The sequence below is a fragment of the Shewanella sp. WXL01 genome (assembly GCF_012263345.1).
GTDB lineage: Bacteria > Pseudomonadota > Gammaproteobacteria > Enterobacterales > Shewanellaceae > Shewanella > Shewanella maritima.
Genome location: NZ_JAAIKQ010000008.1, coordinates 1 through 55846, shown reverse-complemented (window position 1 = coordinate 55846; position 55846 = coordinate 1). Strand labels below are relative to the sequence as shown.

At 45.2% G+C, this 55846-nt stretch carries 64 protein-coding genes and 3 tRNA genes (1 of these 67 cut by a window edge); 56 read left to right on the top strand and 11 right to left on the bottom strand.

The genetic code is table 11. The annotated features are described in order from the left end of the window. On the top strand, positions 1–16 hold the final stretch of the coding sequence (gene birA, locus G3R49_RS15830) for a bifunctional biotin--[acetyl-CoA-carboxylase] ligase/biotin operon repressor BirA (RefSeq protein ID WP_167870306.1). It extends 947 nt beyond the left edge of the window; 16 of the gene's 963 nt are visible here — the last part of the coding sequence; the start codon falls outside the window, past its left edge; its stop codon occupies positions 14–16. An 83-nt stretch (positions 17–99) separates the two neighbouring features. On the opposite strand, the gene coaA is transcribed toward birA, so the two are convergent. Next, on the bottom strand, positions 100–1050 hold the full coding sequence (gene coaA / locus G3R49_RS15825) for a type I pantothenate kinase (RefSeq protein ID WP_130600033.1): 951 nt from the start codon (positions 1048–1050) through the stop codon (positions 100–102). A 222-nt stretch (positions 1051–1272) separates the two neighbouring features. On the opposite strand from coaA, the gene G3R49_RS15820 reads away from it, so the two are divergent. The 45 genes from G3R49_RS15820 (at position 1273) to G3R49_RS15600 (ending at position 35192) form a co-directional block, all read left to right on the top strand. Further along, positions 1273–1348: transfer RNA gene (locus G3R49_RS15820), tRNA-Thr, on the top strand. Positions 1349–1355: 7 nt separating this feature from the next. Next, positions 1356–1440: transfer RNA gene (locus tag G3R49_RS15815), tRNA-Tyr, on the top strand. A 36-nt stretch (positions 1441–1476) separates the two neighbouring features. Beyond that, positions 1477–1550: transfer RNA gene (locus G3R49_RS15810), tRNA-Gly, on the top strand. Positions 1551–1712: 162 nt separating this feature from the next. Continuing rightward, the gene (tuf, locus tag G3R49_RS15805; RefSeq protein WP_130600035.1) at positions 1713–2897 is read left to right on the top strand and encodes an elongation factor Tu; all 1185 of its coding nucleotides are present in this window, start codon (positions 1713–1715) and stop codon (positions 2895–2897) included. A gap of 257 nt (positions 2898–3154) precedes the next feature. Beyond that, entirely contained in the window at positions 3155–3526 is a 372-nt protein-coding gene (secE, locus tag G3R49_RS15800) for a preprotein translocase subunit SecE (RefSeq protein WP_130600036.1), read from the top strand. 9 nt (positions 3527–3535) lie between these two features. After that, positions 3536–4087, top strand: coding sequence for a transcription termination/antitermination protein NusG (gene nusG / locus G3R49_RS15795; protein WP_130600038.1), 552 nt, complete (start codon positions 3536–3538; stop codon positions 4085–4087). 129 nt (positions 4088–4216) lie between these two features. Further along, positions 4217–4645 carry a 50S ribosomal protein L11 gene (gene rplK / locus G3R49_RS15790; RefSeq protein ID WP_130600040.1) on the top strand — a complete coding sequence of 143 codons (429 nt, stop codon included), beginning with the start codon at positions 4217–4219 and terminating at the stop codon, positions 4643–4645. A 4-nt stretch (positions 4646–4649) separates the two neighbouring features. Continuing rightward, on the top strand, positions 4650–5351 hold the full coding sequence (gene rplA / locus G3R49_RS15785; protein WP_130600042.1) for a 50S ribosomal protein L1: 702 nt from the start codon (positions 4650–4652) through the stop codon (positions 5349–5351). 265 nt (positions 5352–5616) lie between these two features. Further along, positions 5617–6114 (top strand): 50S ribosomal protein L10, encoded by a 498-nt coding sequence (rplJ, locus tag G3R49_RS15780; protein WP_130600044.1) that lies wholly within the window; start codon positions 5617–5619, stop codon positions 6112–6114. A 54-nt stretch (positions 6115–6168) separates the two neighbouring features. Next, the gene (rplL, locus tag G3R49_RS15775) at positions 6169–6537 is read left to right on the top strand and encodes a 50S ribosomal protein L7/L12 (protein ID WP_130600046.1); all 369 of its coding nucleotides are present in this window, start codon (positions 6169–6171) and stop codon (positions 6535–6537) included. 234 nt (positions 6538–6771) lie between these two features. Continuing rightward, a complete protein-coding gene (gene rpoB / locus G3R49_RS15770) occupies positions 6772–10803 on the top strand; it encodes a DNA-directed RNA polymerase subunit beta (protein WP_130600048.1) in 4032 nt (1343 codons plus the stop codon). Between the two features lie 85 nt (positions 10804–10888). Then, positions 10889–15106, top strand: coding sequence for a DNA-directed RNA polymerase subunit beta' (gene rpoC / locus G3R49_RS15765; protein WP_167870305.1), 4218 nt, complete (start codon positions 10889–10891; stop codon positions 15104–15106). A gap of 174 nt (positions 15107–15280) precedes the next feature. Beyond that, on the top strand, positions 15281–15655 hold the full coding sequence (gene rpsL / locus G3R49_RS15760) for a 30S ribosomal protein S12 (RefSeq protein ID WP_130600052.1): 375 nt from the start codon (positions 15281–15283) through the stop codon (positions 15653–15655). Between the two features lie 80 nt (positions 15656–15735). Next, positions 15736–16206 (top strand): 30S ribosomal protein S7, encoded by a 471-nt coding sequence (gene rpsG, locus G3R49_RS15755; RefSeq protein ID WP_130600054.1) that lies wholly within the window; start codon positions 15736–15738, stop codon positions 16204–16206. Positions 16207–16286: 80 nt separating this feature from the next. After that, positions 16287–18383: an elongation factor G gene (fusA, locus tag G3R49_RS15750; protein WP_130600056.1), complete on the top strand. Its 2097-nt coding sequence runs from the start codon at positions 16287–16289 to the stop codon at positions 18381–18383. Positions 18384–18452: 69 nt separating this feature from the next. Continuing rightward, entirely contained in the window at positions 18453–19637 is a 1185-nt protein-coding gene (gene tuf, locus G3R49_RS15745; protein ID WP_130600035.1) for an elongation factor Tu, read from the top strand. A gap of 438 nt (positions 19638–20075) precedes the next feature. Next, on the top strand, positions 20076–20387 hold the full coding sequence (rpsJ, locus tag G3R49_RS15740) for a 30S ribosomal protein S10 (protein ID WP_011635639.1): 312 nt from the start codon (positions 20076–20078) through the stop codon (positions 20385–20387). 27 nt (positions 20388–20414) lie between these two features. Further along, positions 20415–21053, top strand: coding sequence for a 50S ribosomal protein L3 (gene rplC, locus G3R49_RS15735; RefSeq protein ID WP_130600058.1), 639 nt, complete (start codon positions 20415–20417; stop codon positions 21051–21053). Between the two features lie 17 nt (positions 21054–21070). Beyond that, positions 21071–21676, top strand: coding sequence for a 50S ribosomal protein L4 (gene rplD / locus G3R49_RS15730; RefSeq protein WP_130600060.1), 606 nt, complete (start codon positions 21071–21073; stop codon positions 21674–21676). After that, positions 21673–21972 (top strand): 50S ribosomal protein L23, encoded by a 300-nt coding sequence (rplW, locus tag G3R49_RS15725; protein ID WP_130600062.1) that lies wholly within the window; start codon positions 21673–21675, stop codon positions 21970–21972. Before rplD ends, rplW begins: the two co-directional genes overlap by 4 nt. 16 nt (positions 21973–21988) lie before the next feature. Next, positions 21989–22813, top strand: coding sequence for a 50S ribosomal protein L2 (gene rplB, locus G3R49_RS15720; RefSeq protein ID WP_130600064.1), 825 nt, complete (start codon positions 21989–21991; stop codon positions 22811–22813). 15 nt (positions 22814–22828) lie between these two features. Next, positions 22829–23107, top strand: coding sequence for a 30S ribosomal protein S19 (gene rpsS, locus G3R49_RS15715; RefSeq protein WP_130600066.1), 279 nt, complete (start codon positions 22829–22831; stop codon positions 23105–23107). Between the two features lie 15 nt (positions 23108–23122). Beyond that, positions 23123–23455, top strand: coding sequence for a 50S ribosomal protein L22 (rplV, locus tag G3R49_RS15710; RefSeq protein ID WP_130600068.1), 333 nt, complete (start codon positions 23123–23125; stop codon positions 23453–23455). A 12-nt stretch (positions 23456–23467) separates the two neighbouring features. Continuing rightward, positions 23468–24157: a 30S ribosomal protein S3 gene (gene rpsC / locus G3R49_RS15705; RefSeq protein ID WP_130600070.1), complete on the top strand. Its 690-nt coding sequence runs from the start codon at positions 23468–23470 to the stop codon at positions 24155–24157. Positions 24158–24168: 11 nt separating this feature from the next. Beyond that, entirely contained in the window at positions 24169–24579 is a 411-nt protein-coding gene (gene rplP / locus G3R49_RS15700; protein WP_011863973.1) for a 50S ribosomal protein L16, read from the top strand. Beyond that, positions 24579–24770 (top strand): 50S ribosomal protein L29, encoded by a 192-nt coding sequence (rpmC, locus tag G3R49_RS15695; protein ID WP_130600072.1) that lies wholly within the window; start codon positions 24579–24581, stop codon positions 24768–24770. Before rplP ends, rpmC begins: the two co-directional genes overlap by 1 nt. Continuing rightward, positions 24770–25018 (top strand): 30S ribosomal protein S17, encoded by a 249-nt coding sequence (rpsQ, locus tag G3R49_RS15690; RefSeq protein ID WP_130600074.1) that lies wholly within the window; start codon positions 24770–24772, stop codon positions 25016–25018. Before rpmC ends, rpsQ begins: the two co-directional genes overlap by 1 nt. A 180-nt stretch (positions 25019–25198) precedes the next feature. After that, entirely contained in the window at positions 25199–25567 is a 369-nt protein-coding gene (gene rplN, locus G3R49_RS15685) for a 50S ribosomal protein L14 (RefSeq protein ID WP_011494644.1), read from the top strand. Positions 25568–25578: 11 nt separating this feature from the next. Next, a complete protein-coding gene (gene rplX / locus G3R49_RS15680; protein ID WP_130600076.1) occupies positions 25579–25893 on the top strand; it encodes a 50S ribosomal protein L24 in 315 nt (104 codons plus the stop codon). 13 nt (positions 25894–25906) lie between these two features. Beyond that, positions 25907–26446, top strand: a complete 540-nt coding sequence (rplE, locus tag G3R49_RS15675; protein WP_130600078.1) for a 50S ribosomal protein L5 — start codon at positions 25907–25909, stop codon at positions 26444–26446. A 10-nt stretch (positions 26447–26456) separates the two neighbouring features. Further along, positions 26457–26762: a 30S ribosomal protein S14 gene (gene rpsN, locus G3R49_RS15670; protein ID WP_130600080.1), complete on the top strand. Its 306-nt coding sequence runs from the start codon at positions 26457–26459 to the stop codon at positions 26760–26762. 24 nt (positions 26763–26786) lie between these two features. After that, complete coding sequence (gene rpsH / locus G3R49_RS15665; RefSeq protein WP_130600082.1) at positions 26787–27179, top strand: 30S ribosomal protein S8; 393 nt, start codon at positions 26787–26789, stop codon at positions 27177–27179. Positions 27180–27189: 10 nt separating this feature from the next. Beyond that, entirely contained in the window at positions 27190–27723 is a 534-nt protein-coding gene (gene rplF / locus G3R49_RS15660; RefSeq protein ID WP_130600084.1) for a 50S ribosomal protein L6, read from the top strand. 10 nt (positions 27724–27733) lie between these two features. Further along, positions 27734–28084: a 50S ribosomal protein L18 gene (rplR, locus tag G3R49_RS15655; protein ID WP_130600086.1), complete on the top strand. Its 351-nt coding sequence runs from the start codon at positions 27734–27736 to the stop codon at positions 28082–28084. Positions 28085–28096: 12 nt separating this feature from the next. Then, a complete protein-coding gene (gene rpsE / locus G3R49_RS15650; RefSeq protein ID WP_130600088.1) occupies positions 28097–28600 on the top strand; it encodes a 30S ribosomal protein S5 in 504 nt (167 codons plus the stop codon). A gap of 6 nt (positions 28601–28606) precedes the next feature. Then, a complete protein-coding gene (gene rpmD, locus G3R49_RS15645; protein WP_130600090.1) occupies positions 28607–28786 on the top strand; it encodes a 50S ribosomal protein L30 in 180 nt (59 codons plus the stop codon). A gap of 3 nt (positions 28787–28789) precedes the next feature. Then, the gene (gene rplO / locus G3R49_RS15640) at positions 28790–29224 is read left to right on the top strand and encodes a 50S ribosomal protein L15 (protein WP_130600092.1); all 435 of its coding nucleotides are present in this window, start codon (positions 28790–28792) and stop codon (positions 29222–29224) included. Between the two features lie 7 nt (positions 29225–29231). Continuing rightward, positions 29232–30572 (top strand): preprotein translocase subunit SecY, encoded by a 1341-nt coding sequence (secY, locus tag G3R49_RS15635; RefSeq protein WP_130600094.1) that lies wholly within the window; start codon positions 29232–29234, stop codon positions 30570–30572. A gap of 22 nt (positions 30573–30594) precedes the next feature. Next, on the top strand, positions 30595–30708 hold the full coding sequence (gene rpmJ / locus G3R49_RS15630; RefSeq protein WP_006083579.1) for a 50S ribosomal protein L36: 114 nt from the start codon (positions 30595–30597) through the stop codon (positions 30706–30708). A gap of 115 nt (positions 30709–30823) precedes the next feature. Beyond that, a complete protein-coding gene (gene rpsM, locus G3R49_RS15625) occupies positions 30824–31180 on the top strand; it encodes a 30S ribosomal protein S13 (protein WP_130600096.1) in 357 nt (118 codons plus the stop codon). 17 nt (positions 31181–31197) lie between these two features. Beyond that, positions 31198–31590 (top strand): 30S ribosomal protein S11, encoded by a 393-nt coding sequence (gene rpsK, locus G3R49_RS15620; protein WP_130600098.1) that lies wholly within the window; start codon positions 31198–31200, stop codon positions 31588–31590. A gap of 29 nt (positions 31591–31619) precedes the next feature. Continuing rightward, positions 31620–32240, top strand: a complete 621-nt coding sequence (rpsD, locus tag G3R49_RS15615; RefSeq protein ID WP_130600100.1) for a 30S ribosomal protein S4 — start codon at positions 31620–31622, stop codon at positions 32238–32240. 24 nt (positions 32241–32264) lie between these two features. Next, positions 32265–33254, top strand: a complete 990-nt coding sequence (gene rpoA / locus G3R49_RS15610; protein ID WP_130600102.1) for a DNA-directed RNA polymerase subunit alpha — start codon at positions 32265–32267, stop codon at positions 33252–33254. A gap of 40 nt (positions 33255–33294) precedes the next feature. Beyond that, positions 33295–33690: a 50S ribosomal protein L17 gene (gene rplQ, locus G3R49_RS15605; RefSeq protein WP_130600104.1), complete on the top strand. Its 396-nt coding sequence runs from the start codon at positions 33295–33297 to the stop codon at positions 33688–33690. 224 nt (positions 33691–33914) lie between these two features. Further along, complete coding sequence (locus G3R49_RS15600) at positions 33915–35192, top strand: competence/damage-inducible protein A (protein ID WP_167870304.1); 1278 nt, start codon at positions 33915–33917, stop codon at positions 35190–35192. Positions 35193–35286: 94 nt separating this feature from the next. On the opposite strand, the gene G3R49_RS15595 is transcribed toward G3R49_RS15600, so the two are convergent. The 3 genes from G3R49_RS15595 to argE all read right to left on the bottom strand — a co-directional run bounded on the left by G3R49_RS15595 (position 35287) and on the right by argE (position 39824). Then, a complete protein-coding gene (locus G3R49_RS15595) occupies positions 35287–35838 on the bottom strand; it encodes a DUF1439 domain-containing protein (protein WP_167870303.1) in 552 nt (183 codons plus the stop codon). 38 nt (positions 35839–35876) lie between these two features. After that, a complete protein-coding gene (gene ppc / locus G3R49_RS15590) occupies positions 35877–38525 on the bottom strand; it encodes a phosphoenolpyruvate carboxylase (protein ID WP_167870302.1) in 2649 nt (882 codons plus the stop codon). A gap of 147 nt (positions 38526–38672) precedes the next feature. Then, positions 38673–39824, bottom strand: coding sequence for an acetylornithine deacetylase (gene argE, locus G3R49_RS15585; RefSeq protein WP_167870301.1), 1152 nt, complete (start codon positions 39822–39824; stop codon positions 38673–38675). A gap of 245 nt (positions 39825–40069) precedes the next feature. On the opposite strand from argE, the gene argC reads away from it, so the two are divergent. The 5 genes from argC to argH all read left to right on the top strand — a co-directional run bounded on the left by argC (position 40070) and on the right by argH (position 45543). Beyond that, positions 40070–41050 (top strand): N-acetyl-gamma-glutamyl-phosphate reductase, encoded by a 981-nt coding sequence (gene argC, locus G3R49_RS15580; protein ID WP_167870300.1) that lies wholly within the window; start codon positions 40070–40072, stop codon positions 41048–41050. 9 nt (positions 41051–41059) lie between these two features. Further along, positions 41060–41839 (top strand): acetylglutamate kinase, encoded by a 780-nt coding sequence (gene argB / locus G3R49_RS15575; RefSeq protein ID WP_167870299.1) that lies wholly within the window; start codon positions 41060–41062, stop codon positions 41837–41839. A gap of 11 nt (positions 41840–41850) precedes the next feature. Next, positions 41851–42756, top strand: coding sequence for an ornithine carbamoyltransferase (locus G3R49_RS15570; protein ID WP_130600118.1), 906 nt, complete (start codon positions 41851–41853; stop codon positions 42754–42756). A gap of 82 nt (positions 42757–42838) precedes the next feature. Next, positions 42839–44062 carry an argininosuccinate synthase gene (locus G3R49_RS15565; RefSeq protein ID WP_130600120.1) on the top strand — a complete coding sequence of 408 codons (1224 nt, stop codon included), beginning with the start codon at positions 42839–42841 and terminating at the stop codon, positions 44060–44062. A 113-nt stretch (positions 44063–44175) separates the two neighbouring features. After that, positions 44176–45543, top strand: a complete 1368-nt coding sequence (gene argH, locus G3R49_RS15560) for an argininosuccinate lyase (RefSeq protein WP_130600122.1) — start codon at positions 44176–44178, stop codon at positions 45541–45543. A gap of 156 nt (positions 45544–45699) precedes the next feature. On the opposite strand, the gene G3R49_RS15555 is transcribed toward argH, so the two are convergent. From G3R49_RS15555 to ccmA, 6 genes are all read right to left on the bottom strand, one after another. After that, complete coding sequence (locus G3R49_RS15555; RefSeq protein ID WP_165399008.1) at positions 45700–46341, bottom strand: chromophore lyase CpcT/CpeT; 642 nt, start codon at positions 46339–46341, stop codon at positions 45700–45702. A 193-nt stretch (positions 46342–46534) separates the two neighbouring features. Beyond that, positions 46535–47032 (bottom strand): cytochrome c maturation protein CcmE, encoded by a 498-nt coding sequence (gene ccmE, locus G3R49_RS15550; RefSeq protein ID WP_130600126.1) that lies wholly within the window; start codon positions 47030–47032, stop codon positions 46535–46537. Next, the gene (gene ccmD, locus G3R49_RS15545; protein ID WP_130603435.1) at positions 47029–47229 is read right to left on the bottom strand and encodes a heme exporter protein CcmD; all 201 of its coding nucleotides are present in this window, start codon (positions 47227–47229) and stop codon (positions 47029–47031) included. Before ccmD ends, ccmE begins: the two co-directional genes overlap by 4 nt. Next, positions 47229–47975, bottom strand: coding sequence for a heme ABC transporter permease (locus tag G3R49_RS15540; protein ID WP_130600128.1), 747 nt, complete (start codon positions 47973–47975; stop codon positions 47229–47231). Before G3R49_RS15540 ends, ccmD begins: the two co-directional genes overlap by 1 nt. Then, a complete protein-coding gene (gene ccmB / locus G3R49_RS15535) occupies positions 47976–48662 on the bottom strand; it encodes a heme exporter protein CcmB (RefSeq protein ID WP_130600130.1) in 687 nt (228 codons plus the stop codon). 9 nt (positions 48663–48671) lie between these two features. Then, positions 48672–49322 (bottom strand): cytochrome c biogenesis heme-transporting ATPase CcmA, encoded by a 651-nt coding sequence (gene ccmA / locus G3R49_RS15530; RefSeq protein ID WP_130600132.1) that lies wholly within the window; start codon positions 49320–49322, stop codon positions 48672–48674. Between the two features lie 323 nt (positions 49323–49645). Between ccmA and G3R49_RS15525 the strand changes: the two genes are divergently transcribed. Beyond that, positions 49646–49939 (top strand): cytochrome c5 family protein, encoded by a 294-nt coding sequence (locus G3R49_RS15525; protein WP_130600134.1) that lies wholly within the window; start codon positions 49646–49648, stop codon positions 49937–49939. Between the two features lie 145 nt (positions 49940–50084). On the opposite strand, the gene ccmI is transcribed toward G3R49_RS15525, so the two are convergent. Further along, a complete protein-coding gene (gene ccmI, locus G3R49_RS15520; RefSeq protein ID WP_130600136.1) occupies positions 50085–51356 on the bottom strand; it encodes a c-type cytochrome biogenesis protein CcmI in 1272 nt (423 codons plus the stop codon). Positions 51357–51777: 421 nt separating this feature from the next. On the opposite strand from ccmI, the gene G3R49_RS15515 reads away from it, so the two are divergent. From G3R49_RS15515 to G3R49_RS15500, 4 genes are read left to right on the top strand one after another with little or no spacing between them, the layout of a single operon-like run. Continuing rightward, positions 51778–53748 carry a heme lyase CcmF/NrfE family subunit gene (locus G3R49_RS15515; protein WP_130600138.1) on the top strand — a complete coding sequence of 657 codons (1971 nt, stop codon included), beginning with the start codon at positions 51778–51780 and terminating at the stop codon, positions 53746–53748. Positions 53749–53766: 18 nt separating this feature from the next. Then, positions 53767–54321 carry a DsbE family thiol:disulfide interchange protein gene (locus tag G3R49_RS15510; protein WP_130600140.1) on the top strand — a complete coding sequence of 185 codons (555 nt, stop codon included), beginning with the start codon at positions 53767–53769 and terminating at the stop codon, positions 54319–54321. Continuing rightward, on the top strand, positions 54321–54800 hold the full coding sequence (gene nrfF / locus G3R49_RS15505) for a heme lyase NrfEFG subunit NrfF (protein WP_130600142.1): 480 nt from the start codon (positions 54321–54323) through the stop codon (positions 54798–54800). Before G3R49_RS15510 ends, nrfF begins: the two co-directional genes overlap by 1 nt. 22 nt (positions 54801–54822) lie before the next feature. Continuing rightward, positions 54823–55452: a TlpA disulfide reductase family protein gene (locus tag G3R49_RS15500; protein ID WP_130600144.1), complete on the top strand. Its 630-nt coding sequence runs from the start codon at positions 54823–54825 to the stop codon at positions 55450–55452. The last annotated feature ends 394 nt before the right edge of the window (positions 55453–55846 follow it).

The window sequence follows — 55846 nt, the reverse complement described above, 5'->3', positions numbered from 1 at the left end:
TCTGCGCTCAAACTAAATCTCGTGGCCTAGATAAGTTCGTGGCTCAGATAAACAAAAGGCGCTGAAATTTGAGCGCCTTTTGTATTTGTGGATGTCGCGTTATTTTTTCAATAACACTTTATCCATTAGATGGTTGGCACCTTTGGTCAAGATCAAATCCGCGCGCTCGCGGGTTGGCAAAATATTGAGCTTTAAGTTAGGGCCGTTGATGGTATCCCAAATATTAGCAGCAATGGCGTTGGCCTCGGCATCTGTCAGCTTCGAGTAGTGGTTAAAGTATGACTTAGGGTTAGCAAATGCCCCTTGTCTAAATTGCAAGAAACGCTGCATGTACCACTCTTTCAATAGTGACTCTTCAGCATCGACATAAATAGAGAAATCAACAAAATCAGACACAAACGGTTTGCGCGACTCGACTAAGGTATCGGCATCGGTTTGCAACACGTTTAAACCTTCAAGAATAAGAATATCTGGTTGGCGAATAGGTTGGTGCTCGTCGTGACGGCGGTCATAAGTGACGTGAGAGTACAAGGGTGCAAGCACTTCATCATGGCCAGCTTTGACATCGGCAATAAACTGACTGAGCATTTTCTTATCGTAACTTTCGGGGAAGCCTTTACGCTTCATTAAGCCTTTGCGTTTGAGGTCTGCTAGCGGGTACAAAAAGCCGTCAGTGGTAACTAAGTCAACCTTTGGGTGCTGTGGCCAGCGTTGCAGTAGTGTTTGCAAGATACGGGCTGTAGTGCTTTTACCTACGGCGACACTGCCTGAGATACTAATAATGTAAGGACTGTGGTCGACTTTATGATCTAAGAATTGGTTAAGCACGAAACTACGTTGCTGTTTAGCATCGATGATCAGGTTAAGTAGTCGACTTAACGGCAAATAGATGTCTGTAACTTCAGCTAATGAAAGTTGCTCGTTCATGCCTTGCAGGTCAACCAGCTCAGTTTCGCTCAAAGTAAGCGGCACCGATTGGCGTAACTCTGCCCATTGTTCGCGGTCGAAACGATGAAACAAGGCTTGTTGGATGCTATTAGTTGTATTCATGACCATTCCTTCGATTAGGTTGGCACAGTACCGCAAAACCATTAAGCGAAACAATAGTTAGCCTTGATTTGCCTCAAGGCCGATAGAAATTTGTGCACAAATGTGCGGAATTACCAACAACAAGCGTAAAAAAACACCGTTTGAGTGGTTTTTTCGGTTTTTTTTAATTTTATAGTTGCACTCAGCGCCACATTTACCTAATATCCGTTTCCGAAATGACACGCCGGCATAGCTCAGTTGGTAGAGCAACTGACTTGTAATCAGTAGGTCCCGAGTTCGACTCTTGGTGCCGGCACCATTTTACTGGAGGGGTTCCCGAGTGGCCAAAGGGATCAGACTGTAAATCTGACGGCTCAGCCTTCGAAGGTTCGAATCCTTCTCCCTCCACCATTTTTTTAAGGCAGTTAGGTAGCCTTAGCAGGTTCCGCGGATGTCGTATAATGGTATTACTCCAGCCTTCCAAGCTGATAACGCGGGTTCGATTCCCGCCATCCGCTCCAAATTGCTATCAAGATTAAATTAAACTTTAATCTTATCAGCACCTCCCCTGTTATATGCTAAGCTTAACTTCCAAAAAATAACTGATTCGATGTCATTATATGCGTCGGATTTTTTCTATATCTGTTTTTGCACGACCAAAGATTCTGGATTGAGGCGATATCATGGCAAAAGAAAAATTTGAACGTAGTAAGCCGCACGTAAACGTGGGCACAATTGGTCACGTTGACCATGGTAAAACTACTCTAACAGCGGCTATCTCTGCAGTATTAACTAAAGCATACGGCGGTGAGACTAAAGATTTCGCACAAATCGATAACGCTCCAGAAGAGCGTGAGCGTGGTATTACAATTAATACTTCTCACATCGAATATGATACTCCAACTCGTCACTACGCACACGTAGACTGCCCAGGTCACGCGGATTATGTTAAAAACATGATTACTGGTGCTGCACAGATGGACGGCGCAATCTTAGTAGTAGCAGCGACTGATGGCCCAATGCCACAGACTCGTGAGCACATCCTACTCTCACGTCAGGTTGGTGTACCTTTCATCATCGTATTCATGAACAAATGTGACATGGTTGACGATGAAGAACTACTAGAACTAGTAGAAATGGAAGTTCGTGAACTTCTATCTGAGTACGACTTCCCAGGTGATGACCTACCAGTTATCCAAGGTTCTGCACTAGGCGCACTAAACGGTGAAGCTCAGTGGGAAGAGAAAGTAATCGAGCTTGCAGAAGCTCTAGATACTTACATCCCAGAGCCAGAGCGTGACATCGACAAGCCATTCCTACTACCGATTGAAGACGTATTCTCAATCCAAGGTCGTGGTACTGTAGTAACAGGTCGTGTTGAGCGTGGTATCATCACAGTAGGTGACGACGTAGAAATCGTTGGTATCAAAGACACTACAACTACAACTTGTACAGGTGTAGAAATGTTCCGTAAGCTGCTTGACGAAGGTCGTGCAGGTGAGAACTGTGGTGTACTACTACGTGGTACTAAGCGTGACGAAGTTGAGCGTGGTCAAGTACTAGCTAAGCCAGGTACAATCACTCCTCACACTTCTTTCGAATCAGAAGTATACGTACTATCTAAAGATGAAGGTGGTCGTCACACTCCATTCTTCAAAGGTTACCGTCCACAGTTCTACTTCCGTACAACTGACGTAACAGGTACTATCGAGCTACCAGAAGGCGTAGAAATGGTAATGCCAGGTGACAACATCAAGATGAATGTTACCCTAATTTACCCAATCGCGATGGACGAAGGTCTACGTTTCGCAATCCGTGAAGGTGGCCGCACAGTAGGTGCTGGTGTTGTAGCTAAAATCGTCGACTAATTTCGACAATTAAGTTACTGAGAAAAGGAAGCTTCGGCTTCCTTTTTTGTTTAGGGTGAAAAAATTGGTGCTTTTTCTCATTTTGTTGCCTCTACAAGCTAAGGTGTAGTTGCGAACAAAGTTGAATAAGAATACAATCTATGGCCGATTTTTGACCCTGCGCGGCGCTTTATTTCAAAATTACTGAGTTACTAGTTTAGTAAGCCTTTAATTTACCAAGTTTGAGCGTAGGGCGTAGTAAGTAACGGAAATAACCGATGACAACAAATACTGAAAACCAGAGCAATTCTCTGGATCTTGTAAAGTGGGGCATTGCAGTGCTACTTATCGCAGCTGCAGTTATTGGTAACCAATACTTTGGTGAGGCCAGTGTCGTTGCCCGCGCAGCAGCTGTTATTGTGACATTCGCAATTGCTGCTTTTATTGCTGCACAAACAGTTAAAGGTAAAGAAGCGCTAACTTTTGCTAAAGAGGCGCATATTGAAGTACGTAAAGTGGTATGGCCAACACGCCAAGAAGCGCGTAACACGACACTTATCGTACTAGCAGCAACAGGTGTTGTTGCATTAATCCTTTGGGGATTAGATGCAGTGTTGCTGCGAATCGTTAATTTCATTACTGGCGTATAGGCATTAAACATGACTGAAGCTACTGAAGCGAAAAAAAGATGGTATGTGATTCAAGCATTCTCAGGCTATGAAGGTCGAGTATGTAAGACACTGCTTGAGCATATCAAAATGCACAACATGGAAGACTACTTTGGTGAAGTATTAGTACCGACTGAAGAAGTAGTAGAAATGCGTGCAGGTCAACGCCGTAAGAGTGAGCGTAAGTTCTTCCCTGGCTATGTATTAGTCCAAATGGAAATGAACGATGAAAGCTGGCACTTAGTGAAGAGCGTACCACGTGTAATGGGCTTCATTGGCGGTACTTCTGACCGTCCAGCGCCGATTTCAGATAAAGAAGCAAATGCAATTCTTCAACGCTTAGAAGAAACGACCGAGTCGCCAACACATCGCGTGATGTTTGAACCAGGTGAAGTTGTTCGCGTATGTGATGGCCCATTTGCTGACTTCAATGGCACCATTGAAGAAGTTGATTATGACAAGAGCCGCGTGAAGGTGTCTGTTATGATCTTCGGCCGCTCAACTCCTGTTGAGTTGGACTTTAGTCAGATTGAAAAAAGCTGATTAAAATAAAAGCAAATTAAAGATTGTTTGCGGGTGTGGATTTTTATATAATCCGCACCCGTTGTTTTCAGGGGAGCAAGTCGGCATTGGGCTGATGAGCGTTTGAACCCAAATAGAGGAAATGTCGAAATGGCAAAGAAAATTGAAGGCTATATTAAGCTACAAGTAGCAGCCGGTGCTGCAAACCCGTCGCCACCAGTTGGTCCAGCTCTGGGTCAGAAAGGTCTAAACATCATGGAATTCTGTAAGGCGTTCAACGCTCGTACAGAAAAATTCGAGAAAGGTATGCCGATCCCTGTTGTGATCACTGCATACAATGACCGTTCTTTCACTTTCGAAACTAAGACTCCACCTGCGTCTTTCCTACTGCTTAAAGCAGCTGGTCTGAAGTCTGGTTCTGGCCGTCCTAACACTGAAAAAGTGGGAACTATCAAGCGTAGCGCTGTTCAGGAAATTGCTGAAACTAAAGCCGCTGATATGACTGGTGCTGATATTGAAGCAATGATGCGTTCAATTGAAGGTACTGCACGTTCAATGGGTTTGGTAGTAGAGGACTAATATAATGGCAAAGCTAACTAAGCGCATGCGCGTAATCCGCGAAAAAGTTGAAGCAACTAAAAGCTACGAAATGAACGAAGCTGTTGCTCTACTTAAAGAATTAGCAACTGCTAAATTCGTTGAGAGTGTTGACGTTGCCGTTAACCTAGGTATCGATCCACGCAAATCTGACCAAAACGTTCGTGGTGCTACTGTACTGCCACACGGTACTGGTCGTGACATCCGCGTTGCGGTATTCACACAAGGTGCAAACGCTGATGCTGCTAAAGAAGCAGGCGCTGAACTTGTAGGTATGGACGATCTAGCTGCTCAAGTTAAAGCTGGCGAAATGAACTTCGACGTAGTTATCGCATCTCCAGATGCAATGCGCGTTGTTGGTCAACTAGGTCAAGTACTAGGTCCACGTGGTCTAATGCCTAACCCTAAGACTGGTACTGTAACGCCTAACGTTGCAGAAGCAGTTAAGAACGCTAAAGCTGGTCAAGTTCGTTACCGTAACGACAAGAACGGTATTATCCACACTACTATCGGTAAAGTGGATTTCACCGCTGAACAGCTTAAAGAAAACTTAGAAGCACTTGTCGGCGCTCTGAAGAAGGCTAAGCCTGCTTCTGCTAAAGGTGTTTACGTCAAGAAAGTTAGCATCTCTACCACTATGGGTGCAGGTGTTGCTGTTGACCAAGCTTCTTTAACTGAAGTTAAGTAATATACAAGGGGCGTAAATTAGCGTATAATTCGCGCTCCTTGTGGGTTGAAGCTGGTAAGTGACGATTAAATCGACATAAATCAGCTTCCGTCCAAGACCGCAGGTGTTATTCAAACGACTAACTTAATTCCCTGCGTAGACGGTGTCAGGCCCCAGATAAGAATTTTTATTCTGCTGGAAATCTGCACCGTAAGTAGCTAAGTACATTAGTATTTAGTTGGTTAATACTAGGGATAGCCCTAGGTAGAATCCAGGAGTAAAGCCAATGGCATTAAGACTCGAAGACAAAAAGGCAATTGTTGCTGAAGTCAACGAAGCTGCCAAAGGTGCACTTTCTGCAGTTGTTGCCGATTCACGCGGTGTAACTGTAGGCGCTATGACTGCTCTACGTAAGTCAGCTCGCGAAAATGGTGTATTCGTACGTGTAGTACGTAACACACTTGCTCGTCGTGCTGTTGAAGGTACTGATTTTGAGTGCCTAGTAGAAACATTCACTGGCCCAACTTTAATTGCATTCTCAAACGAGCACCCAGGTGCTGCAGCGCGTCTTCTTAAAGACTTCGCTAAAGAGCAAGAGCAGTTTGAAGTTAAAGGTGCAGCATTTGAAGGGGAACTAATCCCTGCAGCTGATATTGATCGTTTAGCGAAACTACCAACTTACGACGAAGCACTAGCTCAGTTAATGATGACTATGAAAGAAGCATCTGCTGGCAAGTTCGTACGTACTTTGGCTGCCCTACGCGATCAGAAAGAAGCAGCTTAATTTTACATTAGCCGCTTAATTAAATTGAATTCAGAACAATAGGAAATATTTCTAATGTCTATCACTAAAGATCAAATCTTAGAAGCCTTTGCAGAAATGTCTGTAATGGAAGTTGTTGAACTAATCGAAGCAATGGAAGAGAAATTCGGTGTTTCTGCTGCCGCTGCTGCTGTAGCTGTAGGCGGTGACGCTGGTGCAGCTGCTGCTGAACAAACAGAGTTCGACGTAGTTCTTACTTCACACGGTGCTAACAAAGTTGCTGTTATTAAAGCACTACGTGGCGCTACAGGTCTAGGCCTGAAAGAAGCTAAAGGCATGGCTGAATCTTGCCCAGTACCAGTTAAAGAAGGTATCAGCAAAGAAGAAGCTGAAGCTCTTAAAGCTGATCTAGAAGCAGCTGGCGCTGAAGTTGAACTTAAGTAATCTATACTTATAGTTCAGTCACCCATTAATTTGGGTGAGGGCTGACGGTTTTTTGACCGTCAGCTTTTTTGCGCTTTAAGCGCAGGCGATTTTTTTTCACCGTTTATCGCCAATTATTAGCAGTCCCTAGCAGAGATTACTGGTTAGGTTCTTGCATCAACGGTGATGGGCAAACGTGCTGATTTAATTAAGTTTATTTCAGTCTTGGTCACATCTCGTAAGCAGAGGAAACCCATGGTTTACTCCTATTCTGAAAAGAAGCGTATTCGCAAAGACTTTGGTAAGCGTCCTAAAGTTCTGGACATCCCTTACCTACTGTCTATCCAGTTAGACTCTTTTAAGAAGTTCACCGATCAAGACCCTACGGGTGAACGTGGCTTAGAAGCCGCATTCCGTAGCGTTTTTCCTATCAAGAGCTTTTCTGGCTATAGTGAGCTGCAATATGTCAGCTACAAGCTAGGTGAGCCAGTTTTTGATGTGAAAGAATGTCAGATCCGCGGTGTTACCTATTCAGCGCCATTACGCGTAAAATTACGCATGGTACTGTTTGACCGTGAAGCTGCTGCTGGTACTGTAAAAGATATCAAAGAGCAAGAAGTCTACATGGGTGATATCCCATTAATGACTGAAAATGGTACTTTCGTTATCAATGGTACTGAACGTGTAATTGTTTCTCAGTTACACCGTAGTCCGGGTGTATTCTTCGATCACGACCGTGGTAAAACCCACTCTTCAGGCAAGGTGCTGTATAACGCTCGTATTATTCCTTACCGTGGTTCATGGTTGGATTTCGAATTCGATCCAAAAGATGCATTATTCGTACGTATTGACCGTCGTCGTAAACTACCTGCGACTATCATTCTGCGCGCATTGGAATACTCGACTCAAGAAATTCTAGACTTATTCTTCGAACGCACCGAGTTCAAGATTAAGAAAGACTCATTAGTGATGAAGCTAGTTCCTGATCGCCTACGTGGTGAAACTTCTAGCTTTGACATTAAAGATTCTGAAGGCAATACCCTAGTTGAAGCGGGTCGCCGTGTTACTGCACGTCACATTCGCCAGCTAGAGAAAACTAATACAACTGATCTTGAAGTACCAGTTGAGTACATCGTTGGTAAGTTTGCTGCGCAAGATTACATCGACGAAGATACTGGTGAAGTATTAGTTTCAGCAAATGCCGAAATCACTTTAGAAGACCTAGCTAAGCTTTCATTAGCAGGCATCAAAGCCGTTGATACTCTGTTTATCAATGACCTTGATCACGGTGCTTACATTGCTGACACCTTACGTATCGATTCAACAACTAACCGCCTAGAGGCGCTAGTTGAAATCTACCGTATGATGCGTCCTGGTGAGCCACCAACCAAGGAAGCGGCAGAAAGCTTATTCCAAAACCTATTCTTCAGCGACGAGCGTTATGACCTATCTAAAGTAGGTCGTATGAAGTTCAACCGTCGTCTAGAAATGGCTGAAGATGAAGGCGAAGGCATTCTGTCTAAAGAAGACATCGTTGCGGTAATGAAGAAAATCATTGATATCCGCAATGGTTTCGACGAAGTCGATGATATCGACCACCTTGGTAACCGTCGTATTCGCTCTGTGGGCGAAATGGCAGAAAACCAATTCCGCGTTGGTCTAGTTCGTGTTGAGCGTGCTGTTCGTGAGCGTCTATCTTTAGGCGACCTAAACGAGCTAATGCCACAAGACCTAATTAACGCTAAGCCAATTTCTGCGGCAGTGAAAGAGTTCTTCGGCTCTTCACAGCTGTCTCAGTTCATGGACCAAAACAACCCGCTATCAGAAGTGACGCACAAGCGTCGTATTTCTGCATTAGGCCCAGGTGGTTTGACTCGTGAGCGTGCTGGCTTCGAAGTACGTGACGTACACCCGACTCATTATGGTCGTCTATGTCCGATTGAAACGCCTGAAGGTCCAAACATTGGTTTGATCAACTCTTTGGCAAGTTTCGCACGTACTAACTCATACGGTTTCCTAGAAACACCTTACCGCAAAGTGGTAGACGGTGTGATCACTGACGAAGTTGAATACTTGTCAGCGATTGAAGAAGGTCGTTATGTTATTGCACAGGCAAACATTGAAGTTGATAAGAACGGCCGCATGGTTGAAGAGCAGATTGCATGTCGTCACAAAGGTGAATCTACCTTTATGCGCGCAGCTGACATTCAATACATGGACGTTTCGCCACAACAGATTATTTCTGTTGCTGCTTCATTGATTCCGTTCCTAGAACACGATGACGCGAACCGTGCATTGATGGGTGCGAACATGCAACGTCAGGCTGTACCAACACTAAGCGCTGAAAAGCCATTAGTTGGTACGGGTATTGAGCGTGCATTGGCTGTTGACTCAGGCGTAGTTGTTGCTGCTAAACGTGGCGGTGTAATCGACTATGTTGATGCTAGCCGCATCGTAGTTAAAGTAAATGAAGACGAGCTTACTCCAGGTGAAGCGGGTATCGACATTTACAACCTAACTAAGTACACCCGTTCGAACCAAAACACTTGTATCAACCAACGTCCACGTTGTTTCGTTGGTGAGCCAGTGGTTCGTGGTGACGTACTAGCTGACGGTCCTTCAACTGACTTAGGTGATTTGGCTCTTGGCCAAAACATGCGTATCGCATTCATGCCTTGGAACGGTTACAACTTTGAGGATTCGATCCTTATTTCTGAGCGCGTAGCGCAAGAAGACCGTTTCACAACTATTCACATCCAAGAGCTGTCATGTATTGCACGTGATACTAAACTTGGTAGTGAAGAAATCACAGCTGATATTCCAAACGTAGGTGAGTCTGCTCTGTCTAAACTAGACGAGTCAGGTATCGTTTACATTGGTGCAGAAGTGAAAGGTGGCGATATTCTAGTAGGTAAAGTGACACCTAAAGGTGAAACTCAGCTTACTCCAGAAGAGAAGTTACTTCGTGCTATCTTCGGTGAAAAAGCGTCTGACGTTAAAGACAGCTCGCTACGTGTACCTAACTCAGTAAAAGGTACCATCATCGACGTTCAAGTCTTCACCCGTGACGGTGTTGAAAAAGACAAGCGCGCACTAGAAATTGAAGAAATGCACGTAAGCCAGGCTCGTAAAGACTTAGGCGAAGAGTTCAAGATCCTTGAAGAAGGTGTCTTAGACCGTGCACGTAACTTGTTACTGTCTGCTGGTTTCTCTGAAGCAAAACTTGCTGAGATCCCACGTAAAGACGTGTTAATCCAAGTTATTGACGACGAAGCGAAACAAACTGAACTTGAGCAGTTAGCTGAGCAGCACGAAGAGCTAAAAGCTGACTTTGATAAGAAGTTTGAAATCAAGCGTCGTAAGATCACTCAAGGTGATGACTTAGCACCTGGCGTACTGAAGATTGTTAAGGTTTACCTAGCAGTTAAACGTACTATCCAACCTGGCGATAAGATGGCTGGTCGTCACGGTAACAAAGGTGTTATCTCGAAGATCTGTCCTATTGAAGATATGCCATACGATGAAACTGGTAACCCAGTAGACATCGTCCTGAACCCGCTGGGTGTACCATCGCGTATGAACATCGGTCAGGTACTTGAAGTTCACATGGGCGCAGCTGCTAAAGGCATTGGTAACCGTATTACCGAAATGCTTGAAGAGCAACGCGAACTTGCTGAGCTACGTGGCTATATCAAAGAAGTTTATGAGTTAGGTGATGAAGTTCAACAGAAAGTTGACATCGACTCATTCTCTGATGATGAAGTTGTACGTCTTGCCAAACACCTGAAATCTGGTCTGCCAATCGCAACGCCAGCGTTCGACGGTGCTAAAGAGAAAGAGATCAAGCAAATGCTTGAACTTGCAGGCTTACCATCTTCAGGCCAGCTTCGTTTATTCGATGGCCGCACTGGTAACGAATTCGAGCGTGAAGTAACTGTTGGTTACATGTACATGCTTAAACTGAACCACTTAGTTGATGACAAGATGCACGCCCGTTCTACCGGTTCGTACAGCTTGGTTACTCAGCAGCCTCTGGGCGGTAAAGCTCAGTTCGGTGGTCAGCGTTTCGGTGAGATGGAAGTATGGGCACTTGAAGCATACGGTGCCGCTTATACTCTTCAAGAAATGCTTACAGTTAAGTCGGATGACGTTAACGGTCGTACTCAGATGTATAAGAACATCGTCGACGGTAACCATCAGATGCAACCTGGCATGCCAGAGTCCTTCAACGTATTGCTGAAGGAGATCCGTTCACTGGGTATTAATATCGAGTTGGATCAAGAGTAAGCATCGCTCTTAAGCAATGTTTTGGTAACCTAACGGTGCTTCGCCCCGTGCGAAGCACCCGGTTTAACTCCTTCAGGAGAGAAACGTGAAAGACTTATTAAAGTTTCTTAAACAGCAAAGCAAGACTGAAGAATTTAACGGTATTAAAATTGGTCTAGCATCGCCAGACCTAATCCGTTCTTGGTCTTTTGGTGAAGTTAAAAAGCCAGAAACCATTAACTACCGTACATTTAAGCCTGAGCGTGAAGGTTTGTTCTGTGCGCGTATCTTCGGTCCTGTGAAAGATTACGAATGTTTGTGTGGTAAATACAAACGTCTTAAGCACCGTGGTGTAATTTGTGAGAAGTGTGGTGTAGAAGTTACCCAGACTAAAGTACGTCGTGAGCGTATGGGTCACATCGAACTGGCTAGCCCAGTTGCACACATCTGGTTCTTAAAATCACTTCCGTCTCGTATCGGCTTAATGCTAGATATGACTTTACGTGACATTGAGCGCGTACTGTACTTTGAATCATTTGTTGTTATCGAGCCAGGCATGACCTCGCTTGAGCGCGGCCAAATGCTAACGGAAGAGACTTACTTAGACGCACTAGAAGAGTACGGTGATGAGTTTGAAGCTAAAATGGGTGCTGAAGCCGTTTTAGACTTACTACGTGGTATTGATTTAGAAGAGCAAATCGAGCAAATGCGCGAAGAGCTACCTTCAATCAATTCAGAAACTCGTCGCAAGAAAGTGACTAAGCGCCTGAAACTGATGGAAGCATTCTACCAATCTGGCAACAAGCCAGAGTGGATGATCCTGAAAGTACTGCCGGTTCTACCACCTGATCTACGTCCGCTAGTTCCACTAGATGGTGGCCGTTTTGCGACGTCTGATCTTAACGACCTATACCGTCGTGTGATTAACCGTAACAACCGTCTAAAACGCCTATTAGACCTAGCTGCTCCAGACATCATCGTACGTAACGAAAAACGTATGCTGCAAGAGTCTGTTGATGCGCTATTAGATAATGGTCGTCGTGGTCGTGCAATCACAGGTTCAAACAAGCGTCCTCTGAAATCTCTTGCTGATATGATCAAGGGTAAGCAAGGTCGTTTCCGTCAGAACCTTCTTGGTAAGCGTGTTGACTACTCAGGCCGTTCGGTAATTACCGTAGGTCCTACTCTACGTTTACACCAGTGTGGTCTTCCTAAGAAGATGGCACTTGAGCTATTCAAACCATTCATCTATGGCAAGTTAGAAGGCCGTGGTCTAGCGACTACGATCAAAGCCGCTAAGAAAATGGTTGAGCGTGAGCAAGCAGAAGTTTGGGATGTTTTAGACGAAGTAATTCGTGAACACCCAGTGATGCTTAACCGTGCACCAACACTTCACAGACTTGGTATTCAAGCATTCGAGCCAGTACTGATTGAAGGTAAAGCAATCCAACTTCACCCGCTTGTATGTGCGGCGTATAACGCTGACTTCGACGGTGACCAAATGGCGGTACACGTACCATTAACGTTAGAAGCGCAATTAGAAGCGCGTGCGTTGATGATGTCTACCAACAACATTCTGTCACCAGCAAACGGTGAGCCGGTAATCACTCCGTCTCAAGACGTTGTATTAGGTCTGTACTACACCAGCCGTGAATGCATTAACGGTAAAGGTGAAGGCATGGCATTCGCTTCTGTAGCAGAAGTTGAAAAAGCTTATGCAACAGGTGCAGCTGAGCTTCACGCTCGCATTAAAGTACGTCTAAACGAAGTAAGCATTGATGATAACGGTGAGAAGACAACTTCTACTCGTATCGTTGATACTACTGTAGGTCGTGCATTGCTATCGCTTATCTTACCTGAAGGTCTATCTTTCGACCTTGTTAACCAAAACATGGGTAAGAAGCAGATTTCGAAACTACTGAACACTTGTTACCGTCAACTAGGTCTTAAAGATACTGTTATCTTTGCTGACCAATTGATGTACACAGGTTTCCGTTTCGCAACTATCTCGGGTGCTTCTGTTGGTATTAACGACATGGAGATCCCTGCAGAGAAGTACACCCTTGTTGCTGACGCAGAAGCTGAAGTACGTGAAATTCAAGAGCAGTTCCAATCTGGTCTTGTAACCGCGGGTGAGCGTTACAACAAAGTGATCGATATCTGGGCAAGCGCGAATGAGAAAGTTTCTAAAGCGATGATGGACAACCTGTCTACCGAGACAGTGATTAACCGTGATGGCGAAGAAGAAACTCAAGCTTCATTCAACAGCATCTACATGATGGCTGACTCAGGCGCACGTGGTAGTGCTGCTCAGATCCGTCAGCTAGCTGGTATGCGTGGTCTGATGGCGAAGCCAGATGGTTCTATCATTGAAACGCCGATTGTGGCGAACTTCCGTGAAGGTCTAAACGTACTTCAGTACTTTATTTCTACTCACGGTGCGCGTAAAGGTCTTGCCGATACTGCATTGAAGACAGCGAACTCGGGTTACCTAACTCGTCGTCTAGTAGACGTTGCACAAGACTTAGTGGTTATTGAAGAAGACTGTGGCGTAGAACACGGTCTAACAATGAAGCCGCTAATTGAAGGTGGTGACGTTGTTGAGCCACTACGTGAGCGTGTACTTGGTCGTGTTGTTGCTCAAGACGTACTTAAGCCTGGTACTGATGAAGTACTTGCACCACGTAATACTCTGCTTGACGAGAAGTGGTGTGACAAGCTTGAAGAAAACAGCGTCGATGAAGTTGTTGTACGTAGCGTAATTACTTGTGAAACAGACTTCGGTGTGTGTGCTAAGTGTTACGGCCGTGACTTGGCTCGTGGTCATATTATTAACCACGGTGAAGCAATTGGTGTTGTGGCTGCTCAGTCGATTGGTGAGCCAGGTACACAGCTTACCATGCGTACCTTCCACATTGGTGGTGCGGCATCGCGTGCTTCTGCTGAGAACAATGTTCAAGTTAAGAACGCAGGTACACTTAAGCTGCATAATGCTAAATACGTTAGCAATGTTGACGGCAAATTGGTTATTGTTTCTCGTTCAAGCGAGCTGGCTGTTATTGATGAGCTGGGCCGTGAGAAAGAGCGTTACAAGGTTCCTTACGGTACCGTGCTTGAGAAGCAAGAGGGTAGTGAACTAGCAGCTGGCGAAATCATCGCTAACTGGGATCCACATACTCACCCAATTATCTCTGAAGTTGCAGGTAGCGTTAAGTTCGTAGACATGATTGAAGGTGTCACGATGACACGTCAAACAGACGAACTAACCGGTCTTTCTTCTGTTGTAGTACTAGACGTAGGTGCTCGTACTTCAGCAGGTAAAGAGATGCGCCCAGCTATCCGCCTTGTTGATGCTGACGGTAATGACTTAATGATCCCTGGAACTGAAATTCCAGCTCAATACTTCTTACCAGGTAACGCGATTGTTTCGAAAGACGATAACGCGCAAATCAACATTGGTGATACGTTAGCGCGTATGCCACAAGAGTCTTCTAAGACTCGCGATATTACCGGTGGTCTACCGCGCGTTGCAGACTTGTTCGAAGCGCGTAAGCCAAAAGAGCCTGCAATTCTTGCAGAAATCTCAGGTACTATCTCGTTCGGTAAAGAGACTAAAGGTAAGCGTCGTCTGGTAATCACTCCAGCAGATGGCGGTGATCAGTACGAAGAGATGATCCCTAAATGGCGTAACCTAAACGTGTTCGAAGGTGAAAAAGTTGAACGCGGTGAGGTGATTGCAGATGGTCCAGAAGCAGCACATGACATTTTACGTCTGCGCGGCATCCACCATGTAGCCAACTACATTGTGAACGAAGTTCAAGATGTATACCGTCTACAGGGTGTAAAGATCAACGACAAGCACATTGAGGTTATCATCCGTCAGATGCTACGTAAGTGTCTAATTACAGACGCTGGCGACAGTGAGTTCCTAGAAGGCGAACAAGCTGAAGTATCTCGCGTGAAGATTGCTAACCGTGAGCTTGAAGCTCAAGGCAAGCAACCTGCTAAGTTTGAGCGTGAACTACTTGGTATTACCAAAGCTTCTTTGGCAACTGAGTCATTCATCTCAGCAGCATCGTTCCAAGAAACGACTCGCGTACTGACTGAAGCTGCCGTTGGTGGTAAGAGCGATCAATTACGCGGTCTGAAAGAGAACGTGATTGTAGGTCGTCTGATCCCAGCGGGTACTGGTTACTCTTATCATAAGAACCGCAACGAAGAACGCACTACAGGTGCTGACCAAGTTGAGGCTCCTGCAGTAACCGCTAGCGAAGCTGAGCAGAACCTAGCAGATCTACTTAACTTGGCCGGAAGCCAGGATTAAGTGATCAAAATGTGAAAAAAAGGCGCCTTAGGCGCCTTTTTTTATGTTATTTCGATCAAAAGTTGTCTATTTCTTGACAGGCTGCGATTACCTTTCTAAAATTCCGCGTCCCACCATAGTGGGATATAGATTTTTCACACCTAATTGTTGAGTATTCAACTGTCGGAGCTATACATGTCAACTGTAAACCAGTTGGTACGTAAGCCACGCTCGCCGCAAGTCAAAAAGACTAACGTGCCAGCGTTGAACGCGTGCCCACAAAAACGTGGTGTTTGTACTCGTGTGTACACTACAACACCTAAAAAACCTAACTCTGCACTACGTAAAGTAGCTCGTGTGCGTCTAACTAACGGTTTCGAAGTAACTTCGTACATCGGTGGTGAAGGCCATAACTTGCAAGAACACAGTGTAATCCTAATCCGTGGTGGTCGTGTTAAAGACTTACCTGGTGTGCGTTACCACACTGTTCGTGGCGCATTAGACTGTGCTGGCGTGACTACTCGTCGCCAAGGCCGCTCTAAGTACGGTGCTAAGCGTCCTAAGTCTTAACGTATCCCGTTAAAGTAAGGCCAAGCTAATTTAATTGACATTCCAGTTTTGGAAATACCTGAAGCATACGGAGAATTGATATGCCAAGACGTCGCGTTGTAGGACAACGTAAAATCCTACCAGATCCAAAGTTCCAAAGTGAGTTGCTGGCTAAGTTCATCAACGTCATTATGCAGGACGGCAAAAAGTCGACTGCTGAAAAAATTATCTACAAGGCACTAGATGTTGTTGCTGACAAAAAAGGCGAAGAGCACCTAGTAATCCTTGAAGCAGCACTTGAGAATGTTCGCCCATCAGTCGAGGTTAAATCTCGTCGTGTTGGTGGTTCAACATATCAAGTACCATGTGAAGTTCGTCCAGTGCGTCGTAACGCACTAGCGATGCGCTGGTTAGTTGAAGCTGCTCGCAAGCGTGGTGAAAAATCTATGGCTCTACGTCTAGCAGGTGAAATGCTAGACGCATCTGAAAACAAAGGTACTGCTGTTAAGAAGCGTGAAGACGTGCATCGCATGGCTGAAGCTAACAAAGCCTTTGCTCATTACCGTTGGTAATATGATGAGGCGGGCATTTGCCCGCCTCATATTGTTGATATTTACTAAAGCAGCATGCTTTAGTTGAGAGGGTATAAAAAGTGGCTCGTACAACCCCAATTGAGCGTTATCGTAATATCGGTATTGTTGCTCATGTGGATGCAGGTAAAACTACCACAACAGAACGTGTTCTGTTCTATACCGGTTTGTCTCATAAAATCGGTGAAGTGCACGACGGCGCCGCTACTACAGACTGGATGGTACAAGAGCAAGAGCGTGGTATTACTATCACATCTGCTGCTGTAACAGCATTCTGGCGTGGTATGGATGCTCAGTTCACTGAACATCGTATTAATATCATCGATACCCCAGGTCACGTTGACTTCACCATTGAGGTGGAGCGTTCATTACGTGTGCTTGATGGCGCTGTAGTTGTATTCTGCGGCTCATCAGGTGTAGAACCTCAGTCAGAGACTGTTTGGCGTCAAGCCAACAAGTATGAAGTACCACGCATTGTGTTCGTTAACAAAATGGACCGAGCAGGTGCTGACTTTGACAGCGTGATCGACCAAATCCGTAACCGCTTAGGTGCTAACTGTGTACCAATTCAATTGAATATTGGTGCCGAAGAGCATTTCAAAGGCGTTATTGATTTGATTAAGATGAAAGCGATTAACTGGTCTGAAGAAGATCAGGGCGTATCTTTCTCTTATGAAGAAATTCCCGCAGATCTCTTGGACAAAGCTCAAGAGATGCATGAGTACCTTGTCGAAAGTGCCGCTGAAGCTTCTGATGAACTGATGGACAAATACCTTGAAGAAGGTGAGCTATCAGAGCAAGAAATCAAGCAAGCACTACGTCAACGTGTCATCAACAACGAAATCGTACTAGCTACCTGTGGTTCTGCATTTAAGAACAAAGGTGTACAAGCGGTACTTGATGCTGTTGTTGACTTCTTGCCTGCTCCCATTGACGTACCTGCTATTAAAGGTGTTGATATGGATGAGAACGAAGTTGAACGTCCATCTGACGACAACGCACCTTTCTCATCGCTGGCATTTAAGATTGCAACTGACCCGTTCGTGGGCACACTTACCTTTATCCGCGTATATTCGGGTGTACTAGAAACTGGTGCATCGGTATACAACTCAGTGAAGCAAAAACGTGAGCGTATCGGTCGTATCGTGCAAATGCATGCTAATGACCGTACTGAGCTGAAAGAAGTTCGAGCTGGCGATATTGCTGCTGCGATTGGTCTAAAGGAAGTCACCACGGGTGATACTTTATGCGACAACGATCAAAAAGTAATACTTGAGCGAATGGAGTTTCCAGAGCCAGTTATTACCATTGCCGTTGAGCCGCGCTCAAAAGCTGACCAAGACAAAATGGCGATTGCACTGCAGAAACTTGCTGCAGAAGATCCGTCATTCCGTGTTGAGACAGATGAAGAGACCGCTCAAACACTGATCTCTGGTATGGGTGAATTACACTTGGACATCATCGTTGACCGTATGCGTCGCGAATTCAGTGTTGAGTGTAATGTTGGTAAACCACAAGTGGCTTACCGCGAAACTATCCGTGACAGCGTCGAAGTGGAAGGTAAATTCGTACGCCAATCTGGTGGTCGTGGCCAATTTGGTCATGTATGGCTAAAACTAGAGCCTTTAGAAGAGGGCGCTGGCTACGAATTTGTTAACGAAATTGTTGGTGGTGTAGTTCCACGTGAGTACATTCCGGCAGTTGACAAAGGTATTCAAGAGCAAATGAAGAACGGCGTATTAGCTAGTTATCCTGTTCTTGATGTGAAAGTCACCCTATATGATGGTTCATACCATGATGTAGACTCTAATGAGATGGCTTTCAAGATTGCTGGTTCAATGGGCTTTAAGAAGGGCGCACTAGAAGCTAACCCTGTATTGCTCGAACCATGCATGAAAGTTGAAGTAACTACACCTGAAGATTACATGGGTGACGTTGTGGGCGACCTCAACAGACGTCGTGGTATCATTGAAGGTATGGACGATGGCATCGGTGGTGTTAAAATAGTCCGCTCAGTAGTACCTTTAGCTGAAATGTTTGGTTATGCAACCGACCTACGCAGTGCTACACAAGGTCGCGCTTCATACTCTATGGAGTTTTTGAAGTACGATGAAGCACCAAGTAACGTTGCAAAAGCGATTATCGAATCACGTACTTAGGAATTAAGTACATATTTAATTGTATATGGCCCGCATAACGGGCACTTCTGAAAAGAAAGGATATATATCGTGGCAAAAGAAAAATTTGAACGTAGTAAGCCGCACGTAAACGTGGGCACAATTGGTCACGTTGACCATGGTAAAACTACTCTAACAGCGGCTATCTCTGCAGTATTAACTAAAGCATACGGCGGTGAGACTAAAGATTTCGCACAAATCGATAACGCTCCAGAAGAGCGTGAGCGTGGTATTACAATTAATACTTCTCACATCGAATATGATACTCCAACTCGTCACTACGCACACGTAGACTGCCCAGGTCACGCGGATTATGTTAAAAACATGATTACTGGTGCTGCACAGATGGACGGCGCAATCTTAGTAGTAGCAGCGACTGATGGCCCAATGCCACAGACTCGTGAGCACATCCTACTCTCACGTCAGGTTGGTGTACCTTTCATCATCGTATTCATGAACAAATGTGACATGGTTGACGATGAAGAACTACTAGAACTAGTAGAAATGGAAGTTCGTGAACTTCTATCTGAGTACGACTTCCCAGGTGATGACCTACCAGTTATCCAAGGTTCTGCACTAGGCGCACTAAACGGTGAAGCTCAGTGGGAAGAGAAAGTAATCGAGCTTGCAGAAGCTCTAGATACTTACATCCCAGAGCCAGAGCGTGACATCGACAAGCCATTCCTACTACCGATTGAAGACGTATTCTCAATCCAAGGTCGTGGTACTGTAGTAACAGGTCGTGTTGAGCGTGGTATCATCACAGTAGGTGACGACGTAGAAATCGTTGGTATCAAAGACACTACAACTACAACTTGTACAGGTGTAGAAATGTTCCGTAAGCTGCTTGACGAAGGTCGTGCAGGTGAGAACTGTGGTGTACTACTACGTGGTACTAAGCGTGACGAAGTTGAGCGTGGTCAAGTACTAGCTAAGCCAGGTACAATCACTCCTCACACTTCTTTCGAATCAGAAGTATACGTACTATCTAAAGATGAAGGTGGTCGTCACACTCCATTCTTCAAAGGTTACCGTCCACAGTTCTACTTCCGTACAACTGACGTAACAGGTACTATCGAGCTACCAGAAGGCGTAGAAATGGTAATGCCAGGTGACAACATCAAGATGAATGTTACCCTAATTTACCCAATCGCGATGGACGAAGGTCTACGTTTCGCAATCCGTGAAGGTGGCCGCACAGTAGGTGCTGGTGTTGTAGCTAAAATCGTCGACTAATTTCGACAATTAAGTTACTGAGAAAAGGAAGCTTCGGCTTCCTTTTTTGTTGCCTGAAATTTGTGTTTGCTAAATCCAACTATCCGTGTAGAATGCGCTCCACATTTTTACAGATGCTGTAACGCTAATTTACAAGCGCCGTAAAGTTACGACGTGCAAGTTTACTCTGACCCAAAGTTACTAAACCAAAGTCAGTAAAACTTAGCTGAATTAGTTTGCAGATAATTTGTGCAGTGGGCTTGATCTCTGACTTTAAGTCTGTATAATTGCCCTCCTCTGAACATGTTCAGAGATAAATTAAGTGTAGAAACATTGGTTTCTACATATTCATAGGGACTCCGATAGGGAGTCTAACGGTTAAATCATCTCGCTCTGCTTTCCCATGAGGAAACTGCTAGAGGGTGATTTTTTATGTGTCCAATTTAGGAGCTCTGGTCAATGCAGAACCAAAGAATCCGTATCCGCTTAAAAGGCTTTGATCATCGTCTGATTGATCAGTCTACAGCGGAAATCGTTGAAACTGCTAAGCGTACAGGCGCGCAGGTACGTGGTCCAATCCCACTACCAACACGCAAAGAGCGTTATACCGTTTTGATCTCTCCGCACGTTAACAAAGATGCACGTGATCAGTACGAAATCCGTACCCACAAGCGTTTAGTTGACATCGTAGAGCCAACAGAGAAGACAGTAGACGCGTTAATGCGTTTAGATCTTGCGGCTGGTGTCGACGTTCAGATTAGCTTAGGTTAATTGAGATCCTTAGAAGAGGTTTGAGAGATGGCTATCGGTCTTATTGGTCGTAAAGTGGGTATGACCCGCATCTTCACTGAAGATGGTGCGTCTATCCCTGTAACTGTAATTGAGGTTGCTGGCAACCGCGTTGCTCAAGTGAAAACTTTAGAGAACGACGGCTACCGTGCACTTCAGTTAACTACAGGTACCAAAAAAGCCAATCGCATCACTAAAGCAGAAGCAGGTCACTTTGCCAAGGGCGGTGTAGAAGCCGGTCGTGGTTTATGGGAAATGCGTCTAGCAGACGGTGAAGGCGAAGGCATTGAAGTTGGTGCTGAGCTAAATGTTGATATTTTCGCAGACGTAGCGAAAGTAGACGTTACTGGTCAGTCTAAGGGTAAAGGTTTCCAAGGCGGTATTAAGCGTTGGAATTTCCGTACTCAAGACGCGACTCACGGTAACTCATTGGCGCACCGCGCGAATGGTTCTATCGGTCAGAACCAAACGCCAGGTCGCGTATTCAAAGGCAAAAAGATGTCAGGCCACATGGGTGCTGAGCAAGTAACGACTCAAAATCTACACGTTGTACGTGTTGATGCAGAGCGTAACTTACTTCTAGTACGTGGTGCTGTACCAGGCGCTACTAATGGCGACCTGATCATCAAGCCTGCTGTTAAAGCTTAAGGTCTGAGGAGATAGTAATGGAATTGGTATTGAAAGACGCTCAAAGCGCTCTTGAAGTTTCCGAAACTACCTTCGGCCAGGACTTTAACGAGGCTCTGGTTCATCAGGTAGTTGTAGCGTACGCTGCTAACGCACGTCAGGGCACTCGTGCTCAAAAGACTCGTGCAGAAGTAAAAGGCTCTGGTAAAAAGCCTTGGCGTCAAAAAGGTACTGGCCGTGCACGTGCCGGTAGCGTAAAAGGCCCAATCTGGCGTGGTGGTGGCGTATCTTTCGCTGCTAAGCCACAAGAGCATGGCCAAAAAGTTAACAAGAAGATGTACCGTGGTGCTCTTAAGAGCATTCTTTCTGAATTGGTACGTCAAGAGCGTTTAGTTGTTGTTGAATCTTTCGGCGTTGAAGCTCCTAAAACTAAAGAGCTAAAAGCTAAGCTTAAAGATCTTCAATTAGACGACGTTCTAATTGTTACTGCAGAAGTTGATGAGAACCTATTCTTAGCGGCTCGCAACTTATACAAAGTTGACGTACGTGACGTAGCGGGTCTAGACCCAGTTAGTCTAATCGCGTTCAACACTGTTTTAGTTACTGCTGACGCAGTGAAGCAAATCGAGGAGATGCTAGCATGATCACCGAAGAACGTTTGCTAAAAGTTATTCTTGCTCCGCATATCTCTGAAAAGAGCACTATCGAAGCTGAGAAAAACAACACTGTAGTTTTCCGCGTAGCAATCGATGCAACTAAAGCAGAGATTAAAGCTGCAGTAGCGAAGCTATTTGAAGTTGAAGTTGATTCAGTTCGCACTCTAGTTAACAAAGGCAAAACTAAGCGCACTGGTGGCCGTGCAGGTCGTCGTAGCGATTGGAAAAAAGCTTATGTAACTCTAGCTGCTGGTGCTGACATCGATTTCGTCGGCGCTGAGTAAGCAAAGGAGAATTATCATGGCAGTTATTAAGTGTAAGCCAACCTCTGCTGGTCGTCGCCACGTTGTTAAAGTGGTAAACACTGACCTGCATAAAGGTAAGCCTTTTGCTGGCCTGCTGGCGAAAAAGTCTAAAAGTGGTGGCCGTAACAATACTGGCCGTATCACTGTTCGTCACGTTGGTGGTGGACACAAGCAGCACTACCGTCTAATCGACTTTAAGCGCGATAAAGATGGTATCCCTGCAAAAATCGAACGTCTTGAGTACGATCCAAACCGTACAGCGCACATCGCGCTAGTATTGTACGCAGACGGTGAGCGTCGTTACATCCTTGCTGCTAAAGGCATGCAAGCTGGTGACGCAATCCAATCTGGTATCGATGCAGAAATCAAGACTGGTAACGCTATGCCGTTACGCAACATTCCAGTAGGTAGTGTTGTTCACGCGGTAGAAATGAAGCCTGGTAAAGGTGCTCAGATCGCTCGTTCAGCTGGTGCTTATGTACAAGTTGTAGCGCGTGACGGTGCTTATGCAACTCTACGTCTTCGCTCTGGCGAAATGCGTAAAGTTCCAGTTGATTGCCGCGCGACATTCGGTGAAGTTGGTAATGCCGAGCACATGCTACGCCAGTTAGGTAAAGCTGGTGCTAAGCGCTGGAGAGGCGTACGCCCTACAGTTCGTGGTGTTGCAATGAACCCGGTAGACCATCCACACGGTGGTGGTGAAGGCCGTACTTCTGGTGGCCGTCACCCTGTATCACCTTGGGGTGTTCCAACTAAGGGTTACAAAACTCGTAGCAACAAACGCACTGACAAGTACATCGTACGTCGTCGTAATAAATAGTAAGAGGATTCGCCCATGCCACGTTCTCTCAAGAAAGGTCCATTCATTGACCTACACTTGCTGAAGAAGGTAGAGAAAGCGATGGAGTCTGGTGACAAAAAGCCAATTAAAACTTGGTCTCGCCGCTCAATGATCATTCCAAACATGATTGGTTTGACCATCGCTGTCCATAATGGTCGTCAGCACGTACCTGTGTTCGTAACTGACGAAATGATCGGCCACAAACTTGGTGAATTTTCACCAACTCGCACTTATCGCGGCCATGCTGCTGATAAGAAAGCGAAGAAGCGTTAATACGGGAGAAATAAGATGGAAGTTTTAGCTAAACATCGTTTTGCTCGTACGTCAGCGCAGAAGGCCCGTCTGGTTGCTGATCAAATCCGTGGTCTGCCTGTATCTAAGGCGCTAGAGATTTTGACTTTCAGCCCTAAGAAAGCCGCCGTACTAGTTAAAAAAGTACTTGACTCAGCTATCGCAAACGCCGAGCACAACGAAGGTGCAGATATCGATGAGCTTAAAGTTGGTAAAGTTTTCGTTGACGAAGGCCCAACTATGAAGCGTATCATGCCTCGTGCTAAAGGCCGCGCTGATCGTATCATGAAGCGTACCAGCCACATCACTGTGGTTGTATCAGATCGCTAGGAGAAGAGAGCAATGGGACAGAAAGTACATCCTAATGGTATCCGTCTGGGTATCACCAAGCCTTGGATCTCTACCTGGTACGCAGATAAGTCAGATTATGCAGATAATCTGAACAGCGACTGGGAAGTGCGCCAATACTTAACTGAAAAGTTAAAGGCTGCATCAGTATCTAAGATCGTTATCGAACGCCCAGCGAAAAGCATCCGCGTTACTATTCACACTGCCCGTCCAGGTGTTGTGATTGGTAAGAAAGGTGAAGACGTTGAAGTATTACGTGCACACGTGTCTAAAATCACTGGCACTACTGCTCAAATCAACATCGCTGAAATCCGTAAGCCTGAATTAGACGCTAAGTTAGTTGCTGACTCTATCGCTCAGCAATTAGAACGCCGTGTAATGTTCCGTCGCGCTATGAAGCGTGCGGTACAAAACGCAATGCGCATCGGTGCCCAAGGTATCAAAGTTGAAGTGAGTGGCCGTCTAGGTGGCGCTGAAATCGCACGTTCTGAGTGGTATCGTGAAGGTCGTGTACCTCTACATACTCTACGTGCTGATATCGACTATTCAACTGCTGAATCTCACACTCAATACGGTGTGATTGGTATTAAAGTTTGGATCTTCAAAGGTGAAGTTCTAGACGGTACTATTCCAGCACTAGAAGAGCCGAAGCAGCAACCTAAGCGTAAGCCTCGTGGTAAATAGGAGAGCCGGTAATGCTGCAACCTAAACGTATGAAGTTTCGCAAGATGTTCAAAGGCCGCAACCGCGGTCTAGCGAACGGCACTGAAGTTAGCTTCGGTGAGTTCGGTCTTAAAGCAGTTGGCCGCGGCCGTTTAACTGCTCGTCAGATCGAATCTGCGCGTCGTGCAATGACACGTCACATTAAACGTCAAGGGCAAATTTGGATCCGAGTTTTCCCTGACAAGCCTATTACCTCTAAGCCTCTTGAAGTGCGTATGGGTAAAGGTAAAGGTAACGTTGAATACTGGGTATGTCAGATTCAACCTGGTAAGGTTCTTTATGAGATGAATGGCGTTTCTGAAGAGTTAGCTCGTGAAGCTTTCACTTTAGCAGCTGCTAAACTTCCTATTAAGACTACCTTCGTAACTAAGACGGTGATGTAATGAAAGCGAGCGAACTAAGAGAAAAGAGCGTTGAAGAACTTAACGCTGAATTACTTGGTCTGCTGCGTGAGCAGTTTAACCTGCGTATGCAACACGCTACTGGTCAATTGAGTCAAACTCATCAATTGAAACAAGTGCGTCGTAACATTGCACGTGTTAAGACCATTATTACTTCTAAGGCAGGTGCGTAATGTCTGATAAAATCCGTACTTTGCAAGGTAAAGTAATTAGCAACAAAATGGACAAGTCTATTACTGTTGCTATTGAGCGCCAAGTGAAACACCCAATCTATGGGAAATACATCAAGCGCACTACTAAGATCCATGCACATGACGAAACAAATCAGTGTAATGAAGGTGACGTAGTGGCAATTAGCCAGTGTCGTCCTCTTTCTAAGACTAAGTCTTGGACCCTGGTTGAAGTAGTATCAAAAGCCTAATATTTCATTAGGTTAACCGAAACGGCTCCAAAAACTTGGGGCCGTTTGTTTTTTTTCCCTATGCAACCTCATTATGTGGTGTTATACTTGCGCGCCATTTTCGAGTAATTGTACTCAAAATGGTCAAGTTAATGTCCCAATAGTGGGAATTTGTGTAGTAACGATAGCGGAGCACTTGAAATGATCCAAATGCAATCGACTCTTGACGTCGCATGTAACAGTGGCGCACGCAGAGTTCAGTGTATTAAGGTCTTGGGTGGCTCTCATCGTCGTTATGCCGGTATCGGCGACATCATCAAAGTTTCTGTTAAAGAAGCAATTCCTCGCGCTAAAGCGAAGAAAGGTGATGTATATAACGCGGTGGTAGTCCGTACTAAGAAAGGCGTACGTCGTCCAGACGGTTCTGTCATTCGCTTCGATCGGAATGCAGCGGTATTGCTTAATGCTAACCTTGCACCGATTGGTACTCGTATCTTTGGACCAGTGACACGTGAATTGCGTACTGAGCAGTTCATGAAAATTGTCTCGCTGGCACCTGAAGTACTGTAAGGAGCTTCAAAATGGCAGCAAAAATCCGTCGTGAAGACGAAGTAATTGTATTAGCAGGTAAAGACAAGGGTAAACGCGGTAAAGTTTCTCAAGTCCTACCTACTGGTAAATTGATTGTTGAAGGCATCAATCTTGTTAAGAAGCACCAAAAGCCAAACCCACAACTGGGTGAGACTGGTGGTGTTATCGAGAAAGAAGCGCCTATTCAAGCATCAAACGTAGCGATCTTTAACCAAGCCACAGGCAAGGCAGATCGTGTTGGTTTCCGATTTGAAGACGGCAAAAAAGTTCGTTTCTTTAAGTCGAACAGTGAACTCGTTAAGTAATTTGGAGTAAACGATGGCGAAACTGCATGATAAATACAAAGAGACTGTTATTGCAGAACTTTCTAAGAAGTTCGAATATACCAGTGTCATGCAAGTCCCTCGGATTGAAAAAATCACCCTTAATATGGGTGTTGGTGAAGCTGTAGCAGACAAAAAAGTTATGGAGCACGCGCTTCGTGACATGACTGCAATCGCTGGCCAAAAACCAGTTGTAACTGTAGCTCGTAAATCAGTTGCTGGTTTTAAAATCCGTGAAGGCTACCCGATTGGCTGTAAAGTTACCCTACGCGGTGAGCGTATGTGGGAATTCTTAGAGCGTTTAGTTGACATTGCAATCCCACGTATTCGTGACTTCCGTGGCCTAAGCGCAAAAGCGTTTGACGGTCGTGGTAACTACGCAATGGGCGTGCGTGAGCAGATCATCTTCCCAGAAATCGATTACGATAAAATCGATAAGATTCGTGGTATGGATATTGTTATCACTACTACTGCGAAGAATGACGAAGAAGGTCGTGCTTTGTTAGACGCTTTTAACTTCCCATTTAAGAAATAAGGGTAGCATAATGGCAAAATCATCTATGAAAGCACGTGAAGCAAAGCGTGCGAAGCTAGTAGCTCAATATGCTGAAAAGCGTTTAGCTCTTAAAGCACTAATTGCACACCCAGACACTTCTGAAGAAGATCGTTGGGATGCAGTGCTTAAGTTGCAAGCACTACCTCGTGATTCTAGCGCGTCGCGTCAACGCAACCGCTGTAATCAAACTGGTCGCCCACATGGTTACCTACGTAAGTTCGGCCTAAGCCGTATCAAATTACGTGAAGCTACCATGCGCGGTGAAGTTCCTGGTCTGCGTAAGGCCAGCTGGTAAGCACTTGTCACGGAGTAAGCTAATATGAGCATGCAAGATCCTATTGCGGATATGTTAACCCGTATTCGTAACGGCCAAGCTGCTAACCACGTATCTGTAAAGATGCCTTCAGCTAAGTTAAAAGTAGCAATCGCGAAATTACTTAAAGACGAAGGTTTCATTACTGACTACGCCGTAGCAGATGAGGCTAAGCCTGAATTAGAAATCACTTTAAAGTATTTCCAAGGCAAACCAGTCGTTGAGACTATCCAGCGCGTAAGTCGCCCAGGTCTTCGTATTTACAAAGGTAAAGACGAACTTCCTAAGGTGATGGGCGGTCTGGGTATCGCAATTGTTTCCACTTCTAAAGGCTTGATGACTGATCGTGCCGCCCGCCAACAAGGCACGGGTGGTGAGGTTATCTGCTACGTAGCGTAAGGAGTTAGTAATGTCTCGTGTTGCAAAAGCACCAGTCACTATCCCTGCAGGCGTAGAGGTGACTTTAAACGAACAGACTCTTACTGTTAAAGGCAGCAAAGGTAGTCTGACTCGAGTAATCAATGATGCAGTCATTGTTAAAGTTGAAGATGCACAAATCACCTTCGGTCCAGTTGAAGGCGCAGTTAACGCTTGGGCTCAAGCAGGTACTGCACGTGCATTAGTAAACAACATGGTTGTTGGTGTATCTCAAGGTTTCGAGAAGAAGCTAAAGCTAGTTGGTGTTGGTTACCGTGCGAAAGTACAAGGTAACGGTATCGACCTTACTTTAGGTTTCTCGCACCCACTAGTGCACGAACTACCGGAAGGCGTAAAAGCAGAATGTCCTAGCCAAACTGATATCACCCTTTCAGGTGTTGATAAGCAGTTAATCGGCCAAGTTGCTGCTGAAATTCGCGGCTACCGTCCACCAGAGCCTTACAAAGGTAAAGGTGTTCGCTATGCAGACGAACAAGTACGCCGTAAAGAGGCTAAGAAGAAGTAGGTAACGCGATATGGATAAGAAAACATCTCGCTTACGTCGCGCTACTCGTGCACGTAAGAAGATCCAAGAGCTAGGCGTGAACCGTCTGGTTGTACATCGTACACCACGTCACATTTATGCTCAGGTGATCAATCCTGAAGCTCAGGTGGTTGTAGCTGCTTCAACTGTTGAAAAAGCGGTTGCAGAGCAACTTAAGAGTACCGGTAACGTAGACGCGGCAAAAGCAATTGGTAAATTAGTTGCTGAGCGTGCGATCGAAAAAGGCGTAGCAACTGTTGCGTTTGACCGTTCTGGTTTCAAGTATCACGGTCGTGTGGCTGCATTAGCAGACGCTGCTCGTGAAGCTGGCCTGAAGTTCTAAGGGGTTATAAAAATGGCTAAATTAGAAGCTCAGCAAAAAGACGATCTGCAAGAAAAACTGATTGCAGTAAATCGTGTTTCTAAAGTAGTTAAGGGCGGTCGTATCTTTAGCTTCACAGCACTAACTGTAGTGGGTGATGGTAACGGTAAGGTTGGCTATGGCTACGGTAAAGCACGTGAAGTTCCAGCTGCTATTCAAAAAGCAATGGAAAAAGCACGTCGCAACATGGTTACTGTTGAACTGAACGGTGGTACTTTACATCACCCAGTTAAAGGTCGTCATACTGGTTCGCGTGTATACATGCAGCCAGCATCGGAAGGTACCGGTATTATTGCCGGTGGCGCAATGCGTGCCGTACTTGAAGTAGCAGGCGTTCATAACGTTCTGTCTAAAGCATACGGTTCTACTAACCCGATCAACATCGTTCGCGCAACTGTAGATGCGTTGGTGCACATGAAGTCACCAGCTCAAATCGCAGCTAAGCGTGGCCTGAATGTTGATGAAATTCGGGGGTAATGCACGATGGCTAACACAATTAAAGTAACACAGACTAAAAGCAGCATCGGTCGCTTACCAAAGCACCGCGCTTGCTTGCTAGGCTTAGGTCTACGTCGTATTAATCACACTGTTGAAGTAGAAGATACTCCTTCTGTTCGCGGTATGATTAACAAGGTTTACTACATGGTTAAGGTGGAGGGTTAATAAATGCGTTTAAATACTCTTTCTCCAGCTGCAGGTTCAAAATCTGCACCTAAGCGTGTAGGTCGTGGTATCGGTTCTGGTCTAGGTAAGACTGCTGGTCGTGGTCACAAGGGGCAAAAGTCTCGTAGTGGCGGTGGCGTACGCGTAGGTTTTGAAGGTGGTCAAATGCCACTTAAAATCCGTCTACCTAAATTCGGTTTTACCTCACGTAAAGCTTTGGTAACGGCTGAAGTTCGCTTGAGCGAACTAGCAAAAGTTAACGGTGATGTGATCGACTTAAACGCTCTGAAAGATGCGAATGTAATTACTCGCAACATCCAGTTTGCTAAAATCGTTCTTTCAGGTACCATTGAGCGCCCAGTGACCGTAAAAGGTCTTAAGGTAACCAAAGGTGCACGTGCAGCTGTAGAAGCTGCCGGCGGTAAGATCGAGGAATAATACGTCGATGGCAAAACCAGGACTTGATTTAAAAAGCGCGAAAGGCGGCTTATCTGAATTGAAAGCCCGTCTTCTGTTCGTGATTGGTGCAATTATCGTCTTTAGAGCCGGTTCGTTTGTACCAATTCCTGGTATTGACGCAGCTGTATTAGCCGAATTGTTTGCACAGCAAAAAGACACCATCTTAGGCATGTTTAACATGTTCTCAGGTGGTGCTTTAGAGCGTGCTTCTATCTTTGCATTAGGTATCATGCCTTATATTTCGGCATCGATTATCATGCAGTTATTGACTGTTGTGCATCCTGCCCTTGCTGAACTGAAAAAGGAAGGCGAGTCTGGACGTAAGAAAATCAGTCAGTACACAAGATACGGTACATTAGTACTAGGTACGCTCCAATCAGTTGGTATTGCAACAGGTCTACCGAACCTGATGCCTGGCTTAGTTGCTAATCCAGGCCCAGCGTTCTACTTCGTTGCGATTGTGAGCTTAGTAACAGGAACCATGTTCCTGATGTGGCTAGGTGAGCAAATTACCGAGCGTGGTATTGGTAATGGTATCTCGATTCTTATTTTCGCAGGTATTGTTGCTGGTTTACCATCGGCTATCGGCCAAACGGCTGAGCAAGCGCGTCAAGGTGACTTGAATGTTTTGCTACTGTTGCTATTAGCGGTAATCGTATTTGCTGTAACTTATTTGGTAGTGTTTGTTGAGCGTGGTCAGCGTCGTATCGTCGTTAACTATGCTAAGCGACAGCAGGGCCGTAAGGTTTTTGCTGCACAAAGCACACACTTACCACTAAAAGTGAACATGGCTGGTGTAATCCCGCCAATTTTCGCGTCGAGCATTATTTTGTTCCCAGGCACACTGGCTCAGTGGTTTGGTCAAAATGAGTCTATGTCTTGGTTAAGTGATTTCGCGTTAGCGGTTTCACCAGGCCAGCCACTGTACTCACTGCTGTACGCGGTTGCGATTATCTTCTTCTGTTTCTTCTATACTGCGTTGGTATTTAACCCACGTGAGACAGCAGACAACTTGAAGAAAAGTGGTGCATTCATTCCAGGTATCCGTCCGGGTGAACAGACCTCGCGTTACATTGATAAAGTAATGACCCGCCTAACTTTAGCTGGCGCTATTTACATTACCTTTATCTGTTTAATTCCGGAGTTCATGTTAATTGCATGGCAAGTACAGTTCTATTTTGGCGGTACTTCACTACTAATTATCGTAGTTGTAATCATGGACTTCATGGCTCAGGTTCAGACCCATATGATGTCTCATCAGTATGAGTCTGTTATGAAGAAAGCTAATCTTGTGAACAAAGCGAATTTAGATCGCTTTGGTAAATAAGATTGCTTAACGGAGTGATGAAATGAAAGTTCGAGCTTCCGTGAAGAAGATCTGCCGTAACTGCAAGATCGTCAAACGTAGCGGCGTTGTTCGCGTGATTTGTGTTGAACCTAAACACAAACAGCGTCAAGGCTAGAAAAAAGTTGGTCAGCCCTGTCCGGGCTGACCAAAATATTGTTTGCAAATTTGTCGTCTGTCGAGTATCCTTTCGGGCTTTTCGCAGATGACCTTTAACATTTAAGGAGTGCATAGTGGCCCGTATCGCTGGCATTAACATTCCTGATCAAAAGCATACAGTCATTGCATTGACTGCTATCTTCGGTATTGGACGTACGCGCGCAAAAGCAATTTGTGCTGCTACTTCAATCGCTGAAGACGCTAAGATCAAGGAATTGAGCGAAGCTCAAATCGACACCCTACGCGAAGAAGTTGCCAAATACGAAGTAGAAGGTGACTTACGTCGTGAGATTTCTATGAACATCAAGCGTCTTATGGACCTTGGTTGTTACCGTGGTCTCCGCCATCGTCGTAGCCTGCCTCTTCGTGGGCAACGTACTAAGACCAATGCGCGTACGCGTAAAGGTCCACGTAAACCAATTAGAAAGTAACGGGAAGGTAAACCAAAATGGCTAAAGTTCCGTCACGTTCTCCGCGTAAGCGCGTACGTAAACAGGTTGCAGATGGCATGGCTCATATCCATGCGTCTTTCAACAACACAATCGTAACCATTACCGATCGTCAAGGTAATGCTTTATCTTGGGCTACCTCAGGTGGTTCTGGTTTCCGTGGTTCACGTAAATCAACCCCATTTGCTGCACAGGTTGCAGCAGAGCGTGCAGGTGTTGCCGCACAAGATTATGGTGTTAAAAACCTTGAAGTTTTTGTGAAGGGTCCAGGTCCAGGACGTGAATCAGCGATTCGCGCACTGAACGCAGTTGGTTATAAAATTACCAACATTACTGATGTGACACCTATCCCTCACAATGGTTGTCGTCCACCTAAAAAACGTCGTGTATAACAGCGTTATAGGATAGTTGGAGAAAGATCATGGCAAGATACTTGGGTCCTAAGCTCAAGCTCAGCCGCCGAGAAGGTACTGACCTTTTCTTAAAAAGCGGTGTGAGAGCAATCGATTCGAAGTGTAAGCTTGAAGCTGCACCAGGACAACACGGCGCTCGTAAGCCTCGTTTGTCTGAGTACGGTTTACAATTACGCGAGAAACAAAAAGTTCGTCGTATTTACGGTGTGCTAGAAAAGCAATTCCGTAACTACTATAAAGAAGCTGCACGTCTAAAAGGTAATACTGGTGAAAACCTATTGCAACTTTTAGAAGTACGCCTAGATAACGTTGTTTATCGTATGGGTTTTGGTGCTACTCGTGCAGAATCACGTCAGCTAGTAAGCCATAAAGCAGTTATGGTTAACGGTCGTGTTGTTAACATTCCGTCATTCAAAGTGTCTGCGAATGATGTTGTAAGCATCCGTGAAAAATCACGCAACCAAGCTCGTATCAAAGCGGCTTTAGAAGTTGCTGGTCAACGCGAAAAGCCTACTTGGGTAGAAGTCGACAATGCGAAAATGGAAGGTGCTTTCAAGCGTCTACCAGAACGTAGCGATTTGTCTGCGGATATTAACGAACAGCTGATCGTCGAGCTTTACTCTAAGTAAAGCTAACAAACAAGAGAGGACACAATGCAGGGTTCTGTTACAGAATTTCTTAAACCGCGTCTCGTTGATATTGAGCAGGTTAATTCAACACGCGCTAAAGTTACACTAGAGCCATTAGAACGTGGTTTTGGCCATACCTTAGGTAACGCGTTGCGTCGCATCCTATTATCATCAATGCCAGGCTGTGCTGTCACAGAAGTGGAAATTGATGGTGTGCTGCATGAATACAGCAGCAAGGAAGGCGTGCAAGAAGATATCCTTGAAATACTACTAAACCTTAAAGGTTTAGCAGTAACAATTGAGGGTAAAGATGAAGCTTTACTTACCCTAAGTAAGTCAGGCGCAGGCCCTGTTACAGCAGCAGATATTACTCATGACGGCGATGTAGCTGTTATGAATCCGGATCATGTTATCTGTCATTTGACTGGTAATCATGACATTAGCATGCGTATTCGCGTTGAGCGTGGTCGCGGTTATGTTCCAGCTTCGGCTCGTGCACAAACTGAAGACGATGATCGCCCAATCGGTCGCTTGCTAGTAGACGCTTCTTTCTCACCAGTAGCTCGCATTGCTTACAATGTAGAAGCTGCTCGTGTTGAACAGCGCACTGACTTAGATAAACTCGTTATCGATATGACAACCAATGGTACTATCGATCCTGAGGAAGCTATCCGTCGCTCAGCAACTATCCTAGCTGAACAGCTAGATGCGTTTGTTGAACTACGTGATGTGACTGAGCAGCCGCCAGAAGAAGTTAAACCGGAGTTTGACCCAATTCTGTTGCGTCCTGTCGACGATTTAGAGCTAACCGTACGTTCGGCTAACTGTTTGAAAGCCGAAGCGATTCATTACATCGGAGATCTAGTACAGCGCACTGAAGTTGAGCTGCTTAAGACTCCTAACTTAGGTAAGAAGTCTCTTACTGAAATTAAGGATGTGTTAGCGTCTCGCGGACTGTCGTTAGGTATGCGTCTAGAAAACTGGCCACCGGCTAGTTTAGCAGACGACCTATAAGTTCTCAGGTTAGTACAGATTTAGGTATAAGGATTAGGTCATGCGCCATCGTAAGAGTGGTCGTCAACTGAACCGCAACAGCAGTCATCGTCAAGCTATGTTCCGTAACATGGCTGGCTCACTAGTTCGTCATGAGATCATCAAGACAACTGTAGCTAAAGCGAAAGAACTGCGTAGCGTAGTTGAGCCTCTAATAACACTAGCTAAAGTAGACAGCGTTGCAAACCGCCGTTTAGCTTTCGCTCGTACCCGCGACGCTGAAGTTGTAGGTAAGTTATTCACAGAATTGGGTCCACGCTTCCAGGAACGTCCTGGTGGTTACACTCGTATTCTTAAATGCGGTCTTCGTACCGGTGATAAAGCCCCAATGGCTTACATCGAGTTAGTAGGTCGTCCAGAAGTTGCTGAAACTGAAGAAGTAGAAGCAGCTGAGTAATACTTAGTATTACATTGAAAAAACCGAGCTTAGGCTCGGTTTTTTTATGCCCAAAATTTGTTGTTCGCTATCAGCTTTGGCCTCTGGATTAGTCCCAGCTAGCTCAACCCCATTTCTGTTCTTTTGGTTATTAAACCCGAATTAACCCGCTTGTCATCTTATTGTCCTTGCTTTTACCGAGTGCCTTGCCTAAGTTACTAGCACTTGCTTTATAGGGAGCCGTAATGAAAGTTGAAATGATCTGCACTGGTGAAGAGGTGCTGTTGGGCCAAATTGTCGATACTAACGCAGCGTGGGTTGCCAATGCGCTGATGGATATCGGCATTGAAATGCAACATAGGGTTACCGTTGGCGACCGCATGCAAGACCTCGTTGATGCTTTTCGTGAGCGTAGTCAGCATGCTGATGTCATCATTGTTAATGGCGGATTAGGTCCAACAACGGATGACATGTCAGCTGCCGCTATGGCAACCGCTAAGGGTGAACAATTAGTCGAGAATAAAGAGTGGATAGCCCGTCTTGAGGCCTGGTATCAGCGAAGTGGCAGGCAGATGCCTGAAAGTAATCGTAAACAAGCCTTGCTTCCCCAGTCTGCTGTCATGGTAGACAACCCTGTAGGTACCGCCTGCGGCTTTCGAGTTAAACTGAATAATGCCTGGTTATTCTTCACCCCAGGTGTGCCATTTGAGCTTAAGCAGATGATAAATGATCAGTTTATTCCGTTTATTCAGAATGAACTGGGCGCAAAAACCAATACCAAGATCACTAAGCTGTTAACCATTGGTCAGGGAGAATCTGCACTGCAAGACCAATTATCAACGCTGTCGTTGCCTGACGGAATTGAATTAGGCTACCGCTCCTCAATGCCTCATATTGACGTTAAGATTTTCGCCCGTGGTGACCAAGCAATCAACAAGCTCGCTAAGGTGACAAAGGTTGTTAAAGCAAATCTAGGTGATGTCGTGGTGGCTACGGAGCGCGCCACCCTTGCTGAGGAGATCCATCACCGTTTGTTCCAATCAGGCATAAGCTTGGCGTTAGCTGAGTCTTGTACCGGAGGCTTGCTCGCCAGTCAGCTAGTCGATTTTCCTGGTAGTTCTTCCTATTTGCACCATGGGCTAGTTACCTATAGCAATGAGTCTAAAGTGCAGTTACTCAGGGTGAAGCCACAAACCTTGGATGATCATGGTGCAGTGTCGATAAAAACGGTTGAGGAAATGGCCGAAGGCGCTCGAGGTCTACTTGATAGTGATTACGCGTTAGCTACTAGCGGTATCGCAGGCCCCGATGGTGGGACCGATGAAAAACCAGTTGGCACAGTCGCAATCGCATTAGCTGTTAAGGGGGGCGGCGTTCACAGCCAAATGCTTAAGTTCCCTATTAAGAAGCGAGGTATCATTCGCGGTGTGAGCGCCGCTGTCGCCTACGATATGCTGCGTAGAGCCTTATTAGGTGAAGCGGTTATTGTCGATTACCCATCGTATTATCGTTATCCAAAGTAGCCAATATCTAGGCTAAAGCGGTATAGATGGTGTCCTAAGGAATATAGATAGCGATGTAAGTAACATAGCTAGGCAGTGTTCAGTCACAGCTTAGCTAAAATTTAATGACAATTTTACCTGTCTCGACTTTAATCTCTTCCGCGAATTTTGCCATTAATGCTTGATTGCTATCGCGTTCGTCTAGGGTGTAGACAGGCTGCGTTTGTAAAAAACTGCTGACGAAATTGATTAACTGAGGTGAGATCTGTTTAAGTGCGTTTTCGATTTCTTCTGGCTCAGCGCTCACCTTGGTCATGTTTAACCCTCGCAAGTAAATACTCTTTGAAGATTTGTCGTACCAAGGCGTTGCTTCAAAAGTTAGCGTTAACTTCGCAGACATTGGCATCAGCGGATTGTTGACCGATACCTTGGCATTGGCGGTTAACGCCATAATGTCAGGCTTATCACCTAAGCTGACTTCCTTGTCATTGAGGTTAATCGACATACCAATTAAACGGTTGCCCTGATTGACCTCAAAGTGCATTTCTTTGTTTAAGTGGTTCTCTATTTCTCGCTCGCTAATGCTGTATTGGCTAGCACAGCCAGCCAATACCGATAAGGTTGCGATAGTTAACCATTTAGCCAGGTGCTTTAGCGGTAAACCCATAGATTAGCCCTTGCTCCTTAGTGCGATATCTTTAACAGCTAGCCAGTGTTACGCATACCTGCCGCTACACCCGCGATGGTGAGCATCAGCGCCAATTGTACATTGTCAGAAGGTGACTCCTCTTTACGAGTACGAGCTAACAGCTCGGTCTGTAAGAAGTTTAGCGGATCAATGTAAGGATTACGCAATTTCACCGATTCCTGGTTCCATGGCGTGTGCGACATTAACTCGTCAGACTCTGTGAGTGATAACACAGTCTCAATGCCTTGACGTAAGCGGTCACGTAGCTTCTTACCTAATGGTCGTAACGGTTCTTCAACCAAACTACGTTCATAGTATTTGGCAAGATTTGGCTCTGCTTTCATGTAAACCATTTCTAGCATAGATAGGCGAGTTTCGAAGAACGGCCATTGCGATTGCATTTCTTGTAGTAGTTGCTTCTCACCACGCTCCATTGCCGCTTGCAGTGCTTCTCCGGCGCCTAACCAGGCTGGCAGCATCAAACGGTTCTGTGACCAAGCAAAAATCCAAGGGATTGCACGTAGGCTTTCAATACCGCCATCAATTCTGCGTTTAGCTGGGCGACTACCTAACGGCAGTTTGCCGAGTTCAACTTCAGGGGTTGCGCTGCGGAAATAAGGTACGAAGTCTTTTTCGCCGCGTACAATGCCGCGATAAGCATCAACAGATTCAGCGGCAATGCGCTCGATACATTCACGCCAGTGAGCTTTAGGCTCTGGAGGTGGTAGCAATGTCGCTTCCATCACGGCTGAGGTATAAAGCGCCAGTGACTGCACTGCAAGTTTTGGTAAACCAAACTTAAAGCGGATCATCTCGCCTTGCTCTGTTACGCGAATGCGACCATCTACTGAGCCAGGTGGCTGAGATAGAATCGCTTTATGTGCAGGTCCACCGCCGCGACCAATTGAGCCACCACGACCGTGGAATAGCATTAGTTTTACATCTGCTTTTTTACACACTTCTACAAGCTGCTCTTGAGCACGATATTGTGCCCAGGCCGCAGCCATCACACCGGCATCTTTAGCAGAGTCAGAATAACCAATCATGACTTCTTGCATGCCTTTGGTATAGCCGCGATACCAATCAATGTCTAACAGCGCGGTAATACAATCAGCTGCGCCAGTTAGGTCATCTAGGGTTTCAAATAGCGGCACCACGCGCATAGGGTGTTGACAGCCACTTTCTTTTAGAAGTAGCAGCACTGCAAGAACATCAGACGGATTACTTGCCATTGAAATCACATATGAACCTAGTGCATTGGCTGGCTGTTTAGCCACTAGTTTGCAAGTGGCTAGTACTTCGGCCACTTCATCACTTGGTTGCCAAGTTGCTGGAATGAGTGGGCGCTTACCCGTTAGCTCACGCAGTAAAAACGCCTGCTTTTCTGATTCATCCCAATGGTTATAGTCACCCATACCCAAATAGCGTGTAAGCTCTGCGACGACGTCGCTGTGACGCTCAGCATCCTGCCTGATATCTAGGCGCAGCATATGGATGCCAAAGCAGCTTAGGCGGCGCAACATATCAAGTAGTAAGCCATTGGCAATCAAACGCATTCCACAGTCGCACAGGCTGGTGTACAGCATCAATAGCGGCTTGTGTAAGTCATCAAATTGCCAAATGAGTTCACTCGTATCAGCATCTGGGTGATGACCGTCAATACGCTCATTTAAGTAGTCGATGGTCGCTCTTAGTTTGCAGCGCAGCTCGCGCAGCACGTCACGGTATGGCTCCATGCTGTTATGCGTGGCAGCGAGTAACTCGTCATTCGCTTGTTCCATCGACAGATCGCTGATTAAAGTGACGACATCTTTTAGATAGAGTCTTGCAGCTGCGTGACGATTACGCAGTAACACTTCTTCAGTGACTTTAGCGGTGACAAACGGGTTGCCATCGCGGTCGCCGCCCATCCAGCTTGAGAATTTGACTGGGCAGATATCGATTGGCAACTGTTCGCCAATGCGCTGCTCAAGCTGATCACTGAGTTGGCGCAAGAAATCAGGTATTGCGTGCCATAAAGACGATTCAATAGTGCTTAAACCCCAACGAGCCTCATCAACTGGTGTTGGTCGCTCGTGGCGGATTTCGTTGGTGTGCCAGATCTGTGCGATAAGTTGGCGCAAACGCAGGGTTGATTGCTTGCGCTCACGGTCTGTCAGTTGTGGGTTTTCTTGTTCGGTCAAGCAGTCGACTACAGATGAGTATTTTTGAATTAAGGTGCGACGTGAAATTTCGGTTGGGTGAGCTGTCAGTACTAAGTCAATATTAAGCTCGCTTAAGCAGTGCAGTACGTCGTCTTTGTCAAAGTTGGTGTTAAGTACGCGCCCAAGTAACTGCTCCACAGGATCGGGCACACAGACAAGCTCGTCACAGTTTCGGCTAATAGTATGGAACTGCTCGGCTAGGTTTGCTAAGTTGAGGAACTGATTGAATGCTTTAGCAAATGGGACTAACTCTTCGTCGGGAAGTGAGGTTAACAGTGCCAGCATTTGTTCTCTAGCGGCTTCATCACCCTGGCGTGACTGTTTGGCTAAAATACGGATCTGTTCTACTTTTTCTAAAAATGCAGGCCCGAGGTGACTTTGCATGGTCTCACCAAGAATTTGACCTAAGTTACCTACATTTGATCTCAGTGAGGCGTACATATCCGCTGTTTCAGTTGTCATAAAGACTTCCCCAAAAAATAAACCTTCCTTGAACAATAACCATCGCAGCGAATTGGGTCAATAACTAATCAATCTATCTTGAAATAAAATTTCGTTAGATTGTTACAGTTTTAGCAATTGCTCAACAACTGAATTCAATACGCTGGGTTATTGAATACAGGCTTGATAGATGAGTTTTTTAAGTAGCTCAACTGTAGGCTTCATATATTCCAGCCCAATGAACTCATCAGGTTGGTGAGCCTGCTCAATACTACCCGGACCAAGTACCAAAGTCTGGCAACCAAGTTGCTTAATATAGGGCGCTTCGGTGGCATAGTTGACCACTTCTGCTTGCTTACCTGCCACTTGTTCAACAATTTTGGTCCATTCATCATTTAAGCTACCGGCAAAAGGCTCAGAGCCTGGATAAAGTGTGCTGATGCTGACACTGCCAGGATATTGTTTAGAGATGTCCTCAAGATAGTTGATCACCATTTGCTCTAGTTCAATTAAAGGCATACCGGGTAAGGGCCTTAAATCAATGTGTAAGTCACAACAGCCGCAGATTCTATTTGCCGCATCACCGCCATGAATACTGCCAAAGTTCATGGTTGGGTAGGGCACGCTAAAGGCATCTTCGCGATAGTTTTCTGCCAAATGTTGTTTTAGTTTGAGCAATTGCCCAATCACCAAGTGCATAATTTCGATGGAATTGAGCCCTTTAGCCGGATCGGATGAATGACCGCTGCGACCGATGATCTTAATTCCCTGCGCCAAATGACCTTTGTGCATATATACAGGTTTCAAACTGGTCGGCTCGCCGATGATGGCGAAATCAGGTTTGATTTCTGTAGAGTTAGCAAATGCCTTGGCGCCATTCATGGTGGTTTCTTCATCTGCGCTGGCAAAAATAGTCAGTGGTCTTTTGAACTCATTAATAGGTAGGTCTTTCAAGGCTTCAAGCACTAATGCGAAAAAGCCTTTCATATCGCAAGTACCTAAGCCATACCAACGATTATCTCGCTCGGTAAGCGTGAATGGGTCATAGCTCCAACGCCCTTCATCAAACGGAACTGTATCAGTATGCCCCGCGAGTAATAAACCTCCATCACCTTGACCTAAGCGGGCAATCAAATTGTGCTTCTCGCGGGTATTTGCCACCTTAGGGCTAGTACACTCAAACCCTAAGTCATTAAACCAGCTTTGTAGCAAATCTATCACTGGTTTATTGCTGATATCTTCAGCCGATTCTAATGAGCTGATTGATGGGGTAGCGATCAATTCACTAAAGCTTGTTTTAAGATCTGGCAGCTTACTCATGAAATCTCCATAAAATATTTATTCAAAAATATTGCATAAGTATAAAGTTGTGATAGTCTAGCAAACACTTAATAGCACTACCATAACCCCGATAGTAAAAATGAAAACAAACACCAGTACAGTTAGCTACAACAATTTGCGTTTTTATCTGATTTCGCCTTTCCGTCGACGATAAGTAGTCACCTTGGGCGAAAGCCTATTGCTCCATTGTTCACTTTTAACATGACACTTATAAGAAAAGATCTATGAAAAATATCGCAATTATTGGTGCTAGCGGTTATACCGGTGCCCAAATTACTCAGTTGATCAACGCTGATGCTAACCTTGATATTCAGGGTATCTACGTCTCAGAAGCAAGCCTTGATAAATACAAGCCGCTTAGCGAGCTTTATCCTTCTTATCAAGATATTAGTCTAAAACTGCAGCCACTTACCCAGCAGGCAAAACAGCATATTATTGCAACGGCCGATGCTGTGGTACTCGCGACCGATCATGCAGTGAGTCTCGCTTTGGCTGCCGAGTTTCATGCGCAAAAGCTCGCCGTGTTCGACCTAAGCGGTGCTTATCGTTTTGAAGATGCAGCGCAATACCCTAAGTGGTATGGCTTCGAGCATACGCAGCCGCAACTGCTTGCACAGGCGGTATATGGACTTGCCGAATGGAATAAAGAACAAATTACCCAATCGTCTATGGTTGCAGTGCCAGGCTGCTATCCAACCGCATCGCTGCTGGCACTAAAACCGTTAACCGATTTATTTGCCGGCAGTTTACCGGTTATCAATGCCGTTAGTGGAGTAACAGGAGCTGGGCGTAAGGCGCAGCTACATACGAGTTTTTGTGAAGTTAGCCTGACACCTTACGGCGTGCTTGGGCACAGGCATCAACCTGAAATCGCCACCCAACTGGGTCATGAGGTGATTTTCACCCCGCATCTTGGCAACTTCAAACGTGGTATTTTAGCCACTATTACTGTTCAGCTAAAAGCGGACACCACAGCTGAGCAAATTGCTAAAGCATTTAGTGTTTATGACGATGAGCCGTTAGTTCGTGTAAAGCAAAACCTTTTCCCGAAAGTTGATGATGTGGTGCATACCACTCAGTGTCATATCGGTTGGAAATATGATGCCAACAACCATCATATTGTGATTGCTAGCGCGATTGACAACCTCATGAAAGGTGCTGCGAGCCAAGGACTGCAGTGCATTAAAATTCACTTTGGGCTTTAAGGTAATCACATGAATCAATCCAATACATTAGTGATTAAAGTCGGCGGCGCTTTATTGCAGCAACCGCAAGCCATGGCAAATTTGATGGCCGCTTTGAAGTCGATGATTGCCGCGGGGCAACATGTGGTGTTAGTCCACGGTGGCGGTTGCCTTGTTGATGAGCAGTTACAGGCTAATGGTAAGCAAACAGTAAAGTTAAATGGTTTACGAGTTACCCCTGAAGATCAAATCGACATTGTTGTAGGAGCATTGGCGGGTACTAGCAATAAATTGTTGCAAGGCGCAGCAATTAAAGCGGGTGTGACTGCAGTAGGAATGAGCTTAACTGACGGTCAAAGCGTTTCAGCCAAGATTAAAGCTAAGGAGCTAGGCTTAGTGGGCGAAGTTGTGCCAGGTAATCCAGCATATCTACAGTTTATGTTGTCGCAAGGCTGGCTGCCTGTATGCAGCTCGATAGCCATTGATCAGCATGGCAATCGCCTAAACGTCAATGCCGACCAAGCTGCAGCCGCAATTGCACAATTACTGGATGCCACCTTGGTATTGTTGTCAGACGTACCGGGCGTGCTCGATGCGTCACGCTCATTAATCCCATTTTTAAACCAACAACAAATTAGCCAACTTGTGTCAGATGGTGTGATCGAGAAGGGAATGAAGGTAAAAGTTGAGGCGGCATTAGACGTGGCTCAGCAATCTGGCATTGCCGTTAACATCGCATCATGGAAAGACACCCAAGCACTAATTGGTTTTGCTAATGGCGTTAGCCTTGGCACTCAGATCCAACCCTAGGAGATACCAAAATGAATCATCTTCTTTCGATTAAAGACTTAACTCAAAGCCAATTGCTACAACTGTTGGCGCTGGCAAAGCAAATTAAGGCGAATCCTCAAGGTTATGCACAAGCATTAGCAGGCAAAAGCGTTGTCATGCTATTTGAAAAGCCGTCTTTGCGAACTCGAGTAAGTTTCGATATCGGCATTAATAAGCTAGGTGGTCACGCGCTTTATCTTGATCAGCAAAATGGTGCGTTAGGTAAGCGCGAGCCGGTATCAGACTTTGCTAGCAATATTTCATGTTGGGCTGATGCAATTGTGGCGCGCACCTTTGCTCACTCAACTATCGAGCAGTTGGCTGAGCATGGCACTGTACCAGTGATCAATGCGCTGTCAGATATGTATCACCCATGCCAAGGGCTTGCTGATTTCCTCAGTTTGTCAGAAATGTTTGATGACTTAAGCAAGGTGAAGCTTGCTTACATAGGTGATGGCAACAATGTGACCCATTCACTGATGTATGGCGCGGCATTACTCGGTGTGCAAATGACAGTTGTTTGCCCTAAAGGGCATTTCCCTGATGGTCAGGTTGTGTGTGAAGCGCAGCAAATCGCTGCCGAGCACGGCGGTAAGTTAGTACTAACATCAGATATTAATGAGCTTGGCGAGCAGGATGCGATTTACACCGATACCTGGATTTCGATGGGCGATAGTACCCCAATGGCTGAAATTGAAGCTAAGTTTAAGCCATATCAAGTGACTGAAGAGTTAATGCAAGGTGCAGGTGCCAACTACTTTATGCATTGCTTACCGGCCTACCGTGAGGTTGAGGCGACTGCCGCTGTGGTTGATGGCGAAGGTTCACTGATATTACGTCAAGCGGAAAACCGCATGCACGCGCAAAACGCGGTATTGGTGACCTTACTCGGGTAACACTCAGCGTAAATTAGTTAACCCGTAAATTAGATTGAAACAAATTACATACGTTAAAAAGATTAAAGTTAGGAACAGCAACATGGCAATTAAGCAACACGATAATGATGTGAAAAAGGTAGTACTTGCTTACTCTGGTGGCCTTGATACCTCAGCGATTATTCCCTGGTTAAAAGAAACCTATAACAACTGTGAGATCGTCGCCTTTTGCGCAGATGTGGGTCAAGGTGATGAAGAGTTAGAAGGTTTGCATGAAAAGGCAATCGCTTCAGGTGCTTCTGAATGCTATATCGTCGATTTAAAAGAAGAGTTAGTCGCTGATTATATTTACCCGACCATTGCCACTGGCGCCATTTACGAGGGTACTTATTTATTGGGTACCTCAATGGCAAGACCAATTATCGCCAAGGCTCAGGTCGAGGTTGCGCGTAAAGTCGGCGCAGATGCCGTATGTCATGGCTGTACTGGTAAGGGCAACGATCAGGTGCGTTTTGAAGGCTGTTTTGCGGCATTAGCGCCTGATTTAAGAGTTATCGCTCCATGGCGCGAATGGTCGATGGTTAGCCGTGAAGACCTGCTTGATTACTTAGCTGAGCGCAACATTGCGACTACGGCTTCTGCAACTAAGATTTATAGCCGTGATGCTAACGCTTGGCATATTTCCCATGAAGGCGGCGAGTTAGAAGATCCATGGAATGAGCCAACGAAAGAAGTATGGACCATGACGGTAGCGCCTGAAGATGCGCCTAATGAGCCTGAATATGTATCGCTGACGTTAGAGCAGGGCAAAGTGACCCAGGTAAATGGTGAGAGCCTAACGCCTTATGGAGCATTAATGGCACTTAACGAGATTGCCGGTAGGCATGGCGTCGGGCGTATTGATATTACCGAAAACCGTTTAGTGGGTATGAAGTCTCGTGGTTGCTACGAAACGCCGGGTGGCACTGTGATGTTTGCCGCGCTCAGAGCAATTGAAGAGTTGGTGCTAGATAAAACCAGCCGCGAATGGCGTGAACAAGTTGGCGCGCAAATGGCGCATCTAGTGTATGACGGTCGCTGGTTTACACCTTTGTGTGAGTCATTACTTGGGGCGTCTAAGCCGTTAGCAGATTTAATTAACGGTGAAGTGGTATTAAAGCTTTATAAAGGTCAAGCAAGCGCGGTGAAGAAGCGCTCGCCAAACAGTTTATATTCAGAAGAGTTTGCCACTTTTGGTGAAGATGAGGTTTATAACCAAAAAGATGCAGAAGGCTTTATCCGTCTCTACTCATTGGCCAGCCGAATTCGTGCATTAAACACCAAATAACCCTTAACGCATTATTTGCAAGAACGGGGCTACTTATGAGCCCCGTTTGTTTTTAGTTACCAGAGTTTAGCTACAAGAAGTATAGCAACCAGATTACTTAAGAGGACAACACAATGGCATTATGGGGTGGCAGATTCCAAGGTGAAAGCAGTGCTTTGTTTAAGCAATTCAACGACTCATTACCGATTGATTACCGCTTGTTCGAGCATGATGTCGTTGGTTCGATTGCTTGGGCTGATGCTATTGCCAGCGTGGGCATTATTACCGAGCAAGAATGTGCTGATTTAAAACAAGCACTAAATGAGCTGCTTCAAGAGTTTGCTGATAAACCAGAGCAAATAGCAAGCCATGGTGCAGAGGATATTCATAGCTATGTTGAGCAACAGCTAATTGCCAAGGTTGGTGATTTAGGCAAAAAACTGCACACAGGTCGTTCACGTAACGATCAAGTCGCTACTGACTTGAAGCTATGGTGTAAAGCTCAGGGTGAATCGCTACTGGCTAAGTTGGGGACTTTACACGCAGAGCTATTGGCACTTGCCGAGCGTGAAGTTGACGCTGTAATGCCTGGGTATACCCATTTACAACGGGCGCAACCTGTTACCTTCGGCCATTGGTGCTTGGCTTATGTCGAGATGTTTGAGCGGGATATTAGCCGCTTACAAGATGCACTAAAACGTGCGGATACTTGCCCGCTAGGTAGTGGCGCACTTGCTGGCACGGCTTACAGTATGGACCGTTATGCAATTGCTGCAGCACTGAACTTTAGCGGCCCAACACTCAATAGTCTAGATACGGTGTCAGACAGAGATCATGTTGTCGAGCTATGCAGCAGCGCATCGATCAGCATGATGCATCTAAGCCGTATGGCAGAAGACTTAATCTTCTTTAACTCAGGTGAAGCTAACTTTATTTCGCTAGCTGATAATGTCACGTCTGGCTCATCACTAATGCCACAAAAGAAAAACCCCGATGCATTAGAGTTGGTGCGTGGTAAAACGGGTCGGGTTTATGGCGCGCTGGTGGGCATTTTAACTACCATGAAAGCATTGCCGCTTGCTTACAACAAAGATATGCAAGAAGACAAAGAGGGCTTGTTTGATGTGGTAGACACCTGGTCTATTTGTTTAGATATGACTGCACTTGTGTTGTCGGGCTTATCAGTTAACCGTCCGCAAGCATTGCAAGCGGCGCAGCAAGGTTATGCTAATGCAACTGAGCTAGCTGATTATTTGGTGGCTAAAGGCATGCCATTTAGGGAAGCCCACCATGTTGTCGGTGAGGTTGTTGTATTTGCTATCAACCAGCAAAAGGCGATTGAGCAACTTTCGGTTGCTGAGTTGAAGCAGTTTGCAGAGCTAATTGATGATGATGTGTATCAAGACCTGACAATTGAAGAGTGTTTAGCTAAGCGTGACGTATTAGGCGGCACAGCTGTCAATCAGGTCAAAGCCGCGATAGCAACAAAGCTCGGTCAGTAAGAGCGCTCAACGCAGATAACTCCCTATTATAGGGGCATCTGTTTCAGGTGCATCTGTACATCATTAAATGCAAAAGCCATAGCAACCTGCGTTGCTATGGCTTTTTTGTATCTTGCTAAGAGCTATGATGATTGCTTGTGATTGTTATGGCTAGAGCTACTGCTTAATAAAGTCGTAACCTGCTTTCACCGCGCCCCAAACCTGCTCTCCACTGGCATCAAAGCCGCGATCCCAGCTCATAATGCTATCTGCGGTAACTGTTACTTCAGAGGTGGCATAGCTTGCACCGCGCAGTTTACTTTTACATTCGTCAGCTTTGGTTGAGCCAATGTACGCTGCGCTGTCTGCTGACCAGGTTAGGTAAACAGTACACCCTTGCTTTTCAGTCAAATCTTTAGGGCTTAATTTACCTAGTGGATTGGTGTCTAGGTAATCGCCGGCATAGTCTTTTGGGTTGGCAAAGGTGTATACCTTGCTGGCAAATTCTGTTTCTGAAATAGCGCTTATCTCATATACCCGCTGACGATACGGCTCTTTTAAGTGAGTGGCAGCCGCTTGCTCAACATACAGCCAGGTTGATTTTTCTGATGGCCAAATCTGCACCATATTCAAATGGATATTAAAGAAGTCTTTGTCATCAATTGACTGTTGTTCACTGGTAAAATGGCCTTGCATCCAGCCAAGTAGTCGAGCTTGGTTTTCTTGAGTGAGATCAGCTGCATTAGCTTGTGATACAGAGGTGATTAGCGCGCAATTAGCAATACCGATTGCCATCACTGTTTTTGAAAAAAGTGTCACAGGAACTCCCTTCCAATTGTTTAAATTGCAGCCAACGGTAAACAAATTTGAGGCTATAGGCAAGGGTGCGTAGCAAAACTGACACGTAATCATTGATTTAAAGAGGATTTGGCTAGGAAGCACAGTCAGTGGTAACAATTTACAAAAAAGCCAGTCGTGATGACTGGCTTTGTAGATTGAAACTCATATGAGTTTAGTAAGACTTTTTCTCACCTTGCTGCTCACTGTAGTCAAGCTTGTTATGGCCTTGACCCATAGCTTCAGCTACTTCTGGTGGCATATAGTTTTCGTCATGCTTCGCCAGTACTTCGGTTGCTTCTACTTTACCTGGCTCGATTAAGATACCCTGGGCAACAATACCTTGTCCTTCACGGAACAGATCTGGTAGTAGGTCATCGAAAGTCACCATGATAGCGCCGCCAAATGAGTCATGAATTTCGAACTCAACGTGCAGGCTGTCAGGATCACGAACTAGTGTACCTACTGTTACCATACCACCTACGCGGATACGTTGACCGATTTCAGGTTTAACACCCGTGTCTTGCTTACCGTTAACAATTTCATACGGTGTGAAGAATAGGTTTAGATTTGAGTTTAGAGCATATAGCAATAACGATGCGACAACGGCAACACCACCAATTAAAGATAAGGCTAGTGCGAGTCGCTTTTTACGTCTTGGATTTAGGTTCACTGTTTGTTACCTCTTGATTCTTTAAGTCTGGCTTCACGAGCGATTTTGGTCGCGATTTCTGAAAGCACAGCACGTTTTCTGCGTGCGCTGGCAACAATCAAAATTGCCAAGCTAGAGAAGGTGACACCGTATGCAAGCCAGACATAAAAGCCGTAGCCGCCCATATTGAAAAAGTCGCTGATAGAGTCAAACTGGATCATTTGGCTACCTCTTGTGTTGCTAGCGCGCGAACCCACGGGCGCATGCCATTGCGGGCTAAGATTTCACTGCGGAAACGAACTAGGGTTACTGCGCCAATCATCATACCGAAACCAAAGATGTTGATGAGAAGCGGCATTAGCATTTCCATCGGCATTGTTGATTCTTCGGTGATCTTAATGGTTGCTGGTTGGTGCAAGCTGCTCCACCATTCCACTGAGTACTTGATAATTGGAATATTAATCACACCAACGATAGCTAAAATACCAGCAGCGCGAGCAGCTAGGACCTTGTCTTCAAATGATGCGTATAGTGCAATAACACCTAAGTACAAGAATAGCAGGACTAACTCAGAGGTTAGGCGTGCATCCCAAACCCACCAAGTTCCCCACATTGGCTTGCCCCAAGTTGCGCCGGTAAATAGTGCAATAAACGTCACTACCGCACCGATAGGAGCGATAGATGCTGCAGCCCAGTCAGCTGCCTTAATTTGCCAAACCAGACCAATAAATGACGCTGTTGCCATACCCATGTAGGCCGCCATTGACATAGATGCAGCAGGCACGTGGATAAAGATAATGCGATAGCTGTCGCCTTGTTGGTAGTCAGTTGGTGCAAACAATAAGCCCCAAGTTGTACCTACACCAATAAGTGCGATTGCTAAACAAGCAAACCAAGGTAGTAACTTGCCTGCGAGATTATATGAACGCTCTGGATCAGCGTATGAATTAAGCCATTTCCACATTTAGTTTGTACTCACTCGTAATGAAGCGCCAATAGCAATTGGAGCCAAAATTAAAGAACCAGCCAACATTGCGCCTATGATGGCAAGGTGACCAGTGTAAGGTAAATTCATTCCTGCGGCATCAATCGCGCTGGTGGCAAAAATTAGCACCGGAATATACAGCGGTAGAATTAACAAGCTGAGTAATACGCCGCCTTTTCTTAAGCCTACAGTTAGTGCAACACCAATGGCACCCAGCAAAGATAATACCGGTGTACCTAAAGCTAGAGTTGCAATTAGCGCACCATAGCTATTGGTTTCAAGGTGTAATAACACTGCAAGTAATGGCGCAACTAAAATGAGTGGTACGCCAGTTAAAATCCAGTGAGCAAGTACTTTAGCTAATACCATTAAAGACAACGGCTGCGGGCTAAGTAGCATTTGCTCTAAGCTACCGTCTGCAAAATCAGCTTTAAAAAGTCGCTCTAAAGACAGCATTGATGCGAGTAATGCTGCAACCCAAATAATACCTGGTGCGACGCGAGTTAGTACTTGTGGCTCAGGGCCGATACCTAATGGGAATAGGGTAACAACCATGATAAAAAACAATAATGGATTAAAAATATCGCCGCGATGACGAATAGCAATTTTTATATCGCGTTTAAGTAGCGTAATAAAAGCGCTGGTGTAACTAATACCTCTATTCATTGCGATACCTTATACAAAGCGATAATCGAGTCGGATTTTTCGTAGCTGCTCGTCGCTTACTACGCTCATATCCTGGTGAGTGGTAAGGATAACGCAACCACCAGACTCAGCGTGTTTGATAAATAGTCTTTCAAGCTCTTCCACGCCTTTCTTATCAATGGCCGTAAAAGGTTCGTCTAATATCCAAACGCGACAGTTGGTGTGCCACAATCTTGCTAGGGCGGTACGTCTATGCTGCCCTGCAGACAAGTGACCAGCTAATGCATCTTCAAATCCACTCAGATTAACATTCGCAAGAATATCCGAGGTATCAAAGCCATCATAGCCGCTGATTCTTAAATTAAAGTTAAGGTTCTCTTCTGCAGTTAGCTCACTTTTAACGCCAGCAAGATGCCCCAGGTAGAGTAGGTCGTGGTTAAACTCATCGCGGCATCGAGTGATGTCTTGACCTTGATAATGTACCTCTCCCGCGTATGGGCGAGACAGTCCAGCGATGATACGTAAAAGACTCGTTTTACCTGCACCATTTGGACCTTCAATCTGGACAATATCGCCCGCATGAATATCAAAACTGAGCTCATCAAATAGAATGCGCTCTTCACGAATACAGGTTAATTCGTTGGCATGAACTAGCACGTTTGTTTGTGGTTTTTGTGTCACTTAGCCCTCGGTTTTCTGGTGAGGATGAATCGAAAAAGATACTAACATAAAGCGATTTGCGGGTTTACCTTTGTTATCTTTTGTCTTTCAGCAATTTGACTTAGTTCCAATAACATTGACAAAGTTGGAACTTTTTCAACATTTTCTAATATATTAATGATTTTGAGAATTTTGTCTTTTCTGCTAGGGGGAAGGTGAGATTGTTATCACAAAAAGGTGAGTTTATTTGCAGTTTGTAGTATTCTTGCTGTGAAAAAGAGTCTGCCTCCGTAATTTAAGGCAGCCACAAGCCTTGTATTTATTACATTTAGGAACGCATAAAGATGAAAAAATTGTTAGCAATGTCTGCAGTAGCTGCTCTAACTTTGTCTGCAAATGTTTTTGCTCAGGATGGTGAGGCTGTTTATACCAAAGCATGTCAAGTATGCCATAGCATGGGTGTTGCAGGCGCTCCAAAAGCTCACGACGCTGCAGCTTGGGAACCACGCTTAGCTAAAGGTATGGACGCACTAATCGGTACAGTTAAGTCTGGTATGAATGCTATGCCACCAGGTGGTATGTGTACTGACTGTAGTGATGAAGACTACAAAGCTGCTATCGAGTTCATGTCTAAGTAAGATTTGACTTTGACGCTCTAAAAAAAACCGGCCAATTAGCCGGTTTTTTTGTGGATTGTATTTGTAATAGTATTTGTGTTTGCCATGAAACAGCACCTGTTGTTGCTGTCTCTAATTACTGCACTTTTACTATTGCACTATTTTGCTACTGCACTAGGGTATCTAGGGTCAGTGTGGTAGTGCCACCAACAGCAACGGCATCAATTTTACCTTGTAAGTCACCTGCTTGTGGCTTAACACTACCATGCTTTGAAAGTACCGCAATAATCTCTACTTCTCTAGCGCCGCTAAGTTTTACGTCACCACCCATCGATGTACTGTCATCTAAAGTAATCGTCGCTGGTAAGCTATTAGCGCTGATCTTCGTTGCTGCCAGTGGCACTTTAGGGCCAGAAGTTGCGCGAGCAAATACAAAGATCATGTCAGTTGAGTCTACTTTGTCAGCAAGCTCTGCAGAAACTTCAATATTTACATCGACGGTTTTGTTGCCGCTAGCTTGAGCTTGTTTGTTCTTTAGTGGGTTGTGTGCGTCGTCATTTGGCATTGCACCCACGTCAGATTGCATACTCATTTTTGCAGATTGAATTGCGTTCATTAATGCGGTGCGGTCTACGTCTTGACGATCGCTATCTAAGATCATTTGCCATGCGTCAATCGCTTTTTGGTATTGAGCAGTAAAGAATGAGTCCATACCAATTAGCAGTAATGTTGACGGGTCTTGCGGGTCCATCGACAATGATTGATCAATAATACCCTGGATTTTAGGGGTAATTTTTTGACCTGCAGCATAGTACATAGCGGTTGCTTTAGGCCCTAGTAGTTCTGCATGAGTACCCACTAGCTCCATGACTTTATCAAATGCGGCAATTGCTTGATTGTACTGACCTGCTGAAATGTAGGCATGACCCAATGAGAACCATGCTTGGCTGTTTTCAGGCTCAGATTGAACCTGGGCTTCCATCATTTGCAGACGTTGAGCCATTACTTGTTCTTGAGTCATACCTTCATGTGGGCTGCGCTGTGCCTGAGGTGGGTTTGCTAACTCTTTATAAGCACCAAGCTCCTGGTAGAAGTAACCACATACACCGACAACAGCAACAGTCATGATTGTAGGCCAAAGTACGCTCTTTGGTTTAGCAACTTCGGTAAGCGAGTCATCACCTTCTTGCTTCATATCTTGAAGTAGGCTGATCTCTAGCTCTTTCTTAAGGGCATCGAACTCTCGCTGGTCCAATAGCTCTTCTGCTAGCTCTTGTTCCAATACGCCAAGACGTTCGTTAAATAGTTCTAGGTTGGTTTGTTTACGTACACCCGCTTCTTCAGCTTGCAGTAACTTTTGCTGGCGGAAATGCGGGATCCAAATCATTAACAGGCTAATGAAAAGGGCAAGCGCGATAAAAATCCAAAATGTGGTCATTGTTTCAATATTCACTTTTAGTTTAAAGGAAAAGCAGCAGTTTCCGCTTTGGCTTGAGAGGTAGATTATACGGAAAGATTATTCATTGAACAGTAATATACGTCAGAACTAAACCCAAAAATTGATAGTTGAGTGTTGGTTCACAGATCGAAACATAATGTAAAAATCGTCTGAAACTTAATACTGTGATGTGGGTCGTATGGGATGCAAATGTAAACATAAGTTTTTGTTGAAGTAAGTTAACATAATGAGACAAGTCACCCAGTTTTGCATCAAAATGGCAGACATTCGGCTTAGTTAACACTAGAATAATTTAAAATTCGTTTAAGCTAATGTGATTATATTTGCTTAGTTACGCATAGCGTTTTTGTGAGTTGAAAAACTCAAATTAACTTAGATCTCTGTAGATTAAGGATCTCCCATGATTCCAGAACTTGGACACTTTTCACTGATTATTGGATTGGCGTTTGCCTTTCTTCTAGCTAGTGTGCCATTGATAGGTTCGGCCCGTAAGGACCCATATTTAGTGAGATTTGCATGGCCGCTTGCATACGGCATGTTCTTCTTTATTACTATTTCGGTCATCACCCTAGGTTACAGTTTTGCGGTTGATGATTTCTCTGTTGCTTATGTAGCGCATCACTCTAACTCTCAGTTACCTATCTTCTTTAAGATTGCCGCCGTTTGGGGTGGTCACGAAGGTTCACTACTGTTCTGGGTGTTCTCGTTAACGGTATGGGCAGCTGCGGTAGCCATGTTTAGTAAAGGCTTAGAAGAAGTCTTTACCGCAAGGGTATTGTCAGTGCTGGCGATGATCATTGTCGGTTTCACCTTGTTTATGATTCTGACTTCAAGCCCGTTCGAACGTTTATTTCCAATTCCTGCAGAGGGGCGTGACCTTAACCCTATGCTGCAAGACGTTGGTCTGATTTTCCATCCGCCAATGCTTTACCTAGGTTATGTAGGTTTTGCTGTTAGCTTTGCGTTTGCTATTGCAGCGTTAATGAGTGGTCGTTTAGATTCAGCTTGGGCACGTTGGTCTCGTCCTTGGACGCTAGCTGCTTGGGTATTCTTAACCGGCGGTATCTCATTAGGTTCTTGGTGGGCATATTACGAATTAGGCTGGGGCGGCTGGTGGTTCTGGGATCCAGTCGAAAACGCTTCATTTATGCCTTGGTTGATTGGTACAGCGTTAGTTCACTCACTTATTGTGACTGAAAAACGCGGTGCATTCCGTAACTGGACAGTATTGCTATCTATTTTTGCATTCTCATTAAGCTTGCTGGGTACCTTTATTGTTCGTTCTGGTGTTTTAACATCGGTTCACTCGTTCGCTGCAGACCCAAGTCGCGGTATGTTCATCCTATTACTGCTTGGTTTGGCAATTGGTGGCTCTTTAACCTTGTTCGCTTTCCGTGCAAGTGAAATGAGTAGCCCAGCGCGTTTTGAACTTAAGTCGAAAGAAACCATGCTTTTGGTTTGTAATGTGTTGCTAACGGTGGCGTGTGGTACGGTATTACTTGGTACACTTTATCCGCTACTTATCGATGCATTGGGCATGGGTAAGATTTCTGTAGGACCTCCATACTTTAACGCTGTATTTGTACCAATCGTACTTGTGCTATTTGGTTTTATGGGGATTGGTCCAATCATCCGCTGGAAGAAGTCTAAGCAAGGCGAGATTAAGCGTCAGCTACTTGTTCCTGCAATCGTTTCAGCTGTTGTTGGTCTAGCGACCCCATTCCTAATGGGCGGAGAGTTTAACCTTTGGGTTGTATTCGGTATTGGTACCGCGACGTGGATCACTTTGGCGTCAATTAAAGCGGCTTACAATATCTGTAAAACCAAAGATGGCGACTTTATGCTAAGCCGCTTGGGTCGTAGCCAGTTAGGTATGATTATTGCTCACCTTGGTATCGCGATGTCTGTAGTTGGCGCAACCATGGTGTCGAACTACTCAGTTGAAAAGAGTGTTCGTATGGGCCCAGGTATTAGTCATGAGCTTGCGGGTTATACCTTTAAGTACATTGAGACTAAGAATGTCGTTGGTCCTAACTACACTGCTAAACAAGGTCAGGTAGAAGTGTACAAAGGTGATGAGTATGTGACGCTGCTGCGTCCAGACCGTCGTCAGTATAATGTACGTACAATGGACATGACTGAAGCGGGTATTGATTGGGGCTTCTTCCGTGATTTATATATCACAATGGGTGATCCTCTAAGCATGACTCAGTTTGCTGTTCGCCTTAACTACAAGCCATTTGTACGTTGGTTGTGGATCGGTTCAATCTTGATGATGGTCGGTGGTTTCCTATCAGCATCTGATAAACGTTACCGTGTAAAAAAAGCAGCAACAGAAAAAGCTGCCAAAGATAATTTAGCCACAGCCTAAATTTGTAACGGAGAAAGTATGAAAAAGTTGGTGCTGTTTATACCTTTAGTCTTGTTTCTTGGTATGGGGATATTCCTATATCAGGGGTTATTCCTTAACCCACAGAAACTAGAATCAGCTTTGGAAGGTAAGCCCGTTCCGGCGTTCAAGCTCGAAAAGCTTGAAAACGCCAGTGAATTTATCACCAATGAAGATCTTAAAGGTCAGGTATCAGTATTAAACGTCTGGGCAACTTGGTGCCCAGCGTGTAAATACGAACACCCGTTCTTAATGATGCTAGCTCGCCAAAACATTATGCCTATCTATGGTATTAACTATCGTGATGAGCGTGGCGCGGCAATTCGTGAATTAAGACGAGAAGGCGACCCATACGAGAAAAACATCTTCGATGTAGATGGCCGCTTAGGTCTAGATCTTGGGGTGTATGGTGCGCCTGAAACCTTCATTGTTGATCATAACGGCATCATTCGTTTCCGTTACGCAGGCCCAATCGATCAAAACATTTGGTCTGAGACTCTTTACCCTATGGTGAAGCAGCTACAAGCTGAAGCCAAGAAAGAAGGAGTATCTTAATGCGCGCATTCGCGATAATAGTGAGTTTATGTTTGACCTTGTTTGTTGCCACTCAAGTGGCAGCAACACCAGTAGACACTTATGAGTTTAAATCTGACAACAACCAAAAGCGTGCACTATCACTTGCGCACTCATTACGTTGCCCACAATGTCAGAACCAGAACCTAATCGACTCAAATTCACCGGTAGCCCAAGATTTACGTCTTGAGGTTTACAAAATGGTGGACGAAGGTAAGAGTGACGATGAAATCGTGAACTTCATGACAACACGTTACGGTGACTTTGTACTTTATAAGCCTAAGCTTGATTCTAAGACTTATATTTTATGGGGTGGTCCATTTGTGCTTCTAGCGATTGGTTTATTCGTTGCTCTAGTGTTTGTGCGTAAACAACGTAAAGCTGTTGAGATTGACCAAGGTTTATCTGAAGAAGACCAAAAACAACTCGACGAATTGCTTAATCGCAATAAAGACTCTTAACCATAATAAGCGTATTAAAAGAATGAAGTTAATTCTTACCGCTATCTTATCTTTGACCCTGATGGTGAGTGTGCACAGCCATGCTTACCCAGGGATGAAGCCTAAAGAAGCTAAGCAGTCACAATCGACATTAGATAAAATCAATGTGTTGCCAACGCCGTTTCCCATTGACTTGGTTGACTTCAGCAGTCTTGCTGGAGAACAAGTCGACTTTGAGGCATTTCGCGGTAAAGTGGTTGTGGTTAATATGTGGGCCACATGGTGTCCGCCTTGTGTACGTGAGCTGCCGGCACTTAAGCGTCTTGGCATAGCATTAAATAAAGAAGATTATGCACTAATCCCAATTTCAATTGATGCAGAAGGTGAACAAATCGTGCAGCCATTTTTGCAATCTCTCGAAATGGGGGACTTTGTTTCTTATTTTGATCCGATGCAAAACTTAAGAGCTGTGTTCCCGCTCGAAACTATTCCAGCGACGTTTATTTTAAATGAACAAGGCGAGTTGGTAGCGTTCGTACGTAGTTATGTAGATTGGGATGACGAAAATGCGATTGAGTTTCTAGCCCAGTTTAGTTCGAAGACTAAAGTCGAAGATAATCAAGATCAAGCTAGTGATGCAGAAAGCCAGGCAGTAAAGGTTCAAGCTGAATAGAATAATTACAGCTTAAATGACACGCTAAATGTTTAAAAAAGATCGCTTTTGGTGAAATGATCGTCAAGCGGTCTTTTTTATGGTTTAAATTACAAAAACAGCTTGCGCAAATAAATCTGCTCCCTATAATGCGCTCCCACTGACTTACAGGACGTAGGGAATGCCAAAGCTTGTCTGGAACAAGCTTGGTAGACACGGCGCAGCGGCCAGCACGAGGTGTAGGTTGCAAGTTCGACAGTTTGATTTGAAGGCATTTAAGCCACTCAAATCAAGGCGAAAAGAAAGTTTGAAAAAACACTTGACGCCGAGATGGGAAAGCGTAAAATACGCAGCCCTGACCCGATGAGCCAAGCGCGAACGGGATGCTCTTTAACAATATGACAAGTATATCTGT

What these genes read in the sequence shown, in the direction of transcription:
- rpsQ (WP_130600074.1), top strand. Translation starts at nt 24,770, where the DNA reads ATGTCTGATAAAATCCGTACTTTGCAAGGTAAAGTAATTAGCAACAAA.
- rplP (WP_011863973.1), top strand. Translation starts at nt 24,169, where the DNA reads ATGCTGCAACCTAAACGTATGAAGTTTCGCAAGATGTTCAAAGGCCGC.
- tuf (WP_130600035.1), top strand. Translation starts at nt 1,713, where the DNA reads ATGGCAAAAGAAAAATTTGAACGTAGTAAGCCGCACGTAAACGTGGGC.
- G3R49_RS15525 (WP_130600134.1), top strand. Translation starts at nt 49,646, where the DNA reads ATGAAAAAATTGTTAGCAATGTCTGCAGTAGCTGCTCTAACTTTGTCT.
- rplB (WP_130600064.1), top strand. Translation starts at nt 21,989, where the DNA reads ATGGCAGTTATTAAGTGTAAGCCAACCTCTGCTGGTCGTCGCCACGTT.
- rplR (WP_130600086.1), top strand. Translation starts at nt 27,734, where the DNA reads ATGGATAAGAAAACATCTCGCTTACGTCGCGCTACTCGTGCACGTAAG.
- G3R49_RS15565 (WP_130600120.1), top strand. Translation starts at nt 42,839, where the DNA reads ATGGCAATTAAGCAACACGATAATGATGTGAAAAAGGTAGTACTTGCT.
- coaA (WP_130600033.1), bottom strand. Translation starts at nt 1,050, where the DNA reads ATGAATACAACTAATAGCATCCAACAAGCCTTGTTTCATCGTTTCGAC.
- rpsK (WP_130600098.1), top strand. Translation starts at nt 31,198, where the DNA reads ATGGCTAAAGTTCCGTCACGTTCTCCGCGTAAGCGCGTACGTAAACAG.
- rpmJ (WP_006083579.1), top strand. Translation starts at nt 30,595, where the DNA reads ATGAAAGTTCGAGCTTCCGTGAAGAAGATCTGCCGTAACTGCAAGATC.
- rplK (WP_130600040.1), top strand. Translation starts at nt 4,217, where the DNA reads ATGGCAAAGAAAATTGAAGGCTATATTAAGCTACAAGTAGCAGCCGGT.
- ccmI (WP_130600136.1), bottom strand. Translation starts at nt 51,356, where the DNA reads ATGACCACATTTTGGATTTTTATCGCGCTTGCCCTTTTCATTAGCCTG.
- rplV (WP_130600068.1), top strand. Translation starts at nt 23,123, where the DNA reads ATGGAAGTTTTAGCTAAACATCGTTTTGCTCGTACGTCAGCGCAGAAG.
- argC (WP_167870300.1), top strand. Translation starts at nt 40,070, where the DNA reads ATGAAAAATATCGCAATTATTGGTGCTAGCGGTTATACCGGTGCCCAA.
- secE (WP_130600036.1), top strand. Translation starts at nt 3,155, where the DNA reads ATGACAACAAATACTGAAAACCAGAGCAATTCTCTGGATCTTGTAAAG.
- rpsS (WP_130600066.1), top strand. Translation starts at nt 22,829, where the DNA reads ATGCCACGTTCTCTCAAGAAAGGTCCATTCATTGACCTACACTTGCTG.
- rpoB (WP_130600048.1), top strand. Translation starts at nt 6,772, where the DNA reads ATGGTTTACTCCTATTCTGAAAAGAAGCGTATTCGCAAAGACTTTGGT.
- ppc (WP_167870302.1), bottom strand. Translation starts at nt 38,525, where the DNA reads ATGACAACTGAAACAGCGGATATGTACGCCTCACTGAGATCAAATGTA.
- rpsL (WP_130600052.1), top strand. Translation starts at nt 15,281, where the DNA reads ATGTCAACTGTAAACCAGTTGGTACGTAAGCCACGCTCGCCGCAAGTC.
- rpoA (WP_130600102.1), top strand. Translation starts at nt 32,265, where the DNA reads ATGCAGGGTTCTGTTACAGAATTTCTTAAACCGCGTCTCGTTGATATT.
- G3R49_RS15600 (WP_167870304.1), top strand. Translation starts at nt 33,915, where the DNA reads ATGAAAGTTGAAATGATCTGCACTGGTGAAGAGGTGCTGTTGGGCCAA.
- argB (WP_167870299.1), top strand. Translation starts at nt 41,060, where the DNA reads ATGAATCAATCCAATACATTAGTGATTAAAGTCGGCGGCGCTTTATTG.
- rpmC (WP_130600072.1), top strand. Translation starts at nt 24,579, where the DNA reads ATGAAAGCGAGCGAACTAAGAGAAAAGAGCGTTGAAGAACTTAACGCT.
- G3R49_RS15595 (WP_167870303.1), bottom strand. Translation starts at nt 35,838, where the DNA reads ATGGGTTTACCGCTAAAGCACCTGGCTAAATGGTTAACTATCGCAACC.
- rpsG (WP_130600054.1), top strand. Translation starts at nt 15,736, where the DNA reads ATGCCAAGACGTCGCGTTGTAGGACAACGTAAAATCCTACCAGATCCA.
- rpmD (WP_130600090.1), top strand. Translation starts at nt 28,607, where the DNA reads ATGGCTAACACAATTAAAGTAACACAGACTAAAAGCAGCATCGGTCGC.
- rplE (WP_130600078.1), top strand. Translation starts at nt 25,907, where the DNA reads ATGGCGAAACTGCATGATAAATACAAAGAGACTGTTATTGCAGAACTT.
- rpsN (WP_130600080.1), top strand. Translation starts at nt 26,457, where the DNA reads ATGGCAAAATCATCTATGAAAGCACGTGAAGCAAAGCGTGCGAAGCTA.
- G3R49_RS15500 (WP_130600144.1), top strand. Translation starts at nt 54,823, where the DNA reads ATGAAGTTAATTCTTACCGCTATCTTATCTTTGACCCTGATGGTGAGT.
- rplX (WP_130600076.1), top strand. Translation starts at nt 25,579, where the DNA reads ATGGCAGCAAAAATCCGTCGTGAAGACGAAGTAATTGTATTAGCAGGT.
- rplL (WP_130600046.1), top strand. Translation starts at nt 6,169, where the DNA reads ATGTCTATCACTAAAGATCAAATCTTAGAAGCCTTTGCAGAAATGTCT.
- rplJ (WP_130600044.1), top strand. Translation starts at nt 5,617, where the DNA reads ATGGCATTAAGACTCGAAGACAAAAAGGCAATTGTTGCTGAAGTCAAC.
- rplO (WP_130600092.1), top strand. Translation starts at nt 28,790, where the DNA reads ATGCGTTTAAATACTCTTTCTCCAGCTGCAGGTTCAAAATCTGCACCT.
- rplA (WP_130600042.1), top strand. Translation starts at nt 4,650, where the DNA reads ATGGCAAAGCTAACTAAGCGCATGCGCGTAATCCGCGAAAAAGTTGAA.
- argE (WP_167870301.1), bottom strand. Translation starts at nt 39,824, where the DNA reads ATGAGTAAGCTGCCAGATCTTAAAACAAGCTTTAGTGAATTGATCGCT.
- G3R49_RS15540 (WP_130600128.1), bottom strand. Translation starts at nt 47,975, where the DNA reads ATGTGGAAATGGCTTAATTCATACGCTGATCCAGAGCGTTCATATAAT.
- rplN (WP_011494644.1), top strand. Translation starts at nt 25,199, where the DNA reads ATGATCCAAATGCAATCGACTCTTGACGTCGCATGTAACAGTGGCGCA.
- nusG (WP_130600038.1), top strand. Translation starts at nt 3,536, where the DNA reads ATGACTGAAGCTACTGAAGCGAAAAAAAGATGGTATGTGATTCAAGCA.
- rplC (WP_130600058.1), top strand. Translation starts at nt 20,415, where the DNA reads ATGGCTATCGGTCTTATTGGTCGTAAAGTGGGTATGACCCGCATCTTC.
- rpsE (WP_130600088.1), top strand. Translation starts at nt 28,097, where the DNA reads ATGGCTAAATTAGAAGCTCAGCAAAAAGACGATCTGCAAGAAAAACTG.
- G3R49_RS15570 (WP_130600118.1), top strand. Translation starts at nt 41,851, where the DNA reads ATGAATCATCTTCTTTCGATTAAAGACTTAACTCAAAGCCAATTGCTA.
- G3R49_RS15510 (WP_130600140.1), top strand. Translation starts at nt 53,767, where the DNA reads ATGAAAAAGTTGGTGCTGTTTATACCTTTAGTCTTGTTTCTTGGTATG.
- ccmB (WP_130600130.1), bottom strand. Translation starts at nt 48,662, where the DNA reads ATGAATAGAGGTATTAGTTACACCAGCGCTTTTATTACGCTACTTAAA.
- G3R49_RS15515 (WP_130600138.1), top strand. Translation starts at nt 51,778, where the DNA reads ATGATTCCAGAACTTGGACACTTTTCACTGATTATTGGATTGGCGTTT.
- rplD (WP_130600060.1), top strand. Translation starts at nt 21,071, where the DNA reads ATGGAATTGGTATTGAAAGACGCTCAAAGCGCTCTTGAAGTTTCCGAA.
- rpsH (WP_130600082.1), top strand. Translation starts at nt 26,787, where the DNA reads ATGAGCATGCAAGATCCTATTGCGGATATGTTAACCCGTATTCGTAAC.
- secY (WP_130600094.1), top strand. Translation starts at nt 29,232, where the DNA reads ATGGCAAAACCAGGACTTGATTTAAAAAGCGCGAAAGGCGGCTTATCT.
- rplF (WP_130600084.1), top strand. Translation starts at nt 27,190, where the DNA reads ATGTCTCGTGTTGCAAAAGCACCAGTCACTATCCCTGCAGGCGTAGAG.
- argH (WP_130600122.1), top strand. Translation starts at nt 44,176, where the DNA reads ATGGCATTATGGGGTGGCAGATTCCAAGGTGAAAGCAGTGCTTTGTTT.
- rpsJ (WP_011635639.1), top strand. Translation starts at nt 20,076, where the DNA reads ATGCAGAACCAAAGAATCCGTATCCGCTTAAAAGGCTTTGATCATCGT.
- rpsC (WP_130600070.1), top strand. Translation starts at nt 23,468, where the DNA reads ATGGGACAGAAAGTACATCCTAATGGTATCCGTCTGGGTATCACCAAG.
- rpsD (WP_130600100.1), top strand. Translation starts at nt 31,620, where the DNA reads ATGGCAAGATACTTGGGTCCTAAGCTCAAGCTCAGCCGCCGAGAAGGT.
- rplQ (WP_130600104.1), top strand. Translation starts at nt 33,295, where the DNA reads ATGCGCCATCGTAAGAGTGGTCGTCAACTGAACCGCAACAGCAGTCAT.
- rplW (WP_130600062.1), top strand. Translation starts at nt 21,673, where the DNA reads ATGATCACCGAAGAACGTTTGCTAAAAGTTATTCTTGCTCCGCATATC.
- nrfF (WP_130600142.1), top strand. Translation starts at nt 54,321, where the DNA reads ATGCGCGCATTCGCGATAATAGTGAGTTTATGTTTGACCTTGTTTGTT.